The organism is bacterium (assembly GCA_016703265.1).
Classification (GTDB): Bacteria; Krumholzibacteriota; Krumholzibacteriia; order LZORAL124-64-63; family LZORAL124-64-63; genus CAINDZ01.
This window is the reverse complement of the sequence record JADJCK010000006.1, coordinates 115344-172311: the sequence shown is the minus strand read 5'-3', so window position 1 is coordinate 172311 and position 56968 is coordinate 115344. Positions and strand designations below refer to the sequence as shown.

At 69.6% G+C, this 56968-nt stretch carries 51 protein-coding genes (1 of these 51 running past the window's edge); 34 read left to right on the top strand and 17 right to left on the bottom strand.

All coding sequences use genetic code 11. The annotated features are described in order from the left end of the window. Positions 1 to 192 precede the first annotated feature (192 nt). Positions 193 to 555: a tetratricopeptide repeat protein gene (locus tag IPG61_12595; GenBank protein MBK6734894.1), complete on the top strand. Its 363-nt coding sequence runs from the start codon at positions 193 to 195 to the stop codon at positions 553 to 555. 16 nt (positions 556 to 571) lie between these two features. On the opposite strand, the gene ovoA is transcribed toward IPG61_12595, so the two are convergent. Continuing rightward, positions 572 to 2689 carry a 5-histidylcysteine sulfoxide synthase gene (gene ovoA, locus IPG61_12590; GenBank protein ID MBK6734893.1) on the bottom strand — a complete coding sequence of 706 codons (2118 nt, stop codon included), beginning with the start codon at positions 2687 to 2689 and terminating at the stop codon, positions 572 to 574. Positions 2690 to 2896: 207 nt separating this feature from the next. Here ovoA and IPG61_12585 point away from each other — a divergent pair, with 207 nt between their 5' ends. Continuing rightward, on the top strand, positions 2897 to 3709 hold the full coding sequence (locus IPG61_12585) for a ferredoxin--NADP reductase (GenBank protein ID MBK6734892.1): 813 nt from the start codon (positions 2897 to 2899) through the stop codon (positions 3707 to 3709). Positions 3710 to 3746: 37 nt separating this feature from the next. Continuing rightward, entirely contained in the window at positions 3747 to 4349 is a 603-nt protein-coding gene (locus IPG61_12580; protein ID MBK6734891.1) for a nitroreductase family protein, read from the top strand. Between the two features lie 38 nt (positions 4350 to 4387). On the opposite strand, the gene IPG61_12575 is transcribed toward IPG61_12580, so the two are convergent. Beyond that, complete coding sequence (locus IPG61_12575) at positions 4388 to 4888, bottom strand: hypothetical protein (GenBank protein ID MBK6734890.1); 501 nt, start codon at positions 4886 to 4888, stop codon at positions 4388 to 4390. A 354-nt stretch (positions 4889 to 5242) separates the two neighbouring features. On the opposite strand from IPG61_12575, the gene IPG61_12570 reads away from it, so the two are divergent. From IPG61_12570 to IPG61_12555, 4 genes are all read left to right on the top strand, one after another. Next, positions 5243 to 5797: an ATP-binding protein gene (locus IPG61_12570; GenBank protein MBK6734889.1), complete on the top strand. Its 555-nt coding sequence runs from the start codon at positions 5243 to 5245 to the stop codon at positions 5795 to 5797. Positions 5798 to 5996: 199 nt separating this feature from the next. Next, complete coding sequence (locus tag IPG61_12565; GenBank protein MBK6734888.1) at positions 5997 to 6878, top strand: endonuclease/exonuclease/phosphatase family protein; 882 nt, start codon at positions 5997 to 5999, stop codon at positions 6876 to 6878. A 16-nt stretch (positions 6879 to 6894) separates the two neighbouring features. Next, positions 6895 to 7377 (top strand): flavin reductase family protein, encoded by a 483-nt coding sequence (locus tag IPG61_12560; GenBank protein ID MBK6734887.1) that lies wholly within the window; start codon positions 6895 to 6897, stop codon positions 7375 to 7377. Positions 7378 to 7509: 132 nt separating this feature from the next. Further along, positions 7510 to 7869 carry a cupin domain-containing protein gene (locus IPG61_12555; protein MBK6734886.1) on the top strand — a complete coding sequence of 120 codons (360 nt, stop codon included), beginning with the start codon at positions 7510 to 7512 and terminating at the stop codon, positions 7867 to 7869. A gap of 112 nt (positions 7870 to 7981) precedes the next feature. On the opposite strand, the gene IPG61_12550 is transcribed toward IPG61_12555, so the two are convergent. Continuing rightward, entirely contained in the window at positions 7982 to 10687 is a 2706-nt protein-coding gene (locus IPG61_12550; protein MBK6734885.1) for an insulinase family protein, read from the bottom strand. A 235-nt stretch (positions 10688 to 10922) separates the two neighbouring features. Here IPG61_12550 and IPG61_12545 point away from each other — a divergent pair, with 235 nt between their 5' ends. The 8 genes from IPG61_12545 to glgC all read left to right on the top strand — a co-directional run bounded on the left by IPG61_12545 (position 10923) and on the right by glgC (position 18905). Beyond that, positions 10923 to 11582: a class I SAM-dependent methyltransferase gene (locus IPG61_12545; GenBank protein MBK6734884.1), complete on the top strand. Its 660-nt coding sequence runs from the start codon at positions 10923 to 10925 to the stop codon at positions 11580 to 11582. Further along, on the top strand, positions 11579 to 12475 hold the full coding sequence (locus IPG61_12540; protein ID MBK6734883.1) for a DUF3473 domain-containing protein: 897 nt from the start codon (positions 11579 to 11581) through the stop codon (positions 12473 to 12475). Before IPG61_12545 ends, IPG61_12540 begins: the two co-directional genes overlap by 4 nt. Before the next feature lie 391 nt (positions 12476 to 12866). Then, the gene (locus IPG61_12535) at positions 12867 to 13847 is read left to right on the top strand and encodes a hypothetical protein (protein MBK6734882.1); all 981 of its coding nucleotides are present in this window, start codon (positions 12867 to 12869) and stop codon (positions 13845 to 13847) included. After that, a complete protein-coding gene (locus tag IPG61_12530; protein MBK6734881.1) occupies positions 13844 to 15328 on the top strand; it encodes a glycogen synthase in 1485 nt (494 codons plus the stop codon). Before IPG61_12535 ends, IPG61_12530 begins: the two co-directional genes overlap by 4 nt. Beyond that, positions 15318 to 16892 (top strand): PAS domain-containing protein, encoded by a 1575-nt coding sequence (locus tag IPG61_12525; protein ID MBK6734880.1) that lies wholly within the window; start codon positions 15318 to 15320, stop codon positions 16890 to 16892. The genes IPG61_12530 and IPG61_12525 overlap by 11 nt, the downstream gene beginning before the upstream one ends. Before the next feature lie 8 nt (positions 16893 to 16900). Then, positions 16901 to 17104 carry a hypothetical protein gene (locus IPG61_12520; protein MBK6734879.1) on the top strand — a complete coding sequence of 68 codons (204 nt, stop codon included), beginning with the start codon at positions 16901 to 16903 and terminating at the stop codon, positions 17102 to 17104. A 104-nt stretch (positions 17105 to 17208) separates the two neighbouring features. Continuing rightward, the gene (locus IPG61_12515; protein MBK6734878.1) at positions 17209 to 17580 is read left to right on the top strand and encodes a response regulator; all 372 of its coding nucleotides are present in this window, start codon (positions 17209 to 17211) and stop codon (positions 17578 to 17580) included. A gap of 62 nt (positions 17581 to 17642) precedes the next feature. Then, positions 17643 to 18905, top strand: coding sequence for a glucose-1-phosphate adenylyltransferase (gene glgC / locus IPG61_12510; protein MBK6734877.1), 1263 nt, complete (start codon positions 17643 to 17645; stop codon positions 18903 to 18905). A gap of 22 nt (positions 18906 to 18927) precedes the next feature. Here glgC and IPG61_12505 read toward each other — a convergent pair whose 3' ends face one another. Next, positions 18928 to 20031, bottom strand: a complete 1104-nt coding sequence (locus tag IPG61_12505) for a glycosyltransferase family 4 protein (protein ID MBK6734876.1) — start codon at positions 20029 to 20031, stop codon at positions 18928 to 18930. Between the two features lie 191 nt (positions 20032 to 20222). On the opposite strand from IPG61_12505, the gene IPG61_12500 reads away from it, so the two are divergent. Together IPG61_12500 and IPG61_12495 are read left to right on the top strand one after the other, a co-directional pair. Continuing rightward, positions 20223 to 21182: a tRNA-dihydrouridine synthase family protein gene (locus IPG61_12500; GenBank protein MBK6734875.1), complete on the top strand. Its 960-nt coding sequence runs from the start codon at positions 20223 to 20225 to the stop codon at positions 21180 to 21182. 104 nt (positions 21183 to 21286) lie between these two features. Continuing rightward, positions 21287 to 22618, top strand: coding sequence for an ATP-binding cassette domain-containing protein (locus IPG61_12495; GenBank protein ID MBK6734874.1), 1332 nt, complete (start codon positions 21287 to 21289; stop codon positions 22616 to 22618). 10 nt (positions 22619 to 22628) lie between these two features. Here the strand turns inward: IPG61_12495 and IPG61_12490 are convergent, their stop codons facing one another. Further along, entirely contained in the window at positions 22629 to 22994 is a 366-nt protein-coding gene (locus IPG61_12490) for a hypothetical protein (protein ID MBK6734873.1), read from the bottom strand. 322 nt (positions 22995 to 23316) lie between these two features. On the opposite strand from IPG61_12490, the gene pyrR reads away from it, so the two are divergent. The 6 genes from pyrR to IPG61_12460 all read left to right on the top strand — a co-directional run bounded on the left by pyrR (position 23317) and on the right by IPG61_12460 (position 30078). Continuing rightward, positions 23317 to 23868: a bifunctional pyr operon transcriptional regulator/uracil phosphoribosyltransferase PyrR gene (gene pyrR, locus IPG61_12485; GenBank protein MBK6734872.1), complete on the top strand. Its 552-nt coding sequence runs from the start codon at positions 23317 to 23319 to the stop codon at positions 23866 to 23868. Further along, on the top strand, positions 23865 to 24812 hold the full coding sequence (locus tag IPG61_12480) for an aspartate carbamoyltransferase catalytic subunit (protein MBK6734871.1): 948 nt from the start codon (positions 23865 to 23867) through the stop codon (positions 24810 to 24812). The genes pyrR and IPG61_12480 overlap by 4 nt, the downstream gene beginning before the upstream one ends. A 45-nt stretch (positions 24813 to 24857) precedes the next feature. Further along, entirely contained in the window at positions 24858 to 26183 is a 1326-nt protein-coding gene (locus IPG61_12475) for a dihydroorotase (protein ID MBK6734870.1), read from the top strand. 174 nt (positions 26184 to 26357) lie between these two features. After that, positions 26358 to 28322, top strand: a complete 1965-nt coding sequence (locus IPG61_12470; protein MBK6734869.1) for a hypothetical protein — start codon at positions 26358 to 26360, stop codon at positions 28320 to 28322. Beyond that, complete coding sequence (locus IPG61_12465) at positions 28319 to 29164, top strand: dihydroorotate dehydrogenase electron transfer subunit (protein ID MBK6734868.1); 846 nt, start codon at positions 28319 to 28321, stop codon at positions 29162 to 29164. Before IPG61_12470 ends, IPG61_12465 begins: the two co-directional genes overlap by 4 nt. Beyond that, positions 29161 to 30078: a dihydroorotate dehydrogenase gene (locus IPG61_12460; protein ID MBK6734867.1), complete on the top strand. Its 918-nt coding sequence runs from the start codon at positions 29161 to 29163 to the stop codon at positions 30076 to 30078. The genes IPG61_12465 and IPG61_12460 overlap by 4 nt, the downstream gene beginning before the upstream one ends. 14 nt (positions 30079 to 30092) lie before the next feature. Here IPG61_12460 and IPG61_12455 read toward each other — a convergent pair whose 3' ends face one another. Genes IPG61_12455 through IPG61_12435 form a run of 5 tightly spaced genes read right to left on the bottom strand, consistent with a single transcriptional unit; the run spans position 30093 to position 35209 of the window. After that, positions 30093 to 31220, bottom strand: a complete 1128-nt coding sequence (locus tag IPG61_12455; protein ID MBK6734866.1) for a hypothetical protein — start codon at positions 31218 to 31220, stop codon at positions 30093 to 30095. Next, a complete protein-coding gene (locus IPG61_12450) occupies positions 31213 to 32349 on the bottom strand; it encodes a DegT/DnrJ/EryC1/StrS family aminotransferase (GenBank protein MBK6734865.1) in 1137 nt (378 codons plus the stop codon). The genes IPG61_12455 and IPG61_12450 overlap by 8 nt, the downstream gene beginning before the upstream one ends. A 57-nt stretch (positions 32350 to 32406) precedes the next feature. Further along, positions 32407 to 33729: a UDP-glucose/GDP-mannose dehydrogenase family protein gene (locus tag IPG61_12445; GenBank protein ID MBK6734864.1), complete on the bottom strand. Its 1323-nt coding sequence runs from the start codon at positions 33727 to 33729 to the stop codon at positions 32407 to 32409. Then, positions 33729 to 34769 (bottom strand): GDP-mannose 4,6-dehydratase, encoded by a 1041-nt coding sequence (locus IPG61_12440; protein ID MBK6734863.1) that lies wholly within the window; start codon positions 34767 to 34769, stop codon positions 33729 to 33731. Before IPG61_12440 ends, IPG61_12445 begins: the two co-directional genes overlap by 1 nt. 5 nt (positions 34770 to 34774) lie before the next feature. Then, positions 34775 to 35209 carry a CoA-binding protein gene (locus IPG61_12435; GenBank protein ID MBK6734862.1) on the bottom strand — a complete coding sequence of 145 codons (435 nt, stop codon included), beginning with the start codon at positions 35207 to 35209 and terminating at the stop codon, positions 34775 to 34777. Positions 35210 to 35475: 266 nt separating this feature from the next. On the opposite strand from IPG61_12435, the gene IPG61_12430 reads away from it, so the two are divergent. The 3 genes from IPG61_12430 (at position 35476) to IPG61_12420 (ending at position 39620) form a co-directional block, all read left to right on the top strand. Then, complete coding sequence (locus tag IPG61_12430; GenBank protein ID MBK6734861.1) at positions 35476 to 37485, top strand: (Fe-S)-binding protein; 2010 nt, start codon at positions 35476 to 35478, stop codon at positions 37483 to 37485. A 111-nt stretch (positions 37486 to 37596) separates the two neighbouring features. Beyond that, positions 37597 to 38640, top strand: coding sequence for a nitronate monooxygenase (locus tag IPG61_12425; GenBank protein ID MBK6734860.1), 1044 nt, complete (start codon positions 37597 to 37599; stop codon positions 38638 to 38640). A gap of 188 nt (positions 38641 to 38828) precedes the next feature. Beyond that, positions 38829 to 39620: a tetratricopeptide repeat protein gene (locus IPG61_12420; protein MBK6734859.1), complete on the top strand. Its 792-nt coding sequence runs from the start codon at positions 38829 to 38831 to the stop codon at positions 39618 to 39620. A gap of 132 nt (positions 39621 to 39752) precedes the next feature. On the opposite strand, the gene IPG61_12415 is transcribed toward IPG61_12420, so the two are convergent. Beyond that, the gene (locus tag IPG61_12415; protein MBK6734858.1) at positions 39753 to 41018 is read right to left on the bottom strand and encodes a glycosyltransferase; all 1266 of its coding nucleotides are present in this window, start codon (positions 41016 to 41018) and stop codon (positions 39753 to 39755) included. A gap of 229 nt (positions 41019 to 41247) precedes the next feature. Between IPG61_12415 and IPG61_12410 the strand changes: the two genes are divergently transcribed. Continuing rightward, positions 41248 to 41850 carry a chalcone isomerase family protein gene (locus IPG61_12410; protein MBK6734857.1) on the top strand — a complete coding sequence of 201 codons (603 nt, stop codon included), beginning with the start codon at positions 41248 to 41250 and terminating at the stop codon, positions 41848 to 41850. Between the two features lie 95 nt (positions 41851 to 41945). On the opposite strand, the gene IPG61_12405 is transcribed toward IPG61_12410, so the two are convergent. Then, positions 41946 to 42920, bottom strand: a complete 975-nt coding sequence (locus IPG61_12405) for an electron transfer flavoprotein subunit alpha/FixB family protein (protein ID MBK6734856.1) — start codon at positions 42918 to 42920, stop codon at positions 41946 to 41948. A gap of 68 nt (positions 42921 to 42988) precedes the next feature. Continuing rightward, on the bottom strand, positions 42989 to 43765 hold the full coding sequence (locus tag IPG61_12400; GenBank protein ID MBK6734855.1) for an electron transfer flavoprotein subunit beta/FixA family protein: 777 nt from the start codon (positions 43763 to 43765) through the stop codon (positions 42989 to 42991). Positions 43766 to 43977: 212 nt separating this feature from the next. Here IPG61_12400 and IPG61_12395 point away from each other — a divergent pair, with 212 nt between their 5' ends. The 3 genes from IPG61_12395 to IPG61_12385 are packed head-to-tail and all read left to right on the top strand — an operon-like array spanning position 43978 to position 48966. Continuing rightward, entirely contained in the window at positions 43978 to 45189 is a 1212-nt protein-coding gene (locus IPG61_12395) for an FAD-dependent oxidoreductase (GenBank protein MBK6734854.1), read from the top strand. After that, positions 45182 to 47608 carry an FAD-binding protein gene (locus tag IPG61_12390; protein ID MBK6734853.1) on the top strand — a complete coding sequence of 809 codons (2427 nt, stop codon included), beginning with the start codon at positions 45182 to 45184 and terminating at the stop codon, positions 47606 to 47608. The genes IPG61_12395 and IPG61_12390 overlap by 8 nt, the downstream gene beginning before the upstream one ends. Further along, on the top strand, positions 47605 to 48966 hold the full coding sequence (locus tag IPG61_12385; protein ID MBK6734852.1) for a (Fe-S)-binding protein: 1362 nt from the start codon (positions 47605 to 47607) through the stop codon (positions 48964 to 48966). Before IPG61_12390 ends, IPG61_12385 begins: the two co-directional genes overlap by 4 nt. Positions 48967 to 49067: 101 nt before the next feature. Here IPG61_12385 and IPG61_12380 read toward each other — a convergent pair whose 3' ends face one another. Then, positions 49068 to 50183, bottom strand: coding sequence for a hypothetical protein (locus tag IPG61_12380; GenBank protein MBK6734851.1), 1116 nt, complete (start codon positions 50181 to 50183; stop codon positions 49068 to 49070). A gap of 340 nt (positions 50184 to 50523) precedes the next feature. Between IPG61_12380 and add the strand changes: the two genes are divergently transcribed. Next, entirely contained in the window at positions 50524 to 51705 is a 1182-nt protein-coding gene (gene add / locus IPG61_12375) for an adenosine deaminase (GenBank protein ID MBK6734850.1), read from the top strand. Positions 51706 to 51727: 22 nt separating this feature from the next. Here add and IPG61_12370 read toward each other — a convergent pair whose 3' ends face one another. Genes IPG61_12370 through IPG61_12360 form a run of 3 tightly spaced genes read right to left on the bottom strand, consistent with a single transcriptional unit; the run spans position 51728 to position 53690 of the window. Continuing rightward, positions 51728 to 52651: a UbiA family prenyltransferase gene (locus tag IPG61_12370; protein MBK6734849.1), complete on the bottom strand. Its 924-nt coding sequence runs from the start codon at positions 52649 to 52651 to the stop codon at positions 51728 to 51730. After that, complete coding sequence (locus IPG61_12365) at positions 52648 to 53268, bottom strand: DUF116 domain-containing protein (protein MBK6734848.1); 621 nt, start codon at positions 53266 to 53268, stop codon at positions 52648 to 52650. The genes IPG61_12370 and IPG61_12365 overlap by 4 nt, the downstream gene beginning before the upstream one ends. Then, entirely contained in the window at positions 53265 to 53690 is a 426-nt protein-coding gene (locus IPG61_12360; GenBank protein MBK6734847.1) for a TrmH family RNA methyltransferase, read from the bottom strand. Before IPG61_12360 ends, IPG61_12365 begins: the two co-directional genes overlap by 4 nt. A gap of 283 nt (positions 53691 to 53973) precedes the next feature. On the opposite strand from IPG61_12360, the gene IPG61_12355 reads away from it, so the two are divergent. The 3 genes in view from IPG61_12355 to IPG61_12345 are tightly spaced (at most 57 nt apart) and all read left to right on the top strand, a layout consistent with a single transcriptional unit that may run on beyond the window. Next, the gene (locus IPG61_12355; GenBank protein ID MBK6734846.1) at positions 53974 to 55371 is read left to right on the top strand and encodes a glycosyltransferase; all 1398 of its coding nucleotides are present in this window, start codon (positions 53974 to 53976) and stop codon (positions 55369 to 55371) included. Between the two features lie 57 nt (positions 55372 to 55428). Then, entirely contained in the window at positions 55429 to 56871 is a 1443-nt protein-coding gene (locus tag IPG61_12350; GenBank protein MBK6734845.1) for an HAD-IG family 5'-nucleotidase, read from the top strand. Between the two features lie 35 nt (positions 56872 to 56906). Next, positions 56907 to 56968, top strand: the start of a protein-coding gene (locus tag IPG61_12345; protein ID MBK6734844.1) for a hypothetical protein. It continues 1015 nt past the right edge of the window; the window shows 62 of its 1077 coding nt (coding positions 1-62); it begins with the start codon at positions 56907 to 56909; its stop codon lies beyond the right edge, outside the window.

The following is a 56968-nucleotide window of genomic DNA, read 5'->3' as shown; positions in this document are numbered from 1 at the left end:
CGGAATCGCCCAGGTTCCCGAACCCGCTCCGCCAGTGCCCATGAGCCCGATTTCACGTTGGTCGGAACAACCGACCGGGACGTTGACCGAATACCGCGAGAGCGCGGACCGGCAGCAGGTCCGCGAGTGGGGGCTGCGCGCGGGGCGGCAGTTGGAGGAGGGCAGGTCCACGACGCCGAGATCACCCTGAGGATGGCCCTGTCCAAGCTCCCCGGCGACCCGCGCTGCCGATCCCTGCTGGCGATCTGCCTGGCCACCGAGCGCGGCAAGCTGGTCACCGCAGAGAAGCTGGCGCGCGGCGTGCTGGCCCAGGATCCGGATGACGCGGTGGCGCACTATGCACTGGGCCGCGTCCTGCTCGAAGGCAAGCAGCGCCGTCAGGCGTTCCGCGAGTTCGCGAAGGCCCGCGCTCTGGCGACCGGCGACAAGGCGCTTCGCGCCTCGGTGGCGCGCCAGGATCCGCGCCGCTCGCCGGTGTTCCCGGCGCTGCCACGCGACCACGGGCTGAACATCTTCTTCGGCCGCCTCTTCCGCCGCTTCGGCCAGGGCAACTGACCGCGGCGATTCGGGATCAGCGGCGGCGCCAGGCCGTCAACTGGCTCACCGTGTGCTGGTGCTTGCGCCTGGTCTCGCGGATCACGAAAGGCACGTCGCGCGGCTCGCCGACCGCGTCGAACGTGCCGGCCAGCTGGGTGCGCAGCGCCGCCAGCGTCGTCAGGTTTTCCCCGTCGACCTTCCTGCCGCCGAGCCACTTGTCGCGCGGCGTGAACTCCTCGAGCCAGGTGTAGGGCGAAAGGATCACCAGCAGCCCGCCGCTCCGCACGCGCGCGCCGATATCGGCGATGAATCGCGCCGGGTCGTACAGGCGGGCGATCAGGTTCGCCGCCAGCACCAGGTCGTAGCCGGTGTGCTGCGGCTTGAGGTTGTGCGCGTCGCCCTGGCGGAACTCGACCCGGCCGACCACCGCACCCAGTCCAAGCGCCTCGAGCGTGCACTCGCGGTACGACACCAGTTCGCCCTCGTCGGGCACCGCATAGCGGATCGCCCCGTTCTCCTGGAGCTGGTGACAAACCCGGATGAACCGCGCGGAGAAATCGATGCCCGTCACGTGCGTGCAGAATCGCGCCATCTCGAAGCTGGCCCGCCCCGTCGCGCAGCCGAGGTCCAGGGCGCGCTCCAGCGTACGGCCGCCTGCCAGTTCACGGCAGATCTCGGCGCAGCGCACCGCGAAATTGGGCACGCCGAACAGTGTCTCGCCGTAGTGGAATTCACAGTACTGGGCCACCAGTTCATCGGTCTCGTAGATGTCGTCACGTACATCGACCGGCTGCTCGGAATCGACGTAGCGGAAACCGGCATGCTGGAAGAAATGTCGCCGGAAAGCGTAGCGGCTGTGGCGTGTGGCCTCGTTGCCGGTCGAGATCCAGCTGCCGCCCTTCATCAGGTTGTGCTTGTTGTCGAACGTCGGCGTCGAGAAGTCGTCATAGAGCGGGTGCACCGCGAAGCCGGGAAATCCGCTGATCGGCGTCTCCGTCCACTGCCAGACGTTGCCCAGCATGTCGCCGATGCCGGCGTGCAGGTGGGCGTCCACCGGAGTCGACGACGCCCAGCCTGCCAGCTCGATGTTGCCGGGAGGCGCCGCGCGGTCGGGCTGGTCGGGCAGGCCCACCTGATCCAGCAGGCGGTACCACTCCGCTTCGGTGGGCAGGCGGATGGGGCGGCCGTCCCGGGCCGCCTTCCAGTTGCAGAATGCCTTCGCCTCGAGCTGGTTCACTTCGACCGGCCAGTTGTCCGGCAGCGGAATCTCCTCGGCCAGGCAGCGCAGGTTCCAGCCGCCGTCATCACGTCGCACCCAGAACAGGGGGTGGGTCGCCTGGCGGAACTGGCGCCAGGCCCAGCCTTCGCCCGTCCACCAGCGTTCGTCGGTGTAGCCGCCGTCGTCCATGAAGGCGCGGAACTCGGCATGGCTCACCAGGAGCGACCCGGCCCGGAACGAGGCGACGGTCACGTCACGGTGGCCGTATTCGTTGTCCCAGCCGTAGAGCACATGGTCGTGCTCCTTGCCCAGGCGAACCGGACCACCGGCCACCTCGGTCCAGCCGGGAGAGGGAGCCGGCCCGCGGTCCGGGCAAATGGGCCAATCCGGCCGGGGTCGTACCAGTTCAAGGGGCAACTGGCGCATGAGCACCGAACTGGTCTCGAGGTGGATGCGCTCGTGCTCGGTGCCCATCAGGATCGTCCACATCGGGTCGTCCCAGCCGATGGGCATCGGTACGGGGAGCCGGGCGATCGTCTCCTCGATCACGGCGCGCACCTGGTTGCGGTAGGCGAACACTTCGGCCACCGGCGGCCAGTCGTACAGGCGTTCGTCGAGGTCATCCCAGCTCATCTCGTCGACACCGATGGCGAAGATCGACTCGAAGCGCGGGTTCACCCGCCCGGGAATGAGGCCGGCCAGCAGCAGCTTGTTCACGAAGAACACGGCGGTGTGCCCGAGGTAGAAGACGAGCGGATGGCGCAGCGGGTCGGCACGCCGGTAGTACGCCTCGTCGCTCGCCATGATCGTGAACAGGCGTTCGTAGGTTTCCCAGCTGTCGCGAAAGCAGGCGAGGATCTCGGCGCGCTTGTCCTCGGCGGACTGTCCCTGGGCAGCGTCGAGGCGGACGGACGGTCTGGCCGGCTTCAGCATGCGGAACCCCCGTTGGGTCGTCTCTGAATGCAGTTGTTTAAGTTTTGCCGTTCACGCCAAGATAGGACATGGCCGGGCCGCACGCCCGCGCTAATCCGCGGGCCCGGCACTTGCTTCGCTTGCGAAACCGGGCGAACCGGTCGAGAATGGCAACGGTCCGGCACACACATATCACAGAGGCTCCGGCCTGCGGGGAAGTCTGCCACCATGTCCGACCAGCTGAATGCCATCGTCACGCAACGCATCGAAGTCGCGCCCGGCCTCATCATCCTCAGGGTCAGCCCGGACGGCTGGGACCTGCCGGGGTTCGAGGCCGGCCAGTTCGCGGTGCTCGGGCTGCCCCAGTCGGCGCCGCGCGCCTTGATGTCCGACGCCGAGGAGTCGACCGACGCCCCGGACCGCCTGATCCGCCGTGCCTATTCGATCGCTTCGTCCTCCCTCGAGAAGAGCTACCTCGAGTTCTACGTCACGCTCGTGCATTCGGGCCGGCTCACACCCCGGCTGTTCGCCCTGCAGGCCGGCGACCGAGTGCACCTCGGCAGGAAGTTCAGCGGCACCTTCACGCTCGACCAGGTCCCCGAAGGAAGCGATCTCGTGCTGGTGGCCACGGGCACGGGCCTGGCGCCGTACATGAGCATGCTGCGCAGCGAGATCACCTGCCACCTCGAGGCGCGCACGACCGTCGTGCTCGGTGCCAGGCACACCTGGGATCTCGGCTACCGCGGCGAGCTGACGGCGATGCAGCGCTTCTGCCCGACCTTCCACTACATACCCGTCGTCAGTCGCCCCGAAGAGGAACTGACGCGCTGGCACGGCCACACCGGCTACGTCCAGGACGTGTGGGAGCGGGGGCTCATCGGCCAGGTCTGGGGACGGCAACCGGATCCCGCGCGGTGCCATGTGCTGCTGTGCGGCGGGCCACGCATGATCGAGAGCATGCTGGCCGTCCTTACCGCCTCGGGCTTCCGCGAACATACGAAGGATGCGCCGGGACAGATCCACGTCGAGAAATACTGGTAGGAGCGCCCGGGCCTCACGGCGCCTGACGGAGGGGACCATGGACACACTAGATGCCGTTGCCGCCCGGCGGTCGATCCACAAGTTCGACCCCGCGCACGTGATGCCGGAGGAGGATATCACGCGCCTGCTCGAGGCGGCGATCCTGTCGCCCACCTCCTTCAATATCCAGAACTGGCGATTCGTCGCCGTGACCGACGCGACGGTGAAGGCCGAGATCCGCCGCGCGGGCTGGAACCAGCCCCAGTTCTCCGAGTGCTCGCTGCTGCTCCTCATCTGCGGTGACCGCGACGCGTACCGGCAGGACCCGGCGCGCTATTGCGCTTCGGCGCCACCGCCGGCGCGCGAGCGGATCGTGAAGTCGATCCTTGCCGTCTATGGCTCGAGCGAGGGACTGCGGCGTGACGAGAACCTCCGTTCGGGCGGCATCGCCGCGCAGACGATCATGCTCGTGGCCAAGGCGATGGGCTACGACACCTGCCCGATGATCGGCTTCGATCCCGTCGAGGTGGCGCGTATCATCGGGCTGCCGGCCGACCACGACATCGTGGTGGCGGTGGCGGTGGGGAAGGCACTGGAACCCGCGCGGGCCCGCGGCGGGCAATTGCCCCTGTCCGACGTGGTGCGCAGGGATCGCTTCTAGCCGGGGGCCGGGTCGCCCCGGTCCCGGCACCGATCGCCCTAGCGCCGGCCGCCGGCGCCGCCCTTGCCGGGGGCCTGACCCGGCTTGTTCCAGTCGTGCTCCGGATTGTTGAACTCGGAGAAGTCGGAACGGCCGCCCATGTGATGGTTCCGCGCCCATTCGTCCTCGATGCGGCGCAATCGCCGGGCCGCCATCGCGAAGGCGGCCGCCATCACCAGCAGCACGGCGGCATCGACTCCCGCTCCGCCGTCCGCTGCCGGCACCAGCACGCGCAACAACGCCTTGGCCAGACCCAGTCCGGCGGCCGCCCCCAGGATGCGGGCGGTGCCCGGGCCCAGGGCCCCGGCCGCCAGGATCGCGAAGACAATCACGGCCAGGAGCCGGCCCACGGTCAGCGCCACCGGCGACACCGGCGGCTGCGAACGCCCGTAGAGCATGTAGAGGAGATAGCCGGCCTGGAGGACATGCATGAGCGCCACGGCCAGGCCTGCGCGAGGCAGGATGCCCGCGATGCAGGACCAGCCGAAGCCCGTACCCACCAGGCCGAGCCGAGGATGTAGGCCAGCCAGCCGGCCACGATGACGCCGTCGCGCGACCCGGTGTCGGGCCGCCCACCAGCAGGCCGACCAGGGCGAGCAGGGCGCCCAGCGCGAGCAGCGCCGTGCCGCCGGCCAACAGGAGGCTGCCGCGGAATCCGCCATTGGCTTCCCGCCAGGCGTCGGTCCTTTGTGTCTGGTTCATCGTCACCCGCTGGTTCCTTTCCCCGTCTACCCGACCGGAGGCGCTTCCGGCACCGGGCGCGACAATACGCTGTTGCCGACAGTGCCGACAAGCTCTACCGGCATCCGCGGCCGTGGTGGACACGGGCGACCGGGAGCGATACTCTTGCCGCCATGAAGATCGCTTTCATCGGCACCCACGGCGTGGGCAAGACCACGCTTTGTTTCGAACTGGCGGCCGCCCTCAAGCGGCTGGACCTGAGCGTCGACCTTGTCAAGGAGGTGGCGCGCGCGTGTCCGCTGCCCATCAACCGCGATACCACCGACGCCGCCCAGAACTGGATCCTGCATTCGCAGGTGGCGCGCGAGATCGAACTTGCCGGTGCCTATGACATGATCGTCTGCGACCGCTCGGTCGTGGACAACTACGCCTATATGGTGCAAGCAGCGGGCCGGAGACCGGAGCTGGAACCGTTCATCCGCCACTGGTTGACCACCTACGGACTCCTCGTCAAGGTGCCGGTGGTCGCGCCGCCCACGTTCGACGGCACGCGCGACACCTCGGTCGAGTTCCAGCTGGCCATCGATCGTACCCTCGATACGCTCCTGGCCGAGTTTGCGGTGCCGGTCTTCGGGCTGCCTCCCGACGCCCGGGACACCTGGGTCGGGCACGTGCTGGCCAGGCTCGACCTGCCGCCCTCGCCACCCCAGCTGGGGCTTTTTGGTTGAACAAAGACCGGATTTGCCTATATTGCCTGCGCTCCCCGACCGACCCCACCGCCGGAACCAAACGACCGGAACGGGATTTGCGAGGAACCAGAGTCCGCCGTACGGCCCCATGGCCCCGGGAACGGCCGGATGGGGCCCTTCGCGGCTCAGGCACGTGCCGCAGCGGTCCCCGGCAGTCAGCCCATTGGAGTGCAACACCTTGTCGGACAACATCCTGCGTGTGATGACGTTCAACCTGTTGACGGCCACCAAGAAGCGTCGCAGCCATCCCTGGCGCCTGCGCAAGCGGAACATCGCGCGGATCTTCGAGCGCATGCAGCCCGATGTCGTGGGCACCCAGGAGGCAAATTACAAGCAACTGCTGGAACTGGCCGAGCTGCTGCCGGACTACGCCTTCGTGGGCGAAGGCAATCTGGGGCCCGAGCGTGCCGACGACGAGGAAAGCTGGTACTGCGCCATCTTCTACCGCAAGGACCGCGTCCGGCCGGCCGGGGGCGACCAGGCGGCCGATGTCCTGTGGCTGTCGCCGACGCCGGAAGTGCCCGCGTCGCAGTACCATCTCGGGACGCGACCGCGCCTTGTCACCTGGCACACCTTTGAGCTCGTCGACAGTGGCCGCAAGTTCGTGTTCGGCACCACGCACCTCGAGGCGGTCAATCGCTGGCATCGCCAGCGGAGCGCCCGGCAATTGCGCGACTACGTCAATCGCAAGGTGGAGGAAATGGGGCCGCTGGTGCCCGTGTTCCTGACCGGCGACTTCAATGCAGGCGCCGGTTCGCGCGAGATCCGCGCCATGGTCGCCCAGCACGACCAGGACGAGCCGCTGTATGATGCCTGGGCCGAGGCGGGCCGTGAGCAGGCGCCCACGGCAGCGCGCAGCGCCACGTTCCGCGGACTCGGCCTGCGCGACCGCGTCGGGCACCGCCTGTTGGGACCGAGGCGCATCGATTACGTGTTTTTCCGGCCGCGCCTGACCATTCGCGCCGTGAACCGCGTCGACTACGAGGACATGGAACACCGCGAGTACGCGCTGCCTTCGGATCATTACCCCGTGCTGGCCGAATTCGCCCTGGCCGGCTGAACAGGGAGTTGGGCGCATGGATGCCTCGGGCGCGCATCGCGACGAGATCCTCCGGTTGATCCCCGGCCCGGTGGCCGTGGTCGGCGCCGCCACCGCCGGCGTTCTCGGCGGCCTGACGGCTTCCTGGGTGACGCGGGTCTCGCAGGAACCGCCGCTGCTGCTGGTGGCGATCGGTCGCGAGCGCTACACCTGGCAGCTGTTGCGCGGCGCCACGCACTTCACGATCTCGCTGCTCGGTGAAGGCCAGGTCGCCGAGGCCCGGCTGTTCGGCCTGCGTTCGCGCCGTGACGTGGACAAGTGGGCCCTTGTCGAGCACGACCTGCTGGGGCCTGGCGTCCCGGCCCTGCGACTCTGCGCGGCGCGCTTCCTCTGCGCCGTCGAGGGACGCCTTTCCACCGGCGACCACGACTGCCTGGTGGGGCGCGTCGACGAGGCCTGGCGCGGGGCTGCACCATCGGCATTGCCCCTGCGCGGGGCCGACTATGCGCCTGGTCCCTGAGGCCTCCTGCCGCCGCTTGCGGCGGGCCGGGCCTGTGGTAACATGAACGTACCGGCCGCCACGGCCGCCTGAGCTGACTGGGCTGTTGGGCGAGCCGGAGCATTGCCAGCCGAATCCCAAGGAGGCCCGAGCATGGATACCGCCCGTTCGCGGCATGCCAGAGATTTTCTTCCCGAAGCCATCCGATCGCTGCCCCTGGTCGAGTTGCCGGTATCCGGCGCCACGGGCTATTGCCTGCAGGATGACCAGAAGCAGGTCGTGTTCTTCGCCTTCGATGAAGGCGTCAGTTTCCCGGACCACTCGCACTGCGAACAGCGTGGCCTGGTGATCGCCGGCGAGATGACCATCGAGATCGAGGGCCAGACCAATCTCTACCAGGCCGGTGACCAGTACGTGGTGCCCGACGGGGTGACGCATCGCGCCAGCTTCAGCCAGCCGACCGTGCTGATCGACATGTCCGACGCACCGAATCGCTACAGCGTCTACCGCTGAACGCGACGCGGCGGGCCAGAGCAGAGCGACCGGTCCTGCCGCTGGGCGGGACCGGTCGCTGCTTCATCCGGCTCTTCGATCCGGGTCATCGATCCGTGTCATCGGGCCAGGCTCAGGCCGGTCCGATGGTGACCTCCACACCGACGGCCGCGTGCAGGTAGCGCGCGGCGGCGTCGCGCAGTTCGGTTGCCGAGCACGCGCGGACCTGGGCGACGAGAGCGGACAGTTCCTCGGTCCCGCGGCCGTACATGATGTCGCGCTGAGCCCGCGAGACGCGCGAGGCATTGGCCTGGCTGCCGATCACCAGGCCACCTGCCAGCTCGCTGCGGGCACGCTCCCATTCCTCGGCGGGCACCGGCGATTCGGCCAGGGAGATCATCTCCTGCCGCAGCGCGTCACGCGCCTGGTCCGCCGTTTCCGGCGCCGTCAGCACGTAGCCCACGAGCACGCCCTGGCCGAAACCCGAAGTGCCGACGACGCCCGCGTTGTAGCACAGCGAACGGCGGTTGCGCAGGCGTTCGAACAAACGTCCGCTCTGGCCGTTCAGCACCTGCCGCAGCAGCATCAGGGGCACGCGGTCGTCGCTGTCGGCAAAGGGCCCGGGCCAACCGAGCAGGACCACGGACTGGTTCTGCGCCCGCGTCATGCGCTCGCTCTCGATGCCGTGCAGCTTCCGGACGGGACCCGGTCTCGGTGCCGCAGCACCGGCCGCCGGAAGTCGCCCGACGATCTCGCTGAACAGGAACTGCAGTCGATCCGGGTCGATGTCCCCGGAGGCGACAACCTGCAGACGACCTGCACACCAGGCCGCGCGGTGCCGCGCGCGCACCTGCTCGACATTGATCGCGGACAGGCTGGCTGGCGATCCGGGCAGCGCACGACCGTAGGGGTGGTCGCCGTAGATCATCTCGCGCAGCTTCAGCATCGCCGACTGCAGCGGGTTGTCGGCCACCGCAGCCAGTTGCTCGCGCGCCAGGCGCTTTTCCTGCTCCAGCTCCGGTTCCAGGAAGGCGGGATCGATGATCGCATCCGCCAGTCGCGCCAGCGCCGGCTCCAGGCGATCCGCCAGCGCAGTCAGGAAGAGCCCGCCGAAGTCCCGGTCGACGATCGGCGACAGCGAGGCTCCGTCGTCCTCGATGAGCTGGTTGAACGCCTCGGCAGACAGGCCGGCCGCACCGCGGATCAGGGCCTGGTGCGCCAGTGCGGCCAGTCCGGCATCGGCAGCGGTCTCGCCGGCCGCACCGCCGGAAACGGCCACCGCCAGCGCCACCACGGGCACGGCCCGGTCGACGCGGCAATACAGGCGGCTTCCGTCGACAAGTTCGTCTGTCGTGAAGCACGGAACGGCAGCCGCCGTTGCCGGGCGGGGACGCAGCGTGGTCGCGCCGGCCGTCGGCGCGGAAAGCCCGGCCGTGGGCGCCGCGGCATCGGGCAGGACTCCCGCCAGGAGCGCCACGAGACCGTCGACGTCCGCCGGCAGGCCGGCCGCGGCCAGGTCGGTGTCGCGGGGCACGTAGATGACGCAGGCCAGGTTGCCCAGCCGGAACACTTCACGCGCATACGCCGACACGTCGGCCGGCGTCACGGCGGCGACGCGCGCGGGGAACGCGAACGCCCCGGCGAGGTCGTTGCCGATGGCGTGGTGTCCGATCGTCGAGGCCTGGCCCTGCACCGTCTCGAGCCCGAACAGGTGCCCGCGCGCCGTACGCCGCGCCGCCCTCGCCAGTTCCTCGGGCGTGCAACCGCCGTCGCCCGGCGCCCGTCCCAGCTCACCCAGAAGGCGCGCGCACTCGCGCACCGCCGCCGCAAGGCGGTCCACCGAGGTCTCGAGATCCACCAGGACCACACCTTCGCGCGGGCCGGTTTCGGTCATGACGGCGTAATCGTCGACGAGCTTGAGCTCTTCCTGGAGGCGACGGTACAGGCGGCACGTGCGGCCGTCGTTCAGCGCGCGCTGCGCCACCGCCAGGACGGGGTCGAGTCCCGACGCTTCGCCCGGCGCCGTGAAGATGAGCTTGGCATAGGCCCGCTTGAGGTCACCGGTCTCGACGCGCAGTCGCGGCGCCGTGCGACGCGGTTCCAGCGGCGGGTCGGCAAGGATCGCATTCCCGTCGCCTGCGTCCGGCGCATCCGTCCGGACCGGGAATGCGGCGCCGAGTTGGGCGAAGACCGCCTGCGGATCCACGTCGCCGACCACCACGGCGACCATGTTCGTCGGGTGGTAGGCGGAGCGCCAATAGGCCATGACGCGCTCGCGGGGGCACGTCAGCAGGTTTTCATCCTGGCCCCCGATCGGATGGCGGTAGGGACTGCTGTCGAAGGCGAGCTCCAGGCCCCAGCGCCAGGTGACGCCGAACCCGAAGGGGATGTCGTCGTACATGTGATTCTCGTGCACGAGCACCTTGCGCTCGGCCTCGAGTGATTCCGGATCGAAGACCGAGTGCTGCAGGGCGTCGGCCAGGATGTCGATCGCGACGGGCAGCTGCGCTGCCGGTACCGTGATGTGGTAGTTGGTGGTCTCGTAGCCTGTGCCCGCATTCGTCGAGCCGCCGGCGGACGCCACCTCGAGCGCGAAGTCGCTCTCGCCGCGCCGCTGCGTACCCTTGAACAGCATGTGCTCGATGCCGTGCGACCAGCCGCGCAGCGCCTCGGGCTCCCGATTGGATCCCACGCCGACCCAGATGTTGCAGACGGCGACAGGGGTGCGCGCATCACGGCGAATGGCGACGCGCAGCCCGCCGGGCAGGCGCCCGGTGTAGAGGTCGGCGGCCAGGGAACAGGGCTGAAGGCCGGCGGCGGGGAAGACATCGTCGCTCATGGCGTCCTTTCTCGAAGTCGTGGGCACAGGCGGCGGAGCCCCATTATCGGCCGCTGCCGCCGGAAGTCCACCCGTGATCGCGGCGATCGACCGGACGGGGCTGGCGAAGCTGCCGCCGCTCTGCGAGGTTGACGGGATACTTGAAGGTTCCGACAATCGGTGGTGGCCCAGTGGCCGCCTTCGCACCGGCCGGAACCGGTGCGAGGTTCACTTTTCCGGGGAGATGGGCGGCGGCATGTCGGAACAGGACCGGTCGGCCTACTACGGGCACCCGCGACGCGAGATGGAGCCCTTCGTTCCCCAGGCGGCCGGCGCCCTGCTGGACATCGGTTGCGGGGCCGGGGCGTTCGCGGCCACCTTGCGCACTGCCCGCGCCGGCAGGCAGCTGGAGATCTGGGGAGTGGAATTGTCGGCGGAAGCGGCCGCACGGGCGCGGGCGACGATCGACCACGTGCTGGTGGGCGATGCGCACGCCTGCCTGCGGGAACTGCCCGACGCGCGGTTCGACTGCGTGGTCATGAACGACGTACTCGAGCACCTGGTCGAGCCGTCGCTGCTGCTCCACGAAGCCCGGCGCGTGCTGCGCCCCGACGGGGTCCTGGTCGCATCGCTGCCGAACGTCCGCTATTTCTTCAACGTCTGGGACCTGGTTGTCCGCGGCCGTTGGGACTACACCGACGAGGGCATCCTCGACCGCACGCACCTGCGGTTCTTCACACGCAGCAGCCTGGTACGGCTGTTCACCGAGGCGGGATTCGATATGGTGCGCATGCAGGGCATCAACCCGACCGGCTCCCTTAAATTCAAGGTCGCCAACCTGGTGACGTTGGGTCGCTGGGCCGACATGCGCTGGCTCCAGTTCGCCTGCGTGGCCCGTCCGCGGAGGCTGGGATGAGAAACACGGAAGCCCCGACCATCATCACCATCGACGTCGAGGAGTGGTTCCACGGGCACAACTACCTGGACCACGTGCCGCCGGCGACATGGGCCGACCAGGAACTGCGCGTGGAGTCGGGCACGGCGCAGTGCCTCGACCTGCTCGACCGCCACGGCGTGAAGGCAACGTTCTTCGTGCTCGGCTGGACGGCGGAGCGCTTTCCCGACCTCGTGCGCGAGATCGTGCGACGGGGACACGAGGTGGGCTGTCACAGCTACGGGCATCCCGAGGTCTTCCACCTGACGATGGCCGAGTTCCGCGCCGACTGCGAACGTGCGCTGGCGGCGCTGGCGCGCGCCGGAGTGGACAGGCCCGAGGGCTACCGCGCACCCAGCTTCAGCCTGACGCCACCGGTGCACCATTACCTGCCCGTGCTGCGCGAACTGGGATTCCGCTACGACTGTTCGTTGTTCCCGGTGCGCCATCCGCGCTATGGCCAGCCCGCCTCGCCGCGCACCCCGTTCACGCTGGGACCGGGTGCCGATGACCTCCTGGTCATCCCGATGCCGACCTGGCGCTGCCTGGGCGTCAACGTGCCGTTTTCCGGGGGCGGGTACCTGCGGCTGCTGCCCTGGCCGGCCTTCCGCTTCCTGCGGGCCCGGGCGCGCGCGCAGGGCGTGCCGACAATCATCTACCTGCATCCCTGGGAGATGGACGCATTCCGGCCTGCCGCGAAGCTCTCGCCGCTGATGCGCCTGCGCAGCCAGGGACGCCAGGATTCGATGCCGGTCAAGCTCGAGCGTATCCTCCGCGAAGGCACCTTCCTGACCCTGGCCGATCACGCGCGCCGGTTGCGCGAAGGCGGCCGCCTGCCCGTCAGGACGTTGGGCACGGCGGTCGCGGACGCCTGAGCCCCGGCAAAACAGCGGCGGACCTGCGCCACAGGTCCGCCGCCGCCTCGCTCTGCTGTCATCACTCGCTCTGCCGTCGTCGTTCGCCTTGCTGTCGTCGTTCGCCCTGCTGTCATCAGCTGTCGGTTCGTCGTCCCGGTTCCGATCCGTGCGCCTTCGGAGGAGGTGTCCGCGTTGGGGGTCGCGGTTGGTTCGATCTCCGATGTGTTGTAGGATACGCACGGACGGCGCCCGGGTTCCCGGTCATCGGGATTTTTTTCGGAAGGATCCGCACGTGTCGATGCTGCGCCAGGACCCCCTGACCGGCCGCTGGGTCATCATTGCCACCGGCCGGCAGGGCAGGGCCCAATGAATTCCCCCTCCTGCAGCGGCGCGGCGCCGGTGACGGCCTGTGCCCGTTCTGCCCGGCCACGAGACCGAGACCACCGCCGAAGTCGTGGCCCTCGGGCGCCCAGCGGGCAGTCCTGCCAACGGACCGGGCTGGCGGTTGCGGGCATTCCCGAACCTGTATCCGGCCGTCACGCCCGCCGGTGCCGCCCCGGCCCCGGCCGCTCCGGTCCCGGCCGATCTGTACCCGGCGACTGCCGGCGAGGGGCGCCATGAAGTGGTCGTCTACTCGCCCGACCACCGGGCGAGCCTCGCCGCCCTGTCGGTCGGGGACCTGGCCGAGGTGCTCGGCGTCCTGCGTGACCGTGTGGATTCGTTCAGGGCCGAGCCCGGTGTCCGCTTCGTGGCCCCGTTCTGCAACCACGGGCCGGAGGCCGGTGCTACGCTTACGCATCCGCACCTGCAGATCATCGGCACGCCGCGTCCGCCCCTGCTGACGGTGGAAAAGGCCCAGCGATTCAACGCCTGGCACCGTGAGCGCGGCTCATGCCTGCTCTGCGACCTCGTGGCGGCCGAACGGCGCGACGGTTCGCGCCTGGTCGCGGCCGATGCGCACTGGACCGCGATCGCCCCGTGGGCCAGCCGCTTTCCGTGGGAAGTGCTGCTGGTGCCGACCCTGCACGGCCCCTGCCCGCTGGAGGCGGACCCGGCGGTGCGGATGTCGCTGGCGGCGATGCTCGGAGGCGTCCTGCGCGGCCTGCAGGCGGTGCACGGCGACCTTTCGCTCAACGTCGTCTTCCACCTGGCGCCGCAGTCAGCCGGCGCCGGCGGCTTCGGCGACCCGGCACTCGACGCCCTGGGCGAGCGGGCGGTGAGCCAGTGGCACGGCCACATCGAAATCCTGCCGCGCCTGAGCCGGCTGGCCGGCTTCGAGGCGGGCACCGGCTATGCGATCAACGCGGCGATGCCGGAAGACGCCGCCGCACGGCTGCGCGACGTTACGGTCGGGCCGGACTTCCCGGCCGGCACAGGGGAGCAGGCATGAACATCCTGATGGTGAGCGCGGAGTACGCACCCCTGGCAAAGGTCGGGGGCCTGGCCGATGCGGTGGCCGGGCTGGCCCAGGCGTTGGCCCGCCGCGGGCACGACGTGCGCGTGGTGCTGCCGCTCTACGGCGCCACTGCGGCCGCGGCCGAGGGATTCCGACCGCGGCCGGGGCCGACGATTCCTGTCCGCCTCGGCCAGAGGTTCGTCCCGGTGCGCGTGTTCGAGCGTGCACGGGCTGGCCGTGGCCCGCGCGTGTACCTGATCGAATCGCCCGCGGTGTTCGGTGGCGGCATCTACGGCGGGAGCGGCGTCGCGGTGCCGACCCTGGAACGCGCGTCGCTGCTGGCGCAGGCGGCGCTGCTCCTGCCGGGGCTCCTCAATTGGCCCGTGGACATCGTGCACGCCCATGACGCCCAGGCGGCCCTCGCGCCGGTCTACCGCCGCCAGTGGTTCGATGCGCAATCCCTGCCGGGCGCCGCCGGCACGGTCCTCACCATCCACAACCTGGCGCATCAGGAGATCCATCCGGCCGCGGCCGTGGTCGATCTGGGCCTGCCGGCGGAACTGGCGGCTTTCCCCGGCCTGCTCGAGTTCCACGGCCAGGCCAATCTGATGAAGGCCGGGATCCTGGCGGCCGATCGCGTCAACACCGTCAGCCCGACCTACGCCGCCGAGACCCTCTCGGGAGCGCTGTACGGCTGCGGACTGGAAGGGGTGCTGGCCGGGCGCGGGTCGCACTACGAAGGCATCCTCAACGGTGCCGACTACGAATCCTGGAACCCGAAGGCCGATCCCGCGTTGCCGGCGCCGTTCTCGGCGAGCGCGCCTGGACGTCGCCGCGAGTGCCGTACCGCCCTCCGCAGGGAGTTGTCGCTGACCGTGGACGAGGACCGTCCCGTCTGCGGCTTCGTTGGTCGGCTCGTCGCGCAAAAGGGCATGGATCTGGTACTTCCATTGCTGGAACGCCTGGCGGGCGATGGCTTCGGCTTTGCCCTGCTCGGTACCGGCGATCCTGCCCTCGAGGTCCAGACCGCACCCGTGGTTGCAGCGTTGCCGGGACGCGTCGCCTTCGTGCGCGGCTTCGATGATGCGCTCGCACGCCGCATCTACGCAGGCTGCGACCTGTTCCTCATGCCCAGCCTCTTCGAACCGTGTGGCCTGGGGCAGATGTACTCCCTTCGTTACGGCGCGCCGCCCGTTGTCCGGCGCACGGGAGGCCTGGCCGATACGGTGACGGATGCCGCCCTGTCCGAAGGCGACGGCTTCGTCTTCGACGAGCCGAGGCCCGAGGCGCTTCTCGGCGCGCTGCGCCGTGCAGACGCGTTGTGGACGGACCGGACGGCCTGGGCGGCCCTGCAGGCCAGGGGCATGCGGCGCGTGTTCGATTGGGACCGCGCCGCCGCATCCTATGAGATCATGTACGAAGCGGCGACCGGTGCCGCGGCTGTTGACGTTGGAAAGGACGGAGATGTCGGCTGACGACCTGGAGATCTCGAGACTGGCGCTGATCGCCAGGGGCTTCCGCGAGTCGAGACAGCCCATGCTGATGGCCGATGCCGGCGGGCGGGTGGTCGCAGCCAGCCAGGGGGCCGCGCAACTCCTCGGGCTGCCGCCCGAGAACCTGGCGGGGGAGATCTGTGCCGACTGGTTCCTGCCGGAAGGAGCCCTTTCCGAGTGCACCCTGCTGGGGGCGTGCCAGGGCGGCCTGCGCCGGCAGATGCAGTTGCGCAACGTGAAGGGCGAGTTGATCCCGGTCGAGGTTGTCTGCTCCAGCTTCATGGCTGAGCCCCTGCACCCGTCCGGCGACGGCGACGCGCGGCAGGACGACGGCCGTCGCCATTGCCTGTTCCACGTCGAGGACGTTCGCCAACGGGAGCACCATGACCAGGTGCGCGCGGCGCGCCTGGCAAAGCTGCCGCTCCTGAACCAGGTCTCGGAGGCGCTCTACGGGGCGCACCTGACGCTCGACCAGTTGTTGCAGGCGATCCTCATCTGCGTGACCGCCGGACAGGGCTTGCGCTTCAACCGGGCATTCCTGCTGCTGGTCGATGACGCAGGGCTTCACCTGCGTGGCGAGGTCGCCATCGGGCCCAGCAATCCCGAGGAGGCGGCGCGCATCTGGCACGACCTGGCTGACCGGCCCGCCGACCTGTTCGAGATGATGACCAGCTACGACCAGTCGATCAAGAACACCAATGCCGCGGTCAACGAGATCGTGCGGCGCATGATCGTGCCCCTCGAGCACATCGACCATCTGCTGGTCAGGGCCATGCACGAGCGCCGCGTGGAGCGCGTGACCAACGATATGCACCTGCCCGGCGTGGAGGAACTGCGGAGCTGGCTCGGTGGCGGGCCGTTTGCCGTGGCCCCGCTCACGATCCGCAGCGGACCGGTCGGCGTCATCGTCGCCGACAACGCCATCAGCGGGCAGGAGATCACCGATCTCGACCTCGAGTTCCTGCAGATGTTCGCCAACCAGAGCGCGGCGGCTGTCGAGAACAGTCGTCTCTACCGCGAACTGGAGAAGCGGCTGGTGGACCTGCGGCGCGCGCACCATCAGCAGAAGGAGGACCAGCAGACCCTGCTGCGGATGGAGCGCCTGAGCGTCATGGGCGAGACCTCGGCCATCGTCGCCCACGAACTGCGCAATCCACTGGTCGCCATCGGCGGCTTCGCGCGGTCGCTGACGCGCAACCTGGATGAGAACGATCCGAATCATCGCTTCGCCGCGATCATCTCGGAAGAGGTGGCGCGGATGGAGGAAATCATCCACGACCTGCTGGATTTCATCCGCCCCCGCAAGCTGTTGCGGCAGGAGACGGTGGTCGACGACCTGGTGCGCGAGACGGCCGAGCGGTTCCGGGGCGAACTGGAGGGGGCGGGAGTCGACCTGGTCCTCGAGACGGAGGGTGGCAGAACCGTCGTGGAATGCCATCCAGGCGAGATCCAGCAGGTCCTGCAGAACTACCTGATGAACGCCATGCAGGCCCAGGCCTTCGGCGGCCGGGTCGTGGTCCGACCACGGTCCTGGATGGAGGGTTGAAGGTCGAGGTGCTCGATTCCGGCCCGGGGTTTGCAGAATCGGACGGCAAGCGGCTGTTCTCGCCGTTCTTCTCGACCAAGCCCACCGGATCGGGCCTGGGACTGACCATCTGCGCGCAGATCATCAAGGCGCACGGGGGCGTCACCGGGGCGGTCAACCGGCCGGAGGGCGGGGCGGGCTTCTGGTTCATCCTGCCCCTGCCGCGCGGCTAGGGCCGGGCCGAACGGAACGGCGATTTGAGTAGCGTAGTCGGGTGGCCGGCGGTAGATTGCGATAGGAAGGCCTCGCGGCTTCCGATTCGCAAAGGAGGGCGAATATGGCCAAGATCCTGATCGTCGATGATGAGCCTCATCTGAGGCTGCTCTACGAGACCGAAATGCGTCGCGCGGGCTTCGAGACGATGACCGCCAGCAACGCGGCCCAGGGACTCGAGTTCGTCGACACGATGCACCCCGATCTGGTCATCCTCGACATCCGCATGGCGGGGATGGACGGCATCGAGGCCCTGCAGCGCATCCTCGAGCGCAACAACAGCATCCCTGTCGTGCTCAACACCGCCTTCTCCAGCTACCGTGACAACTACCTGACGTGGGCGGCCGACGCCTATGTGACGAAGTCGTCCGACGTGACGGAGCTGCTGAACACGGTGAAGAACATCCTCGAGGAACGGCTGGCGTCGCGCAGCTGACAGCGTGAGTGCCGCGGGCAGAGGTCCGCGGCCGGAAAGTGGTCGCGTTGAGCAACCGAGAGTTGGTTCGTGGCACGCTGAGCCTGGTGCTGGCCGGCGGGCAGGGTGAGCGTCTGTATCCGTTGACGCGGGACCGGTCGAAGCCCGCCGTGCCGTTCGGCGGCGCCTATCGCATCATCGATTTCACGCTTTCCAACTGCGTCAACAGCGGGCTGCGGCAGATCTACGTGCTGACGCAGTACAAGTCGTTCTCGCTGGACCAGCACCTGCAGCGCGGCTGGAACATCTTCAGCTACGAGGCGGACGAGTTCCTCTACCGCATCCCGCCGCAGCATCGCGTGGGGCAGAAGTGGTACCAGGGCACCGCCGACGCCGTGTACCAGAACATCTACCTGCTCGAGGAACGGCGCCCCAAGCGCGTGCTCATCCTGTCCGGGGACCATGTCTACCGGATGAACTACGCCAAGCTGCTGGAATTCCATGAAGCCGAAGGTGCCAAGCTGAGCCTGTGCGCAGCCGTTGTGCCGAAGGAGGGAGCCGACCAGTTCGGCATCCTCGAGGTCGACGCGAACTGGAAGGTCATCGGGTTCGAGGAGAAGCCGTCCGATCCCAAGACCATTCCCGGCGATCCCGACCACTGCCTGGTCAACATGGGTGTCTACGTCTTCGACACCGAGAGCCTCGTGCGCGAACTGTGCCACGACGTGAAGCAGTCGGATTCCCGCCACGACTTCGGTCGCAACATCATCCCCGAGATGGTTTCGCGCGGTGAGGTCTTCGCCTACCCGTTCCGCGACCCGGCGACCGGCAATGCCTGGTACTGGCGTGACATCGGGACGCTCGACAGCTACTACGAGGCGAACATGGAATTGACGCGGCGGCGTCCGGCCTTCGACCTCTACGATCCCGACTGGCATTTCCGCGCCTGGCAGCCGCCCCTGCCGCCGAGCAAGACGGTGCATGGCATCGCCGCCGACGGGCCGCTGCCCGGCATCGTCGAGGACAGCATCATCGGCAGCGGCTCGATGATCTCCGGCGGGCGCATCGAGCGCTCGGTCGTGGGCCACAGTTGCCGGATGAGTTCTTACAGCCGCGTGACAGAGAGCATCCTCATGGACGGCGCGCGTATCGGCCGGCATGCCGAGGTCAGGCGCTGCATCGTCGACAAGGGCGTCATCGTGCCCGACGGCATGCGCATCGGTTGCGACCCGCAATGGGATGCGGCGCACTTCACGGTCTCGCCGTCGGGTGTCGTCGTCGTGCCGCGGCACGCCGACCTTTCGGGCCTCGTGCAGGCGAAGCCCGCCGTCGCACCTGCGCGGTAGGTTGGCCGGCGACTGCCGGCGACTACCGGCTGCGTCCGCGGCTGTCCCCGGTTTCGACGTTCCCTGTTCCCGTCAGTTCCAACAGGCGATCGAGTGTCGTTTCGCGGTCGAAGCGTAGCGACACGCGATCGCGTGCGGCCAGTCCCAGCCGCACGGCCAGGTCGCGATCGCCGAGCAGGCGCTTCAGCGCCGCGGCCAGGGCCGGGGCATCGCCCGGCGGCACGAGCAGCCCGGTGCGCTCGTTGTCGACGATCTCGGGCAGGCTGCTCGCGCGCGCGGCAACCACCGGCACCGCGCAGGCGCCGGCTTCGGCAGCGACCAGCCCGAATCCTTCGCTCCAGGACGGGAGCGCCAGCGCATCGAGTTCGTTGTAGAAGGGGACGAGGTCCTCGACCTGTCCGCGCAGTTCGACGCTTCCGGGCCGGCCCAGTCCAGCGCGCCAGGCCGCCAGCTGCTCCAGCAACGGGCCGCTGCCCGCGACCAGGAGTCGACGGGCCGGCACCCCGGGCTCGGCTTCGAGCAGTGACCAGGCCGCCATCAGGGTCAACAGGCCCTTGCGCTCGATGAGCTGGCCGGCAAAGCCCACGGTGTCGCCGCGGCGTTCACGGGGGCGCGGGTGGAAGCGTCCCAGGTCGATGCCCTTGTAGAGCAGGTGCACACGTTCCTCGTCGAGCCAAGGTGCGCTGTCGAGGACGGTACGGCGCGTGGCCTCCGAATTGACGAGCACACCCGTGGCCGCGCGCGTGAAGTACCAGCGGTAGTAGGCTTTCGGCTTGAGCGGGAAGTCGCTCTCGCGTGTGGCCAGTCGGCAGGGCACGCCGGCCAGCCACGCCGCCGGCGCCGCGGCCTTCAGGTCCTTGGTCAGGTTGGCGATGACGGCGCGGGGGCGCCAGCGGCGCATCTGCCGCGTGAGCAGCGCCAGGGTCCAGGGGGCGCCGTCGAAGCGGATGGGGATCGCCGCGGTCGGCACGCCGGCAGCGCGTGCGCGTGCCAGCAACTCGCTGCTGGGCTGGGCGATGATGCCGGCGGTCACGCCGCGGCCGGCCAGCGCCCGGGCCGTGTCCAGCATCCAGACCTCGGCGCCGCCCCAGCCACGCAGCGAATTGACGAAACAGATGCGGACCATGCCGGCAGCGCCTTTCAGGTGCGTTGCCACGATGATAGGGCCTCGCCGCGCGCGGGCCAATGGTGAACAGCGACGCGGGCGTCGCGTTGCCGGGGCGGCTCCCGCGGGTTAGTTTGGGCCGGAGCCGGGAGGGGTTGAGCCGCCGCCCGACAGGTTGTTTTCATCGCCACGTCCACCGCCACGGGGAGCCCATGGAGACCGCGCTGCCGCGCAAGCAGACCCGCCTGGATCCGCGCCTGCCCTGGCTGGGCGGGGTGCGCCGGCTGCTGTCGCCCATGGCCGGCGTGACCGATCGTGCCTTCCGGGAGATCTGCCGCCGGTACGGCGCCGACATGGGCTTCTGCGAATTCGCGTCCGCCAGCGGCCTCACGTACGGCGGCGAGAACACCTGGAAGCTGGTCGATACCGACGGCGAGGAAGGGCTCGTCGGCGTGCAGATCTTCGGCGCCGACCCCGAGCACATGGCGCAGGCAGCGCGGCTGTTGTCCACTCGCCGGCTTGACGTGCTCGACATCAACTTCGGTTGCCCGGTCAAGAAGGTCGTGCAGAAGTGCGGAGGCAGTGCGCTGCTGGCCGACGTGCCGCTGCTCGAGCGCATCATCCGGGCCGTGATCGACAACAGCGGCGTGCCCGTCACCGCGAAGATCCGCACCGGCTGGGACGAGGACAAGGTCAACTACGACGAGGTGGGCCTGTTGCTGCAGGAGGTCGGGTGTTCCTGGGTGACCATGCACGGCCGTACGCGCGCGCAGAAGTTCAGCGGCCAGGCGAACTGGGACCGCATCGCGCACCTGGTGGAGGTGCTCGACATCCCGGTCATCGGGAACGGCGATGTCGTCGACGGCGCCAGCTACCGCGCGATGGTGGCGCATACGCGCTGCCATGGCGTCATGATCGGTCGCGGCGCCATGGGCAATCCCTGGATCTTCGAGCAGATGCGCGCCGTCGACGAGGCGTGGAGGCGCGTGACATCACGTTCGCCGAGATGTGCGCCGTCACCGCCGACCATGTGCGCGGCGAGGTGGCTGCCCGCGGCGAGGGTCACGGCTGCCTGGTCGTGCGCTCGCACATCACGCGCTGCTTCCGCGGCTACCCCGGCGCTTCCGCATTCCGGCGCCGGCTGTTCGAGGCCGAAGGCGCCGCGGCGCTGATTGCGCTGCTCGCCGAGGCTGCGGGACAGGATGACCCGCGCACGACGGACGACGACAAGGTGGCCTCGTGAGCGCGCGCCGCGCCTGCGCGCGAAAGCCGCGCCATGCCGCCTGACGGCACCCATTTCCTCGACCTGCGCGGCTGGACGCTCTCGCAGCGCCGGCCCGGGGGCCAGGCGACGCTGCTGGCGGACCTGGACCTCGCCCTGCGGCCGGGCGGCTGGGTCGCGGTTGCCGGTGCCAATGGTTCGGGAAAGTCCTCGTTACTGGCCTTCCTGGCCGGAGCCGATTCCCCCCTGCGTGTGCCGACAGCGCTGCTGCCCCAGGATCCCGACGACCAGTTCGTGGCTGGGACCGTGGGCGGGGAGCTGGCGCTCGGGCGCCGGGGCCCGGTAGTGGTGCCGCACGGATTCGGGCTGGAGCCGTTGCTGGACGCCGACCCGCGCCTGCTCTCGGCCGGCCAGAAGCAGCGACTGGCCCTGGCCGTGGCGCTGGGATCGGGGCCGCGCGTCCTGCTCTGCGACGAACCGACGGCCCTGCAGGACGCCCGCCAGGCCGACTGGGTGCTGTCCCGGCTGGAAGCGTGGCGGCAGGAGACGGGCGGCTGCGTGGTGACGGCCACCTGTGACCGTCGCGAAGCCCTCCGCGCCGACGAACTGCTCATTCTCGGCGGCGGGAGGGTGGTCGCGCGCGGCGATCCGGCATCGTTGCTGGGCGAGGCAGCCTGGCAGGACCTGTTTGACGAAGGCAACGACGGAATGCCGACCGGTGCACGGGATACGCACACGCCTGGGCGGGGAGCGCCGCTCCTCGGCCTCTCGGGGGTCGTCTGCCGCTTCGGCGAAGGCGGGGGATTCGCCGGCGTCGACCTCGAACTGCGCGCCGGCGACCGCCTCGGCATCTGCGGTGGCAACGGCTGCGGCAAGAGTACCCTGCTGGCTGTCTGCGCCGGGATGCGGCGGCCCGATGCCGGGGAAGTGCGGCTGGGAAGCCGCCGCCTCTATGCGCACGGCGCCCAGGACACCGGTCACGGCCTGGCGCTCCTGGCGCCGCAGTTCCCGGAGTACCTGTTCAGCCGGTCGAGTGTGGCGCGGGAGATCGCTGTCGATCCGGTGCTGGCCCGTGTGGATGTCGCTGCCTTCGCCGGCGAGCTGGGGCTGCCGGCTGATGTGGGCGCCAGGCACCCGCGCGACCTCAGCAGCGGCCAGCGCCGTCGCCTGGCGCTCGGGCTGGTCCTGCGCTCGGGCCGTCCGCTGCTGCTGCTGGACGAGCCCACGGTCGCGCTCGACGGCGCCGGCCGGCGCCTGGTCCGTCGCCTTCTGGAGGCAGTGCCGGCTGAAGCAGCGGTGGTCGTGGCTTCCCACGACCACCGGTTCCTGGCGGCTATCGGCTGTGAGATCCGGGTGCCGGGGCCGGGCGGACTGCGGCCCGCCTGAGCGGCGCCTGTCAGCGGTAGGTCGCCTTCAGCGTTCCCCACTTCCAGTCGTCGTTCGGCGAGGCCACGTCGCCGGGCAGCGTGCAATCCTGGGTGATCTCCTGGGTGTTGCTGCGCCCGTCCCCGTCGGAGTCCGCGGAGCCCGCCCCGAGATAGTTGCGGTTGTTGTCCTGCAGCAGCGATCCGTAGGCATTGAGGTCCGGCACGTCGGTGTGGCACAGGACGCAGGCCGAGGCCGCGTTCTTCAGGGTCGTGCAGGCGCCCGGGTAGGCGTTCTTCCAGGGCGTTACGTAAGCGGTCTTGGCGGCAGCCGTGCCGGCAACGTAGGTGAGCAGGCAAAGCGACAGGCTCGCGATCAACAGGTTCTTCTTCGACATGGTCCGTTCCTCCCTGACGTGTCCCCTTGAGCTTGACGACTAATCCCATCGATGAACAGGGGTATGCAAGAATCTGGCCTATTGATAAGACCATTTCAAATGAAAACGCCTCTCAATACGGAACCGCCGCCGCTCCGGGAGAAAGCTCTTGCCGCCCGCTCGGGCGGGCTGCTACATTGCGCGCGGTCCACGCCAGGAACGACGTGCGATGACACCAGACCGATCCGCCGGGCTGCCTGAGCCCGGGACCGCGTGGCCGCCGGGCCGCGCTTTTTCATGCCTGCCAGCCGGGTTCTGGGCCAGCCAAGCCAGGGGATTGCACATGAACTTCACTGAAAAAGCCGTCATCATGAACGCCAAGGAGATGAACCGGGCGCTCAAGAGGATGGCGCACGAGATCATCGAGGCCAACAAGGGCATCGACAACCTCGTCCTGCTGGGCGTGCAGCGACGCGGCGTTTCGCTGGCGAAGATGCTGGCCGACGCGATCCGCCAGGTCGAGGGCATCGACGTGCCGCAGGGCGCGCTGGACATCACCTTCTATCGGGACGATCTCAGCCGCCTCGGACCTTCGCCCAAGGTCTCGTCCACCGAGATGCCCTTCGACGTGAACGACAAGATCATCATCCTGGTCGATGACGTTCTCTACACCGGGCGCACGGTGCGTGCGGCGCTGGACGTCATCATGGACTGGGGCCGGCCGCAGGCGATCCGGCTGGCGGTGCTGGTCGATCGCGGCCACCGCGAGCTGCCGATCCGGCCGGACTTCGTGGGCAAGAACGTGCCCACGTCGCAGAAGGAGATCATCAAGGTGCGCGTGAAGGAATTCGACGAGAAGCTGGAAGTCGTGGTAGGGGAGGTCGGCGAGGCATGATCCTGCGCAGCAAGGATGTCCTTGGCCTGGAGGACCTGACGGCCGAGGAGATCCTCGGCGTGATCGACATTGCTTCGCGCTTCCGCGCCGTATTCGATCGTCCCGTGCGCAGCGTGCCCATCATGCGCGGCCGTACCGTCGTCAATTTCTTCCATGAGCCGAGCACCCGCACGCGCATCAGCTTCGAGCTGGCGGAGAAGCGCCTTTCGGCCGACATCGTCAACTTCAGCACCGCCACCAGCAGCCTTTCCAAGGGCGAGACCCTGCGTGACACGGCCGAGAACCTGGCGGCGATGAAGATCGACATGCTGGTCATCCGGCACAGTTCCTCGGGCGCGGCCAGGTACCTGGCGAAGGTGCTGGCGTGCTCGGTCATCAACGCGGGCGACGGCGCGCACGAACATCCGACGCAGGGCCTGCTCGATATCATGACCATGCGCCAGCGCCTGGGCGACCTGCGCGGCCGCAAGGTCACGATCATCGGCGACATCACGCACAGCCGCGTGGCGCGGTCGAACATCTGGGGCCTGACCAAGCTGGGCGCCGAGGTCACGGTCTGCGGCCCACCCACCATGGTGCCGTCGGGACTCGACCGGATGGGCGTGCGCGTGGAGTACGACCTGATGCGCGCCGTGCGCGATGCCGACGTGCTCAACGTGCTGCGCATCCAGCTCGAGCGGCATTCCAGCCGCTCGTTCCCGAGCAACCGCGAATACCATCGCATGTACGGCATCAGCGCCGAAGTGGTGCAGAAACTCAAGCCCGAGACCTTCGTCATGCACCCGGGCCCCATGAATCGCGATGTGGAGATCGCCAGCGAAGTGGCCGACGGGCCGCGCCAGGTGATCCTCGACCAGGTGGCCAACGGCGTCGCCGTGCGGATGGCCCTGATCTACCTGCTGTCGGGCGGCGACCCCGGGGCGCTGGCCCCGGCCGCCGCCTAGTCCTGCTTGCCGCGACCCCCGAGGTCGCGTGGAACGAGGTCCGTCATGGAGTGGAGCTGGGAGCGCATCCCTGCTGAGTTCCTGGTTACGAACGTGCGCCTGTGCCGCGAAGGCACGCTGGGCCGGCGTCGCGGTTTCCTTCACGTGAAGAAGGGGCGCATCGAGACGCTCGGCGTCGGTACGCCGGCGCACGAGGGCCTGCCTGCGCTCGACGGCGGCGGCCTGGTCTGCGCGCCGGGACTGGTCGACCTGGCCGTGCACTTTCGCGAGCCGGGCTTCGAGGAGCAGGAGACCATCGCCACGGGCAGCCGCGCGGCGGCGGCCGGCGGCTTCACGGCCGTGGTCACGATGCCGGATACCGACCCGGCCATCGACAACTCGGGAATGGTGCGTTACCTCATCGACCGGGGCCGCGAGACCGGCCTGTGCCGCCTGTACCCGACCGGCGCCGTGAGCCCGGGCCGTAAGGGCGAGGCGATGACCGAGTTCGGCGACATGGTCGCCGCCGGCGCCGTGGGCTTCACGGACGGTTCACGGCCCGTGGCGAACGGCAACCTGATGGGCAACGCGCTGAAGTACGCGACCATGCTCGGCGTACCGATCATCACGCATCCCGAGGACCTGACCATCTCCGGCAAGGGCGTCATGCACGGGGGCTACTGGGCCACGCGCCTGGGCCTGCCCGGCATGGCTCGCGCGGCCGAGGACGCGGCGCTCTTCCGCGACATCGAACTGGCGCGGGCAGCGAAGGGACAGCTGCATGTGGCGCATGTCTCGACAAAGGGCGCTGTCGAGATCATCAGGCGCGCCAAGGGCGAGGGCGTGCGCGTGACCGCTGCCGCCACGCCGCATCACTTCAGCCTGGACCACGCGCGATGCCGCGACTATTCGCCCCTGTTCAAGACCAACCCGCCGCTCCGCGAGGCCGACGACCTGAACGCCATCGCCGAGGGACTTGCCGACGGAACCATCGACGCGATCGCCACCGACCACGAGCCGCACACCGGGACCGAGAAGGAATACCAGTTCGACCAGGCGCCGTTCGGCGTCATCGGCCTGGAGACGGCGCTGGCGGCGGGCATCACCTGGCTCGTCAAGACGGGCCTGCTCGACCTGGGGCAGCTCATCGCCTGCCTGAGCGAACGGCCCGCGCGCGCGCTCAACCTGCCGGTGGGGCGGCTCGAGGAAGGGGCCGAGGCGGACTTCGTGCTGATTGATCCTGAGCGCGAGTGGACGGTGCAGGGGCCGTCGTTCCAGTCGCGCAGCGCGAATTCGCCGTACCTCGGCGAGACGCTGACCGGCATGGTGGCCGCCACCTTCCTGCGCGGCCGCCTCACCTGGCGCGGTGCAGCGGCCCCTGGCGGCCGGTAGCCGACGGGTGCGGTATTTGCTTTAATGCGACTTGGGCTGTGGCCGTGGAAGCGGGCGCGTGGGCGCCACCAGCAGGGCTCGCCGGTCCGAAGGGCCGCCCGGGCAGGGGTTTGCGTGACCGATTGCCGGAAATCGCCGCCGCACACAGACCGGCCGGCAGCCGAAGGGGCCGGCGTGCGTTGTCGCGCCTGGGGGTCGCTGCGTCCCCGGCCGGGGACGCCGGTTGCCTGCAGTCGCGCTGTCTTCATGGCCGCCTGCGCCGTTCTGGTACTGGCCCTGGCGGGCACCGGCTGCGCCAAGTACAACACCTACTACAACGCCAAGCGGGCCTTCGACAACGCCGAGCGTGTGCGCGAGGATGCGCTGCGCAAGAACCAGGATCCGCCAAAGCCGGCCGGGGCCCAGAAGACCGACTACGAGACGGCCATTGCCAAGGCCCAGAAGGTGCTCGACGAGTATCCCGGCCACAAGCTGTCGGACGATGCCCTGTTCCTGCGCGCCAAGGCCTATTACCGGCTTGAATCGTATCGCATGTCGATCCGCCAGTTCGACCTGCTGTTCCAGAACTTTCCCGCCAGCGAATACCTCGAGGAGTCGCTCTACCTCCAGTCGCTCAATTACCTCCTGATCGGCGCGCTCGACCGCAGCCAGGACTACCTGGGCCAGCTGGAGCGGGCCTATCCGGACAGCCGCTACCAGGCTGAGGTCAGTCGCGTCTCCGGTGACAATGCCTACGCCCTGGAGGACTGGGAGGGCGCCCGCACCGCCTATCGGCAGTACCTGGCGCTCGGGGACGAGGCGCGCGACCGCGATCGCGTGGCGTTGAAGCTGGCGGATTGCCTGTGGGAGCTGGACCGCTATGCCGAGGCCGATACCGTCCTGACCGAGATGCTGGCCGAGGTCGCTCCCGGTGAATTGAAGTTCCGCGCCGAGCTCCTGCGGGGGCGGGTCCTCGCGCGTTCCGGTGCGCTCGACCAGGCGGACAAACTGCTCGACGGGCTCGACCAGGCGGCAGCGTTCCACAAGGCCGAAGGCGAACTGGCGCTCGTCAAGAGCGAGGTGCTGGTGTCGCGGGGAAAGGCCGATGACGCCGCGGCACTGCTGCAGGCCATGCCGACCGAATGGCAGACGCCGGTGGTCAAGGCCCGCGTGGCGGACGTCCTGGGATATCGGTTCCTGGAACGGCAGGAATATGCCGAGGCGCACGAGCAGTTCAAGATTGCGCTGGGCCAGCGCAATGAACTGGACGAACCCGAGAAGACCCGCAGCCTGAACGAACAGCTCAAGGACTACCTGGCTGCCGAGCGGGACCTTGCCGAAGCGCCACCCGAGCGTGTACCCCGCCTGAAGCTACTGCAGGCCAATGCCATGCTGTTCGGCTTCGACCGGGCGGCGCAGGCGGCAGCGCTCTATCGCGAAGCCGCGGCCGACACCGCCGCCGATTCGTTGCTGGCCTCCCGCGCCCTCTACGGGCTGTGGCTGGCCTATGGCCAGAAGCTGGGGAATCCGGACTCGGCAAAGGTCGTGGCCGACGAGTTGCTCGAGCGGTTCCCGGCGTCAGCCCAGGCTCGCGAAGTGCGTGCGGAGGGCGGCGGCGGACTGCTGGAGTTCCTGCTGGCCGAGCGCGAACTGGTCCAGCAGCGGAACCTGGCCAACCTTACGGCAGACGAACGCCGGGCGCTCGAGGAGATCGTGACACCGACAATCGCCGGTACCGGCGGCCGCCCGGGCTCGGGACCGCCCGCGCGGCGGCGCATGATCTACTTCGCGCGCCGGGAGCCGCTTTCCTATCCGCCACCTGAGATCGTCATCCCGATCGGCGGGCCGTCCGCAGCGGACGTTCGAATTGCCGCTCCCGCTGACGCCGCGACCGGTGCCGATGGCCCTGTTGCGCCAGGGGCGGACGCGTCGTCAACTGTGAAGGGCGCGTCTGAAAGCGGGGCGGCAGCGGGTGCCGAAGCCGGATCCGGGGAGCAGGCCAAGCCCGTCGACGGTGCGATGCCCGTCGACGCAACCAAACCGGATGCCGAAGCCAAGCCCGTCGACGAAGCCAAGCCCGTCGAACCGGAACAGCCGAAGAAGGAACGTGATCCCAACTGGGATCGCCTGCGCTCGCCGGCGCCGGGGCCTGCCCAGTGAAACCCTCGCGACCCGCGACGCGCTCCGCCCTTGGCCGGGTGACGGCCAACGCGCTCGTCTCTTCGGCCTTCCTGCGCCTGGATCTCGAGCTGGACCAGCCGTTTACCTTCCTGCCGGGCCAGTTCGTCATGGTCAATGAACCGGGGCCCCGGTCCTGGACGTTCAGTCGGCCCTTCTCCATCCTCGCCGGCGCCGGTACCTCGCTGTCGTTGCTGTACCGCGTCGTCGGGCGCGGCACGGCCGCCATGGCGTCGTTGCCCCGTGGTGCCGCCATGCAGGTGCTGGGGCCGCTGGGTGAGCCGTTCCCGGCACCGGTCGAGGGATCGACGGCCGTGCTCCTGGGCGGTGGCGTCGGGTTGCCTCCGGTGTTCGCCTGGCGGGAACGCTGGGGCGGTCCGCGCGACCGTGCTTTCTTCGGCGCGCGTGACGGCGGCGAAGTACCGTGGGAAATGCTCGGCAACTCCTGGGGGATCTCCGTCGACCGCGCGGAAGGCGTGCCGCCGGGACGTGGCGCTTTCACCGGCGTCGTCACCGCACTGGCCGCTGCGGAGGCGGGGCTGGCCCCGGGCGACAACGGCGTGGTCTATGCCTGTGGCCCGGCGCCGCTGCTGAAGGCCGCGGCGCGGCTGGCACGCGCGCAGGGCTGGCGCTGCTGGGTCTCCCTCGAGGAGCACATGGGTTGCGGCTACGGCGTGTGCAAGGGATGTGTCGTGCCCGTTCGCGAAGGCAACGGTATCCGCAATGCCACGTGCTGCTTTGAAGGCCCGGTCTTCGATGCGGCGAACCTGCCGGATCTGGGGGATCCGTCAGTGTTGCCCGGCACCGCTGGAGGAGCAGCATGAACCTGCCGTCCTGGTGGCAACTGGAGGTCACGGCGCCGTTCAAGCTCGGTCCGCGTGAGCTGCCGGGGCGCATCTGGACAGCCTCGGGCTGTTTCGCCTACGGGCTGCACGCCCATGATTTCCGGGCCGCTGACGGTACCTCGCCCTACCTGGGCGTGGGAGCGGTGGTGACCAAGACCGTGACGCCGCTGCCCCGCACCGGCAACGCCATGCCGCGCCTGGTCGAGACCGCCTGCGGCGCGCTCAACAGCATCGGCCTGGAGAACGTGGGCTTCGAGGACTTCCTGGCGAACGTGCTGCCCGAACTGGAAGCGCGCGGCGTGCCGACGGTTGTCAGCCTCGCGGCCACGACTCCCGAGGATTTCGGGCCGCTCGTGCGCCGGTTGCACGAACACGCGTCAGGCTTTGCGCACTGGCACGGCGTGGAGCTGAACCTGAGCTGTCCCAATGTCGCCGAAGGCGGCCACGATTTCGGCAGCGCTCCGGCAACCGTGGCCCGCTGCGTAGCTGCAGCCCGCGCCTGGCTCCCGGACCGGGCGCTGCTGGCCAAGATCACGCCGAATGTCGCGGACATCGCGCAACTGGCGCTTGCGGCGCGTGATGCGGGCGCCGATGCCGTGAGCGCGATCAATACTGTCGTGGGCCTGGATGTGGACCTGCGCACGGGCCAGCCGTACCTGCCGCGCCGGTTCGGCGGCTATTCGGGGCAGGCCATCCTGCCCATTGCGCTGGCGAAGGTGGACCAGATCGTCAGGGGCGTGGGCGTTCCGGTGGTGGGCGTCGGCGGCATCGCCGAGCCGGAGGATGCCCTCAAGTTCTTCGCGCTGGGCGCCGTAGCAGTGCAGGTCGGCACCGCGCAGATGCGGGATCCCTTCGCCGCCGCGCGCATCGCGCGCGATCTGGCCCGACGCTAGTCGTCGGTGCGGCGCTAGTCGTCGTAACCGTCGGGATCGTCGTCGTCGCCCGCTTCCTCGTCGTCGATCAGCCCCGCCAGGTCCTCGAATCCGCGCAGTTCCTCGAGGTCTTCCAGGTTCTCGTCGAAGGGCTCGTCGACTTCCTCCGTAGCCAGGCCGCCAAGCAGGGTCGCGTCCTCGTCCGGTTCCTCGGGCAAGCCTTCGGGAAAGTCCCCTTCAAGCAGGTTCATGAAGGTGTCGCAATGGCTCAGCAACTGCTGGGCCAGGCCGTCTCCGACAGCCTCGGCTTCGTCGACCGTGCCGCTGACCGAGATGCGGTGGCGACCGGCGCCGGTGCCGCCCAGGATGGCGATGCCATCGGAGCCGACGCGAGCCAGGGCGCCGACCGGCAGGTCCTGGTCGGGCAGCATGCGGCGGTGGAAGGCCGACTCCGCCGCGAGCTCCAGTGCCGAATCCTCCGAATGCAGCGACGCGAGGAGTTCGCGCGCCGTGTCGTCGTCATCTCGGGCCAGCACCACCAGCGTGCCCTGGCCGGGGCCGGGCAACACGAACTCGGGGGCGAAGATCTCCGCGACGATGCCCTGGATGCCCAGGTGCTCGGTGACGGAAGCGGGCAGCACCAGGCCGTCGATCTCGCTGCGGCGCAGATGGGTTTCCATGGCGCGATCCACGCCCCCGCTGAGGATCTCGAAGCGGAGGTCGGGCCACAGGGCCTGCAGCTGGGCGCGCACGCGCTGCGAAAGCACGCCCACCCGGCTGCCGGGTTCCATCTCGTCCATGATGTGGCCGCTGCGATTGAGGAACGCGTCGAACGGCGCGGCGCGGTCAGGGACGCACACGATCTGCGCGCCGGGAATCCCGGCCGCCAGCATGTCGGTCGCCTCGAGGACGAGCAGGCGAGCCCGGCCTTCGCCCAGCGCCCTGAGCAGGAAGGCGATCTCGGGCCGGCTGGCGGCGACGAACGTCTCCTGCGCGCGCTGGGCTTCCTGCTGGGGCGAGGCCAGCAGCTCGAGCTGGCAGGCCAGGTTCCGCGTGCGCTGCTGCAGGCGGTCGATCACCGACTGCGACTGGTTGCGCGATAGGGGCGAGGCCAGCGACGCGAACGTCAGCGACGAGGCCCGGCTTGCCGACGGTTCACGCACCGTGCCCCCCGCTCGCCGACATGAACTCGCGCACCACGGCTCCGACCCGGTGGGCGTCCTCGAACGGCAGCGCGGCATGGATCGGGAGCGTCAGGATTTCGCGCCCGGCGCGCTCGGCCTCGGGCAACGGGCCGGCGGCGCGGCAGTAGACGGCCAGCTCGTGCCGGTGCAGCGGCGGGTCGTAGTAGATGCCGACATCGACGCCGGCCGCGTCCAGCGCGCGGTGCAGCCCTGCGCGGTCGTGGCAGCGCACCCAGTACTGGTGGTAGGTCATGCGCATGCCCTGCCCACCCGCGTCCAGCTGCACCCTGTTCTCGGCCGGGATGTAGCTGTCGTAGATGGCGGCCACCTGGTCGCGATCGTGCTGCTCATCGAAGAAGCGGGCCAGCCTCACGCGGATGACCATCGCCTGCACCTCGTCCAGCCGGCTGTTCCAGCCGGTGTAGAGGTGGTTGTTCGCGCGCACGGGCTGGTGCCCGCGGATGCGGCGGATGAGCTCGGCGTCGGCCTTGTCGCGGCAGCAGACGGCGCCGCCGTCGCCGATTCCCGGCAGGTTCTTGGTCGGATAGAAGCTGAGGGTGGCCATGCGCCCGCAGGAGGAGATCGGCTTGCCCTTGTAGAGCGTCCCGAAGGCCTGGGCGTTGTCCATGATCACTTCGAGACCACGGCGAGCGGCGATCCCGTTGATCGCGTCCATGTCGCAGGGGGCCCCGAAAATGGGCACCGGCATGATGGCCCGCGTGCGGGGCGTAATCGCATCCTCGATCCGCGCGGGATCCAGGTTCAGGTCGCCTGGGAGGATGTCGACGAACACCGGCACCGCGTCCAGCAGGATGATGGCTTCCATCGTGGCGTCGAACGTGAACGGGGTGGTGATCACCTCGTCCCCGGGCTTGACGCCGGCCATGGCCAGCGCCACGAAGAGCGCCGACGAACCGGAGGCCACGCCCACGCAGTCGGCCACGCCGCAGGCAGCGGCGAGCTCCTCTTCCAGCAGGCGCACCTCGTCGGCCAGGATGTAGCGCCCGGACAGCAACAGCTTCTCGAATTTCGCGACGATCTCGTCCTTGCACGGCAGCATGGGCGTGATCAGGTCGTAGCGTCCGATACGACGAAGCGGAGCAGTCATGGATACCTGTCTCGTCTGGCCGCGAAGGGCCGGTTGGATTGGACCGTCGTGCGCCGCTCAGGCGCCCGTCGTGCGGTGGTTGGCCCGCCCGAAGCAATCGTAGCTGAAGCCGTGCTTCTGGACCTGCGGCAGATCATACACGTTCCGGCAATCGAGGAACACCCTGCCGCTCATGACCGAAGCCAGGCGCGCAAAGTCGAGCTGCCGGTACTCGTTCCATTCCGTCACGAGCATGCACACGTCGGCGCCCTCGGCGGTCTCGTAGGCCGAGGTGCAGTACTCCAGGTCGGGATGGAACAGCTTGAAGTTGTCCATGGCCGCCGGGTCGTGGGCCCGGATGCGGCACTTGCGTTCCTTCAGCAGCCGCACCAGTTCCAGGCTGGCGGCGGAGCGGATGTCGTCGGTGTTCGGCTTGAAGGCCAGGCCCAGCAGGGCGATGGTGCGCCCGTCGAGCTTGCCGGCCATGGCCTCGGCCTTCGCGATGGCGCGCGCGGGGATTCCCGCGTTCACGCTGATGGCGGCGCGCACGATCGTCATGTCGTCGCCGGCCTCGCCCGCGATGTGCACCAGGGCATTGGTGTCCTTCGGCAGGCAGCTGCCGCCGAAGCCCAGACCCGGGTGCAGGAACTTCGAGCCGATGCGCTTGTCCAGGCCCAGGGCCTTGGAAATGTCGAAGATGTCGGCGCCGACGCGCTCGGCAAGCCGCGCCACCTCGTTGATGTAGGAGATCTTGACGGCGAGGAAGCTGTTGGCCGCGTACTTGATCAGTTCCGATGTCTCGATGCCCGTCTTGACCACCGGCGTATCGAGCAGGTAGAGGGGACGGTAGATGGCACGCAGCAGTTCCTCGGCGCGGGCCGAATCGACGCCGATCACCACGCGATCAGGCCGCATGAAGTCCTCGATGCTCGACCCTTCGCGCAGGAATTCCGGATTGCTGGCCATGTCAAAGCTGGCCCCGGGCTTCAGGCGCGCGGCGATCACCTTGCGCAGGGCGCGGCTGGTGCCCACCGGCACGGTGCTCTTGGTGACGACGACCTTGTAGTCGTCCAGGAGGTCGCCGATCTGCTCGCCCACCTTCATCACGTACTGCAGGTCCGCTTCGCCGCTCTCGGACATCGGTGTCTGGACGGCGATGAAGACGACCTCGGCATCGCGCATGCCGTCGGCAAGGCTCGTCGAGAACTGCAGGCGGCCTTCGCGCACGTTCTTGAGCACGAGGCGGTCCAGTCCCGGTTCGTAGAACGGGATCTCGCCGCGCTCCAGCTTCTCGATGCGTTCACGGTTGATGTCGACGCACGTCACGGTGTTCCCGAAGTCGGCCATGCAGGCTCCGGAAACCAGACCGACGTAGCCGGTGCCGACCATGCAGATGCGGATCATGAGAATTCCTTTCGGGCCTCGGCAAGCAGATCGAGCAGGGCGGAAGCCGCGTCGTGTTCCGGTACCCAGCCGGTCTCCGAGCGCAGCTTGCGGTTATCTCCGACCAGTCGTGGCGTATCCGACGGCCGGTCACGCGACGGGTCGTGCCGAACCGTGATCGGCACGGTCGCGGCGGCCACCAATATCCTCAGTCCGCCCTCCATCGTCAACGCCGTTCCGGAGCAGATGTTATAGGTCTCGCCGGGGCGCCCGCGGGCGGCCAGCGCACGGTAGGCCCGGACGACGTCCCGGACGTCGAGGAAGTCCCGCACCGGCGAGAGGTCCCCCGTCAGGATCTCGGCGGGCCCGCGCCCGGCTTCGGCCGCGGCGATCTGCCGCGCGAAGGACGGAAAGGCGAAACGGGGGTTCTGGCCGGGCCCGGTGTGGCTGAAGGGGCGGGCCACGATCACGGGCAAGCCGTACGAGCGGTGGTACTGCCGGCAAAGCAGTGTCTGCGCCACCTTGCTGACCGCGTACGGCGACAGTGGCGCCAGCGGCGCCCCTTCGGTCAGGGGCGGGGCGTCTTCCGGCTGCGGCCCGTACTCCTCGGCAGAGCCCACGGCGATCACCAGCGGCCGGTCGCCGACCGGCAGCGCACGCACGGCCTCCAGCAGGTTCAGGGTCCCCAGGAGGTTCGCGGTGAACGTCTCGTGCGGCGCCACGAAGGAGGCGGCAGCGGAACTCTGCGCCGCCAGGTGGTAGATCACCCGCGGGCGCTCGACCTTGACGATGCGGGCGAGTGCGGCAGCGTCCTCGAGCCCGGTCTCGTGGTAGTCCAGGCGACCGTCGGGACCGGCGTAGGCCACGGGCAGGCCACTGGCGGCGCCCGGATGGCGCCGGAAGTCGCCGGCCGAGGCGGGGGACGGCGTCCCGTCCGGCTGGCGGCCCAGGCCGACCACGGTGTGCCCGGCGGTGAGCAACGCGCCGACGAGATGAAGTCCCGCAAAGCCGAGAGCGCCGGTGACCAGGTCGCAGCCCGGCTTCTGTCCGGTCTCCATTGCCGTCACCCGTTCAGCAACCGCAGCCACTCCTTGTAGAGGCAGCGGTCCTGGATGACGGTCAGTCCGGCGGTGCGCGCCCGGGCGGCAGCTTCCTCGTGCACCACACCCTCCTGCAGCCAGATGGCGCGGGCCCCGATCGCGATCGCCTGGTCGACGATCCCGGGCACCGCGTCGCTGCGCCGGAACACATCGACCACATCGACCGGTCCCGCCACTTCGTCGAGTTCGGCGACGATCGGCAGGCCCAGCACGTCTTCCTGGAGGGCCGGGTTCACGCCCACGACTTCCAGGCCACGGCTGACCAGGAACCGGGTCACGCCGTAGCTGGCCCGGTCCGGGCGCGCGGAAAGGCCGACCACCGCCACCCGGCGCATGTCGGCGAGCACGCGGCGAACGGTTTCGTCGGGGGGATTGGTGGGCTCCAGCGGGGATGACATGGCTCGTCCTTGCCGTTTCGGGTCCTTGCCGGTCCGGGGGCGTTCGCCGCGCGGATCGGCGCGGTCGGGCACCCCGGCAGGTTAACCCCGACGGCGGGCGCTGTAAACCGGGCTGTGCCGCCGGATCGCCCGGGGCGGCGGACCGGGGGCAATCGCCGCTTTTGTCCGGCCCGACTTGCGGTTATCTTCGGCAGGCGAAGGATCGCCAGTCTCGCCGCAGCGCCGGGCCCACCGGTCCGTCGGCGCGCCGCCGCCGGAGGGTTGCCGTGAACGCCATCGCGATGTCCGTACTCCTGTTCTGTGCCTTGTCCATGTTCATCGGCACCTTGGCCGACCGCTGGTGGCTGCTGCGTGCCGGTACGCCCGACAACCGGTTCGACAACGTCAGGGAACGGCTGCGCTCCCTGCTCGTCCTGGGCTTCGGCCAGCAGCGCCTGTTGCAGGAACGGGGGGCCGGCTGGATGCACGTGGCGATCTTCGCCGGCTTCATCGTCATCTTCACCCGCACGTGCACCCTGATCGGCCGCGGCTTCGATGCCGACTTCCACCTGCCCCTGCTCGGCGGCGGACTGGGTCTCGTCTACGCTGCGGTGAAGGACACCTTTGCGGCCCTCGTGATCCTCGCCATCGCCTGGGGCATCTGGCGCCGGGTCGTGACGCGTCCCAGTCGGCTCCATCTGAACGTCGAAGGGCTGCTCATCCTGGTCTGGATCGCGTCGCTGATGGTGACCGACATCCTGGCCGACGCGGCGCTGTTCGCGCTCGAGCCGGCCCATCCCGAGCGCGGCTGGGCCTGGCTGTCCACGGCATTCGCCGGTTTCTTCGATACCGGCCGGCCCGTCGCGACGAACCTCTGGCTGCACGGCAACTACTGGGCGCACATCGTGCTCCTGCTCGCCTTCCTCAACTACCTGCCCTTCGGCAAGCACTTCCACGTGCTGACGGCGCTGCCGGCGGTCTACCTGCGCCGGTTGAGCCCGCAGGGCACCCTGGAGAAGATGGAATTCGAGGGGCGCGAGCAGTTCGGCGTGGGCAGGATCGAGGACTTCTCCTGGCGGCGCATCCTCGACATGTATACCTGCACGGAATGCGGGCGCTGCGACGACATGTGCCCGGCCCACCTGACCGGAAAGCCCCTGCACCCGCGCGAGATCATCACCAACGAGCGCGACCATGCCTGGGACCTGGCCGATCACCTGGTGAAGGTGGGGAAGCTCAAGAGCCAGGGGCGACATGCCGAGGCTGCAGTGGCCATCAACGAACGGGAGCGCCCCGCGCTGATCGGCCAGATCAACGACGAGGAAGCGATCTGGGCCTGCACGACCTGCGGTTGGTGTGTCAGCAGTTGCCCCGTCATGATCGACCACATCCCGAACATCGTCGACCAGCGGCGGCACCTGGTGATGATGGAGGCGAAGGTGCCTGCTGCGCTGCAGAACGCCCTGCGCGGGCTGGAGAACAACAGCAACCCCTGGAACGTGAGCAGCGCCGCGCGCGAGGACTGGATCGGCGACCTGCCGGTGCCCCGGATGCGCGACAAGGGCTCGGCTGCCTACCTGCTGTTCGTCGGCTGCGCCGGGAGTTTCGACAGCCGCAACATGGACGTGATGCGGGCGCTCGTGAAGCTGCTCGACCATGCCGGCATCGATTACGCCGTGCTGGGCCGCGAAGAGGGTTGCTGCGGCGACCCGGCGCGGCGCGTCGGCCACGAGTACCTGTTCCAGATGCAGGCGCCGATCAACATCGAGACGTTCAAACGCTACAACGTGCGCAAGGTGCTGACGGCCTGCCCGCACTGCTTCAACTCGATCGCCAACGAGTATCCCGACTTCGGGCTGGAGGATGTCGAAGTCATCCACCACAGCGAACTGCTGTCGGAACTCGTGCGCGATGGCCGACTGAAGCTGAAGCCCGGCGCCGACCTCAAGGTCACCTACCACGATTCCTGCTACCTTGGGCGCCACAACGAGGTATACGAGGCGCCGCGCGACGTGCTCACTGCAGTGCCCGGCGTGACCATCACCGAGATGCCGCGTCACCGCCGCGAGGGCTTCTGCTGCGGCGCCGGTGGCGGTCGCATGTTCATGGAGGAGCACCTCGGCACGCGGATCAACCACAACCGCATCGCCGAAGCCGCGGCCACCGGCGCCGCGGAAGTCTGCACCGCATGCCCGTTCTGCCTGACCATGCTCGGCGACGCCATCAAGGAAACGGACCGCTCCGAGCAATTGCGCGCGCGCGATATCGCCGAGGTGCTGCTGGACAACCTGGCCTGATCCGGACGGCCGCAGGCGACGCCGACACCGGCGGACGTTGCGCGGCCGCTCCTTATCTGTTATACCGGATGGCAATCGTCGGCCGCCGGCCAACGCCCGAAAGGATGCGCCATGACCCCGCCCAATCCCGTTTCATCCACGCCCGCGCTCGACAAGGTCTGGCGTCGCGGCAAGGATTTCCTCGGCAGCGAGTTGCCCATCATGTGCGGGGCGATGACCTGGATCTCCGATCCGCAACTCGTGTCGCTGATGAGCAACCTGGGGGCGTTCGGCGTGCTCGCTGCCGGCAACATGCCGCCGGAGTTGTTCGCCCAGTATGTCGACGACACCCGCGCGAAGACGTCACGGCCCTTTGCCGGCAACGTGATCACCATTGCCCCGAACTACCTGTCCCACCTGGACATCCTCTGCGAGCGCAAGGTGAGTCACATCGTCTTTGCCGGTTCGATCCCGCGCGGTTCGGAAGTGCAGAAGGCAAAGGACAGCGGCGCCAAGGTGCTGTGCTTCGCCTCGACCGGGAGCATCGCCGAGCGCATGATCGACTACGGCACCGATGCCCTGATCCTCGAGGGCAGCGAGGCCGGCGGCCACATCGGCCACGTTTCGACCGTGGTCCTGCTGCAGGAGATCCTCTTCAATTTCCCGTCGCTGCCGATCTTCGTGGCCGGCGGCATCGCCACCGGCAAGATGATCGCGCACCTGGTGCTGATGGGCGCCGCCGGTGCGCAGATGGGGACGCGTTTCGTGATGGCCGAGGAGTGCACGGCTCATCCGAAGTTCAAGGATGTCTTCATCCGTGCCCGTTCCCGTGAAGCGATCTCGACGCCGCAGTACAGCGCCAAGCTGCCGGTCGTCTCCGTGCGCGCGCTGAACAACCACGCCATGGAACACTTCGGCGACCTGCAGCTGGAGCTGCTGGAGAAGCTCCGGCTGGGGGACGTCAACCGGCAGGAAGCCCAGTACAAGGTGGAAGAGTACTGGGTGGGTTCGCTGCGCCGCGCCGCCGTCGACGGCGATGTCGAGGATGGCTCGCTCATGGCCGGCCAGTCGGTGGGCCTGGTCACCCGCGTGCAGCCGCTGCGCGACATCCTGACCGACCTGGTCGCCGAGGCCGATGCTGCGCTGGGCGAGGCGCGTCGCCGTCTCGACGGCTGAACACCGCCGTCCGGTATCGCTGGCACCAATCTTGATGTCCGGATCGGGTCCCGGACGCCGCCAAGGCGCGGCGTCCCTCCCGTCTGCCCGAATCCGGAGTTGCCATGATGTCCAGAATTGCCCTTGTCTGTGCGGGTTTGGCCTGGTTGTACGCCGCGGTCGTCCCTGCCGTTGCCCAAGCTTCCCCGTTGTCATCGCGCGCCGAAGGGGAGGCACTTCTTGCCGCCGCCCCCGACCAGGCCCGCAACTATCTTGCCTACGCGGATTGGCTCACCCAGGCAGGCGATCTGCAAGAAGCCGCTGCCGTACTCGAGGCGGGATGCCGCCAGGCGGCCGCACCGGCGCCGGTGCTGCTGGAACTGGCGGGACTCTACCGGCGCCTGGGCAAGCTGCCGCGCGCCGAGGCGCTCGCCCGCGAAGCGCTGGTCCTGATGCCCGAGTCGTCCGCGGCGCACCTGTGCATGGGTGATGTCTACCTGGCGCTGGGTTGGCCGAAGTCTGCCCTCGAAAGCTACGAGGAAGCGGTGCGGTTGGCGCCCGGCGAGTCGGCACCGCGCACGCGCATGGTCGCCGGGCTGCTCGAGGCGCGCAACGCTTCCGTGGCCGAGGACGCCTGCCTGAAGTACATCTCCGCCCATCCGGACGACCCGCAGCTGTGGCTGGCGCTCGGTCAGGTCTTCGAGAAGCAGGACAAGCTGCGCGAGGCGTTCACAACCTATGGCCAGGTGCTCGCGCTGGATCCCGCCGCAGCCGAGGCCCTGGCGCGTCAGGGTCGGCTGTTTTGTCGCTTCGGCCAGTTCTCGTCGGCGGCCGATGCCTGCCGGCGCGCGTTGACGCTCGATGACGGGAACCTCGTCGCGCACGCCTACCTCGGCATCGCCTGCAGCTATCTCGGCGAGGCGGAGCAGGCGCGGCATCATGCGCAGATCGCCGAAGCGGGCGGGCTCAACATGACCGCGGTCTGGAAGAAGCTCAACTGATTCCGGCTGCCGCCCGGCGGCCTGCCGTCATGGCGTTCCGGAAAGCGGCCGCCGTCACCCGCTGGGTGCGGCGGCCGTTCGTGTCGATGGGGTGATCCGGACCAGCGGGGTGCTGCAGGCCCGCCTGGTGATTCAGGCCGGCTGGGCCAGCCGTTCCAGGGCCTCGCGCGCCGAGGCGCGACCCGGATCGCGCTGCAGCGCCGCCTCATAATGGCGCGCCGCCAGGACCGGATGGCCGGCGGCCTCGTACATCCTCGCCAGGTTCAGGCACGGGTCGGGGACATGCGGCAGCATGGCGGCAGCCCGTTCCAGCGCCGCGCGCGCCGGCTCGCCGCGCCCGCAGGTCAGGTGCCAGGCGCCGAGCGTGTTGTGGACATGGCCATCATCCGGAAGGAGCCGCAGCGCTGCCATGAGCAGGGGACCGGCCGCTTCTGAGCGCCCGTCGAGCATGGCGACCTGTGCGCGGAGGTGGCAAGCCTGTCCGAACTGGCCGTCGCCCGCCGTGGCGCAGCCGGCCACCGCCAGCAGGTGCGCTTCGGCACGTGCGAACGCTCCGGCCTCCTTGTGCAGCCAACCGGCGGTCAGCCGCGCATCCACGTGGTCCGGTGCCAGCGTAAGCGCCCGCTCCGCTGCCTGCAGGGCCAAGGCCTGGTTGCCGGCCGCCAGAGCACAGTCGGCCAGTTCGTTCCACGCACCGGCATCGGCGGGTTGCTCGGCTGTCTTGCGGTGCGCCAGATCCAGGTAGCGGGCGACCTTGGCTGCATCCGGGGCGAGCAGGCCGAAATGGTGCACAACGACCGGCAGGTTCGTCGTCGGCAGGCCCAGCTCACGGACGCTCGCCTCCACGGTCTCGTGCAGGCGCCCGCGGAAACGCACGCGGTCGTGGTTGGGGAACAGGCGGATCTTCGTGGTGGCGACGAAGCCGGGGGCCACCGGCCCGGGACGATCCGGCAGGGCGTGGGGGTCGTCCGCGGGAACCGGCTCCCAGCCGCGCCGGCTCCAGGGCTCGGCCAGGTAGTTGCGGGTCACGATGCGGCCCGCAGCGGGGCCGTTTTCCTGCCAGGCCGCAGCTGTGGCACGCAGGTCGTGCCAGTCGGCCGGGGCCAGTTGTTCGTCGGCGTCGAGACACAGGATCCAGCGTGCCCGCGTCGCTGCCAGCGAGGCATTCCGGGCGGCGGCGAAGTCGTCGCACCAGGGAAACTCCAGCAGGCGTGACCCGTGGGCCAGCGCCGCTTCCCGGCTGCCGTCGCGGCTCCCGGTGTCGACGACCACGATCTCATCGACGTGGGGCCGCGCGGAGCCGAGCAGGGAGTCCAGAAACTGGCCACCATCGCGCACGATCATGGCCAGGGCCAGCAGCGGTGGGGCAGTGTTGGGCGAGGCGTTGCCGTGGTTCACGAGGTGCCGCTTTCCAGCTTATTGCCCGCCAACGCGTTGCGCTTGCGGAAATGGGGCTCGCCGGCGCCCTGTCCCGGCCCGGTGCGATACCGGGAACCTTTGCAGGTCGCGTGCCGTTGCCTGCCTGCTTTCACTTGTCGGGGAGGTCGGCCCGCGATAGTGTCAGCAGGCGGCGCCCGCCAACCGGGCCCCGGGACGTTTCAGGGAACCCAGCGAAGGAGACCGGAACATGCGTCACAGGCTCTCGCTCGTCGCGACAGCGGCGTTCCTGCTGGCGGCGGGTCAGGCCGCCGCCATCGTCGAATCCAAGACCGGGACGGAATACCCCGACACGGTGTCCATCCCGACCGGGGCCGGGGAGCAGGTCCTGGCCGCGACCGGCACGGCGCTGCGCGAGAAGACCATGCTCAAGGTCGATGTCTACACCATCGCCTCGTACGTCGCCGAAGGCGCGGACCTCAGCGGCGAGCGCGCCGCCGCCATCTGGAAGCTTGACGCTCCCAAGCGCCTGCGCATGGACCTGCGGCGCAGCTTCTCGCGCGAGAAGCTCATCGGCGCCTTCCGCGAAGTGATCGAGAAGAACTACCCCGACCTCGGCCCGTTCAGCGCGGACATGACCACGTTCGAGGGCTACTTCACGCGCGATGCCCAGGCCGGCGACGTGATCCTGTTCACCTATGTGCCCGGCCAGGGCCTGGTGACGGAACTGAACGGCGAAGCCAAGGGGACGATCACGAACCTGGCCTTCGTCGAGGCGCTGTGGTCGGTGTGGTTCGGCAGCGAACCCGTCAGCGGCGACATGCAGGACGCGCTGGCCGGCGTCCGGCGCTGAGACGGCGTCCATCAAGCGGAAGGGCCGCGCCCCGGTGGGTGCGGCCCTTCCTTTTTCCCTTGATGGCCTGAACGACGCCGGTGCGCCGGGGCGCCTCAGCCGCGGATCTCCTTGACGGCCTTCGTCAACGCCGGCAGGACCTCGAACAGGTCGCCGACCACGCCGAAGTCCGCCACCTTGAAGATGGGCGCGGCAGGGTCCTTGTTGATGGCGACGATGCACTTGCTGCTGCTCATGCCCGCCAGGTGCTGGATCGCGCCGCTGATGCCGCAGGCGATGTACAGGTTCGGGCCCACGGTCTTGCCCGTCTGCCCGACCTGGTGCGAGTAGTCGACCCAGCCGGCATCGACCACGGCGCGGCTGGCGCCCGCAGCCGCGTTCAGGGCGGCGGCGAGCTCCTCGATGAGCACGTAGTTCTCGGGACCCTTGATGCCGCGCCCGCCGGAAACGACGATGTCCGCCTCGGTGAGCTCGACGCGACCGCCGTCCGAGCCGACGATCTCGCGCACGATCGCGCGGGGCGTCACCTGCGCCTGCCCGGCGTCGAATGCCGTCACCGCCGCTGCCGCGCCGCCGCCGTCCTGGGCGACGAACGCGTTCGGGCGGATGCCGACGATGGCCGGCGCCGTCTTCGGCACCACGTCGACGAAGCACTTGCCGGCGTAGATCGGCCGCCGCACTTCCCACGCTCCGCCCTCGAACTTCAGGGCGATCGCATCGCTGATGCAGGCGCACCCCAGCTTGGCCGCCGCCGTCGGGCCCAGGTCGCGGCCCAGGGCCGTGGCGCCGATCAGCACCAGGTCGGGCTTCTGGGTGCGGCAGAACGCGGCCAAGGCCGTGCCGTAACGTTCGCTGTCGTAGCGCTCGAGCTGGTCGCCGGCTGCGAACAGCCGGTGGGCGCCGTGCTTCCCGGCCAGCGCTGCCGCGGCCGCCGGATCGCCGCCCAGCAGAACGCCCCAGACCTCGCCGCCGCTCGCGTCGGCAAGCTTGCGCGCCTGGCTGATCATCTGCCACGCCACCTTCTTGAAGGCGCCGTCGCGCTGCTCGATGAAAACCGCAATATTCGCCATGTCCGACTTCCCCCGCAGGTTGGATGACCAGGTTCCGTTGACCGCATTGCACCGGTGACGGAACCGGTTCAGATGACCTTGGCTTCCTCGTTCAGCACGCGCGCCAGTTCACGCGCGGCCGCAGCCGCGTCGTCGCCGGTGACCAGGCGACAGGTGCCGCGCGCGGGCGGGGGACTGTATTGACGGATCTCGACGAGGCTGGCCGGCGGCGTCAGGCCGAGGTCGGCGCAGGTGACGACCTGCATCGGCTTCATGCCGGCCTTCATGATGTTCGGCAGGCTCGGCAGCCGCGGCTCGTTCAGGCCCTTCTGGCAGGTCAGCACGGCCGGCAGCGGGCAATCGACGATCTCCTTGCCGCCTTCGATTTCGCGATGCGCCGTCAGCGTGCCTTCGCCGAGCTCGAGCTTGGTGATGGTCGCCACATGGGGCAGGCCCAGTTTCTCGGCCACGAGGATGCCGATCTGGCCACTGTCGTCATCGATGGCCTTGATGCCGAACAGGATCAGGTCGTAGCCGCCCTGCTTCAGGGCCGCGGCGAGAACCTCGGCGATGGCCGCTTCGTCCGCGCCGGCGAGCGCCGGGTCGTTGATGATGATCGCCTTGTCGCAACCGACGGCCAGGCAGTCCTTCTTCAGTGTCTCCTTCACCGTCTCGGGGCCGACGGTGATCGCGGTGATCTCGCCGCCGCGCGCTTCCTTGATGCGGACGGCCTCCTCGACCGCATACGCATCGTAGGGGTTCAGCACGCGCGTGAAACCGGTCTGGTCCAGCTTCGCGGCGGGTGCGGCCAGATTGATCCGCGTTTCGGAATCCGGCACCTGCTTCACACAGACGGCAATCTTCATGGTTCCTCCCGGATGTCGGCGTCCCGGGGGCGCGGCCCGCCCCGCGGCAACTGCAATCGGGCCATAATAGGCCGCGCTTCCGGACCCGTCAACGAGGCCACGAACGGCCGCAACCGGCACTGGTGCCCGGACGCCGGCTGCGCGATCATGGGCGCTTGTCCGGGCGTCGTGGCGGGATGGTCCGCGCGGTCGCGTCCGGCGGGCGGCAATCGATGGCGGAGACTCCGGACCTGATGGTCCTCGGCGACGGCCCGGGCGCGCGCGAGATCGTGCTGGCAGCCGCAGGCCGTGGCCTGTGCGTCACCTGGTTGGTGCCGCCGCGCGGCGCCGCCGGCGGCGAAGCACATGAAGGCTGGCCGTGGCCCTTCGCGACCGTTGCCGACCAGGCCGGATCCGCCGTGCGCCTGGTGGTCGGACGCGCCTGCCTGGCGGGCCGGGGCAGCGTGGTGGCGACCACGGACACCGGAACGGTCGTGCTGGCGTCGCGACGCCTGGTGCTGGCGCCGCGGCTGCGGCCCGCCAGCCCGTCGTGGTGGGGCGGTACGGCGCCCTCGCCGCGCAGGCCCGAAGGCGGGGGCGGACCCGCGCGGATCATCGTGCTCGGGGCCGGGCATACCGGCGTCGAGGCTGCAGCGGCCTGGGCCGATGGCCGCCGCGAGGTCCTGCTCGTGGAGTCCTCGGTTCGCATTCTCCCGGATTGGGACGCACCGCTGGCGGATGCGGCACACGCGGCGCTGCTTGCGGCGGGCGTCGGCATCCTCGTCGGCTGGCGCGCCGTTGCGGTCGAGACGTCGGGGACGGCGGCCCGCGTCACGCTGCGGGCCGGTGGCGGTGCACCGGATCGCTGCGAGAAAGCCGATCTGGCGGTGGCGGCGCTGGGCTGGCGCCCCGAGCTGGCCGGACTCGGCGTCGAACGGACGCGCGCCCTTGGCGATCGCGACGGATTCCTGCAGGTCGACAGCCGCTTCGAGACCGCTGAGCCGGGGCTGCACGCCCTGGGCGGGGCGCTGGCGCTGCCGCTGACGCCGCAGGCGGTTCGCGAGCAGGTGGCTTCGATCGTCGACGTCGCCGCCGGGAGCGAGCCGGTTCCCGTGCGGTTCGGTACGCTGCCGCGGGTGATCGAACGACCGGTGCCGTTGCTGTCGGCGGGACTCTCGGCCGCGGGCGCTGCAACGCGCGGGTTCCGCGTGGCCACCGGTCGCGCCGCCGACGGCGCGGCGTGGGCGAGGTGCGTGCTCGATGCCGACACCGGGGGCGCCCTCGGCGTGCAGGCGGCAGGGCCGGGCAGCGGCGACCTGGCCGATGCAGCGACCAGCCTGCTGTCGGCTCACGCGAAGGCCCCCGGCGCCTGGGCGGAAACGTTGCCGCCCCTGCTCGCCGCGGCATGGGCGCAGGCCGCCGCCGTCGGGGCCCGGGATGAATGACACGCAGACAGCCCTGCTGCGGGCACTGGCCGACCGGCTGGGTCCCGGCGGCCTGCTGACCGGGAGCGCCGCACTGTCGGTGTACTCCCGCGACGCTTCGCACCTGTCGGGAGGCCGTCCGCTGGCGGTGGCGTTGCCGGCGTGCGAAGAGGACATCGCCCACGTGATCGGGTTGTGCGCTGCCGCCGGCGTGCCGGTGGTGGCGCGCGGGGCCGGCACCGGACTGAGCGGCGGCGCGGTGCCTTGCGAGGATGCGCTGGTCCTGGGTACGGCGCGCCTGGTCGCGCTCGGCCCGGTCGATGCCGTGGTCGGCGCGGTGCGCGCCCAGCCCGGGGTGCTCAATGCAACGCTCACGCGCCGCGCTGCGCCGCACGGCCTTCATTTCGCACCGGACCCGTCCAGCCAGGTCGCCTCGACGATCGGCGGCAACATCGCCGAGAACGCCGGCGGCCCTCATTGCCTGCGCCTGGGCGTCACCAGCCATCACCTGCGAGCGCTCGACTGGTGCGATGCGCGCGGACGCAGCTGGACCACGGGCGAGCCCGTGGCCGTGTCACGCGGCATCGACCTGCGTGGGCTTCTCTGCGGCAGCGAGGGCACGCTCGGCATCGTCACGGGGGCCTGGCTGCAACTGACCCCGACGCCGCCCGCGGTCGTGACGCTGCTGGCGTCGTTCCCCGTGCTCGAACACGCCACCGCGGCAGTGCCGCGCCTCCTGCAGGCAGGGCTGCTGCCGGTGGCCGTCGAGATCATCGACAAGGCCATGGTGCTCACGGTGGAGGAGGCCTTCGGATTCGGCCTTCCCTGCGATGTCGAGGCGGTGATGATCGCCGAACTGGCCGGCGATGCCGCGGCCGTCGGGCCGCAGGCCGAGCTGGCCTGCCGGATCCTGGGCGATGCAGGCGCGCGCGAGGTGCGCCGCGCCGCCGACGAGGAACAGCGCCTGGCGCTGTGGCAGTGCCGCAAGCGCGCGTTCGGCGCCGTTGGCCGCCTCTCGCCGAACTACGTCAGCATGGACATCGTGGTGCCGCTCGGCGAACTGCCGGGACTGGTGCGCGAGATCCAGGACGTGCGCCGCGAGTCCGGCCTGAAGATCGCGACCGCGTTCCATGCCGGCGACGGCAACCTGCATCCGGCCGTGCACTACGACGAACGCCGTGAAGGCGAGACGGCGCGGGCCCACGCGGTCGCCGACACCATCATCCGCGCGGCCCTGCGCCGACGCGGCAGCGTGACCGGCGAGCACGGTGTGGGACTCGAGAAGCGGCATGCGCTGCCCTGGCAGATCGACGCCGTCACGGCCTCGCTGTTGCACGGCATCAAGGCGGCCTGCGATCAGGATGGCCTGCTCAATCCGGGAAAGGCGCTGCCCGTGCCCGGCCCGGCTGCGTCATTCGCGTCGCTGCCACCGGCGCCGGCAGACTGCCGTTTCGCCTGGGACGACCTCACGGTCAGCGCGCCGGTGGCGACGCCCCTGGCGTCGCTGCAGGCCGCGGCGCTCGCCCGCGGCCTGTGGTTGCCCCTCGGGCTTGCCGGCAACGGCGATGGACCGGGACTCGAATCCGCCGTCACGCTCGGGGAGCTCACGGACCGGCTGCTCGTCGGCCCGTTGGCGCTGGCCCGTGCGACGGCTCGCGACCTCCTGCTCGAAGCGTGGGCGACAACGGGGGACGGACGTCCGTTCCACGTTGGTGCACCGGTGTTCAAGAACGTTGCGGGCTACGACCTGCCGCGGTTGCTCTGCGGTTCCGACGGGCGGCTCGCGCGCCTGCAGGCGGTGACGCTGCAGTTGAGGCCCGCACCGGTCGAGGCCTGGGCCTGGCGCCTTGAGGCCGACCCGGAGCGGGAGGGTGCGCCCGGAGCCGTCGCCGCCCTGCTCGCGGCGCTGGCGGCCGGCGGCGACGGCCTGGCCGGAAGCCAGGCGATCATCACCCGTGACCTGACCGGTCGCTGGCGGCAGGCCGTGCTGCTGGCCGCCGGTGATGCGAGTGTGCACGCCGCGCTGGAAGCGTCCGTCGACGGCATGTCGCCCGCGCTGGCCTGCCGCACGGTTGCGACGCTGCGCGCACCGTTTGCCGAGGCTTCCGGGCTGGCGCGCTCGGCCGGGGCGCCGGATTGGGCGCTGGCCGGCCCCGATTGGACCGGCACTGCAGCCGCTGCCCGGGCGCCAGGCGGGCGTGCTGCCGGCAGGCCCGATCCGGCTGGTCTGGCAGGCGCACCCGCGGCTGGCCTGGTGCCCCGGGGTGACAGCGCCGCCGGGCGGCTGGCATGCCGACGTGATCATCGCCGATGGAAGGCCGCAGCCGTTGCCGAAGCCGGCGGCAGAGGTCCCGACGGCGCTGCTGCGCCGCCTCAAGCGGTGTTTCGATCCCGACGGGACGCTGGGTGGACCCGATTGGCTGCTGGAGGGGGCCGATGACTGAGCCGCTCAAAGGCCCGGGACCCGTAATCCCGAGCGATGCGCGCGAAGAGCTCGATGCGTTGCTCCGGCGCTGCATCCAGTGCGGCCTGTGCCTGCCGGTCTGCGCCACCTGGCTGGCCACCGGTGACGAGACGATGTCGCCTCGCGGTCGCCTGCTGCTGTGGGGAGAGGTGCTGGCCGATCCGGCTGCCGCCGGCGCCGATTCCGGCTGGCACGAGGCCCTGGACAGCTGCCTCGGGTGCCTGGCCTGCACCGCCGTCTGCCCGAGCGGTGTGCCGGCCGCATTGCTGGCCACGGCGGTGGCCACGGCGCGCGAGGCCGGTCCCGGACGCGCCCCGGAAAAGACGGCTGCGCTGGTCAGCCGCCTGGACACCCCGGCGCGCCTGCGGTTTCTGGGCCTGTCCGCGCGCCTGGGCCGCGCCGGGCTGCGCCTGGTCCTGGGCGCCGACTGGCGGGCGCGGGCCGCCACAGGCCGGCCCTGGCGAGCCCTGGCGCGCCTGGTCGACGCGGGGCCCCGGGCCCCGCGGGCCGATCGCGATCTCCTGCGCCGCCTGGATGCCCTGGCGGGTGTGCCCCCGACGAAGTCGCCAGTGCCGAGCCGCCGCCTTGCCGCCGACCCTGCTGCCAACCCGTCGGTGCGCACACGGCTGCTCTGGTTCGCGGGCTGCGCCAACGAAGGTCTGCTACCAGATTCCTCGCGTCGGCTGCGCGACGTCATGGCCTGGGCGGGGGCCGAACTGGTGACGACAGCCGGTGCCGGGTGCTGCGGCGCGCTGGCGGAGCACGCCGGGCGCCCCGAACGCGCCTCGGAACTGCGTGAACAGAACCTGGCCGCGTGGGGCGCTGCGGCCGGCGCCGCGGCTATCATCACCGAGGCGGCAGGTTGCGGCGTTGCTGTCCGCGCCTACGGCGAACGCCTGCCCTCGCCCCAGCTTGACGCTATCGCCTGGCTGGCCGGCGCGACGCATCCGCCGTTCGGCGAGGTGCCGCTGAAGGTCGCCCTGCACGACCCCTGCCACGCCCGGCACGGTCAGGGCCTGGTGGCGGAACCGCGTCGGCTGCTGCGCGCCATTCCCGGGCTGGTTCTGCTCGAGCCGGACGAAGCGGATGCCTGTTGCGGCAGCGGTGGCCTGTGGTCGCTGGGCCATCCCGAACTGGCGGGCGCGCTGGGGGCGCGCAAGGCGGCCGTCCTGGCGGCGACCGGCGCCGACCTGGTCGTCACCGCGAATCCGGGCTGCCAGGGCCAGATCGCGCGCGGACTGGCGGGGCTGCCGCAGTCAGGTCCTCCGATCCTGCCCCTGGGGGATCTCCTGTGGTACGCCGCTGTGCGGGGAGCGATGACGGCAGGAGGATGAACTCCCGTCGCACCGGGTTGCCCCCGTATCGAAAAGCGGAAGGGCGCCGTCCGGCCGGACGGCGCCCTTCGTGATTCTCGCTCCAGTTCATCAGGACAAGCTCAGAACCCGTATGTCACGCCCGCCGACATGGCCCACGCGAGCGTATTGCCCCACGTATCCTCGCTGTCGCGCCAGGTCTTGGTGTCGCGCGTGAGGAAGAAACGCCAGGCCCACTCGAAGTCCAGCGCGAGCTTCTCGCCCAGCGCGTACTCCGTGCCCATGCCGAACCAGCCGCCCATGTCCGTGCCTTCGAGCGCCTGCAGCTCGATGGTCAACGGGTCGGTCCCGCGACCGGCACTGGTCATCGTCCACTGGTAGCGGCCGGCGCCACCGGTCAGGTACGGGTTGAAATTCGAGCGGGGCATCAGCTTCGCGCCGAGGTAGCCCGTAACGCCCACTTCGAAACCGTCCAGGCTGAGATAGCTGTCGGAGGTCAGTCCGTTGGCGGCATAGGCCGCCAGCCGCTCGGGATCCTCGGACATGTTCTGGCCGGCGCGAACGCCGCGCACGAACACGCTGAAGCCGTCGAGCACGAACCACTTCACGGCGCCGTCGAAGGCCGGGGCCGAAGCCGTGAGGTTGTTGATGGTGTACTGCTCGTCCTTGACCGAATGGAGCGAAGCCCACCAGGCCATGCGGCCGCTGATCGCCAGGCGATACGGGTGCTTCGTACGCACCGCGGCAGCCGACGTATCGGGCGCCGCCGCAGCGGGTGCGGCGCCGGCGGCGCCGGCGACCGCCGCGGGAGCGGCGCCGGCAGGTGCGCCCACGCGCTTGAACTTCACGAATCGGCTCGCGCCCTGCAGCGCGAACGTGCCCGAGACACGGTCGTCGCCGGCGACGTACGTACCGTTGAAGCTCGCCGCGAAGGGCGCGCCCTGCGGCTGGAACTTGAAGCTGATCGTGGTGGCGGTCACCTTCAGGCCGGTGACGGCTGCAGAGCCCTGCAGGGGGTCCTCGAGCGACCCGGTCCAGGCGCCATCCTTCTGGTCGAGGACCAGGTAGATTTCGGCCTTCTTGCCGTCAGGCGTGTCGATCTCGCCGGCCCAGCGGCCTGCAGCCGTGGTCGCGGCGGTCGCGGCACCTGCCGCCAGCGCCGTGACCACCAGCATGGTGGCCCACAGGGCGCAGAAAAACCTGGGACGGGCTCCCCGCGTCATCGGCAATCTCCTCATGGATTGGCTCCTGCAAAGGGCTTCCGGGGTGGTTCCGGGAATATACAGTTCGGTCAATTCCTTGTCCAATCCCCTTTCCCGCAAGAGGTCCCGGAATTCTTGCGGGGGGTGGAGAACAGGCTTGCGCTGGTTCGCGCGCCGTGGGTATACTTAGGCGTCCGGCGCGGGGACCGATACCTCGCCGACCGCTTTTCGATGCGGGTTTCCACGACGGGGCTTGGCTGGTCGCGGCGTGGAGAAATCGAAGTGGGTTCGAAGGCCTCAGGGGAATGAGTCGCCCTCTGTACGCTGGGGAACCCGACTTCGCCCGCATCGATAATTTTTACCCCGCAGCTTTCCCATGGCGCCGGCCTGCGGCCGAGCCCGCCGGGAAGGGGTTCCTTTGGTTCGCCCTTCTTCCGAACACCGCGTCCCGCACCACTCCGCGACTGCCCGCTCTGCCGCAGCCCGGCCCAGCCTCGACTTCCTGCATGCCCTGCCGAAGACCGACCTGCACGTCCACCTGGACGGCTCGTTGCGGCCTTCCACGATCCTGGAACTGGCCAGGCACCGGGACACGGGCTATGCGTTCAACACGCTGGATGATGTGCGCGCGGTGTGCCAGGTTCCCGAGGATTGCCCGAGCCTGGTGGAATACCTTCGCGTCTTCGACATCACGCTGAAGCTGATGCAGACCCGTGAATCGCTGGTGCGCGTCGCCTATGAACTGGCCGAGGATGCGCATCGCGAGAACGTGCGCTACATGGAGGTCCGCTATTCGCCGCTGCTGCACCTCAACGAGGGCCTGGTCTACGACGAGATCGTCGGTGCGGTGCAGGAAGGGCTGGAGCTTGCGCGGCGCCAGTACGGGATCGTCTGCGGGCAGATCATCTGCGGCATCCGCCACATTTCAGCGGCTTCGAGCCTTGAACTGGCGGCACTCGCCGTGCGCTGGAAAGGGCGCGGCGTGGTCGGCTTCGACCTCGCGGGCGCCGAGAAGGACTATCCGGCCAAGGACCACATCGAGGCCTGCCTGTACGTCCTCAACAACAACATCAACATCACGATCCATGCGGGCGAGGCCTTCGGGGCGCCTTCGATCCATCAGGCGCTGCACTACTGTCGGGCCCACCGCATCGGGCACGGCACGCACCTGATCGAGGATGTCGACCTGATGGCCTGGGTGAATGACCGTCGCATTCCCGTGGAGCTTTGCCTGGCAAGCAACGTGCAGACCAAGGCCATCCCCGACCTGCAGAGCCATCCCATCCGCCGCTTCATGGAAGAGGGCCTGCGGGTCACGCTGAACACGGACAACCGCCTGGTGTCCGGCACCACGGTGACCAACGAGTTCCGCCTCGCGGTCGAGAACTACGACCTTAGCGAGGACGAGGTGCTCGGACTGGTGATGAACGGGTTCAAGTCGGCGTTCCTGCCGCTGAAGGACAAGGTGCAGCTGGTCGACCAGGTGCTGGCCGAGTTCGCTTCGCAGGGCGCCGCCTTCTCGGGCGAGATCTCGCGCCGTCGCCGCAGCCAGATCTGACGGCCCTTCGCCTACGCAGTCGTTACCGCAGCGGCAGGAGCCAGGCCGCCACCAGCATCCCATCGACCAGCGCCCAGAGGAACAGCGCGCGGTACATCGCCCGTTCGTGCGCAGCCGTGTCCATCTCCGGGGCCTGTGCGCGCCAGCGCCAGAGGTGGGCAAGCCAGAGGAACATCGCCACGGCCGGCAGCCAGCGCGCCGGACCGCGTCCGCCGGCAGCCAGGGCCGCCTGCATCGCCGCCAGGGCGCCCAGTCCGAGGAATATCGCCAGGGCCAGGACACGCTGCGCGCCGAGCGCGGCGCTCAGCGTGCGGTCGCCGCGCGCGCGATCGGCCTCGATCTGGTAGACCTGGGTCAGGGGATAGAACGACCCGAACAGGAGCGCGAAGGCCAGGCAGAACAGCAGGGCCTCGGTGTCCGCCGTCGGTGCGCCGGCCGGCAGTGCGGCGCGGCCGGCCAGGAGTCCGGCGGCGGTGGTCCCGGCGCCGTAACCGACCATGTTCGTCAGCAGGTCGAGCCCGGGGCGGCCCTTCCAGCGCGGCCCGGGGTGCGAATAGGCCACCGAGAGCGCGACGCAGGCGGCGAGCACGCCCGCCAGTGCGGGGCCGACCAAAAGGCCGCCGACCAGGACGCCCGCCAGCATCGCCGCCAGGCTCGCACCGGCCAGCCAGCGCGGCGGGACCGGCGGGCAACGCAGGTAGGCCACGGCGCCGGTGTCGCGATCCCAGGCGCTGTTGTAGGCCAGGGTGCCGCCGTTCAACAGGACGACCCAGGCCAGCCAGGCGCCTGCCAGCGGCAGCGGGGCCAAGCTGTGTACGGCGCCGTCCAGCGCCGGCCAGGGGGGCAGGGCCAGCGCCACGCCCACCGCGAACTGGGCGCTCAGGATGGGCCACTGGCGGGGGCGGGTCAGGCGCGCGGCGTCGGCCAGTTCGCGGGACAGGCTCACGGGCACTCGATCGTGGGGAAGGGCGTGGCGGCCGTGGCCGAAGGCGTCGTCGCGGAGGCTGCAACGCCCGCCAGCGGCGCGGGCCGGCCGGCCGCAACGGCGGCCACCTGCCTTTCGATCCAGGCCAGGTCCAGGGTGGCGTTCACGCACATCCGTTCCATGCCGGCCAGCGGCGTCAGCAGGGCGGGTACGTCGGGCACGCTGCGCAGGGCCTTCACCATGCGATCGTGGCAGGCCGAGGCGATGATCACGTCGGGCTTGATCGTGTGGGCCATCTCGAAGGCGATATGGCTGCGGTACGCGACCAGCGCCTGCACATCGTGGCGGTGGCAGATCTGCGCGACGTCACCCAGCGGGCAGCCCATGCACGCGAGGCATTCGCCGAGTCCGTGCTGCACGTCGGCGCGACAGCCGGTCTTCTTGACGCAGCGCGGCATGATCAGCAGGATGCGCCGCGCCGGCGAGCCGGCCAGGTGGCGCGCCACGCGTCGGTTCTGGTTGTCCGCCAGCCAGGCGATCAGCGCGTGTTCGGCGCGCCCGAACGGACGCAGCAACCGCCTGGCCGCCGCGACCAACCGCACGTATCCGCTGCGCTGCCATGGCGAGGCGAAGCTCACGCGCCACCTCCGGACATCTTCTGCATCCACTGACGGCGTGCTTCGTAGGCAAGCACCCCGAAGCTCACGGCCACGTTCAACGAGTGCTTGGCCCCGAACATCGGGATCTCCACGACCATGTCGGCCAGCGCCAGCAATCCGGGCGAGACGCCGTGGACTTCGTGCCCGACCACGAAGCAATGGGGGAACGGCAACTCGGCCGTGGTCCAGTCGACGGCTCCCGGCGCCTGTTCCAGCACGACCAGCGGCACACCGCCGGCGCGAAGGCTGCGCGCACAGGCAGCGGGGTCCGGCCAGTAGTCCCAGGGAACCGTCTGCGTGGCGCCGAGGGCGGTCTTCTCCATGTCCGGGCGCGGGGGCGTGGCCGTCAGGCCACCCAGGTAGAGCCCGGCCAGGCCGACGGCGTCGGCAGTGCGGAACATCGAACCCACGTTCCAGGCGCTGCGGATGTTGTCCAGCAGGGCGTAGGCGGGCAAGCGGCCGGCTTCCAGGCTTCCACGGGCCGGGGCAGGCCGGCAGCGGCTGCCGGGCGGGTGCTGAGGGCGTCTTCCATGCCCCCATTCTGGGCCAGAACGGCCCGGATGGCAACCGCTTCGGGCATTTCGCCCGAGTTGTCCCAACGACGCTAAACCACAGTCCGGGAAAGCCGATATCCCGTTTGAAGCGGGTCACGGGGCAACAACCGGAACGGGGCAGTGCGCCTGTATGAAGCGACAGACCGTCAGCTTGTGCATCATCGCACGGGACGAGGAAGCGACCATCGGCATGGCCATCAAGTCGGTGCTCGCGCTGGTCCATGAGATCGTCGTCGTCGACACCGGTTCGCACGACAATACGCGGATCATTGCCGAGGGCTACGGTGCCCGCGTTGTCGACGTGGCCTGGGAGGACGATTTCGCCGCTGCGCGAAACGCCGCCCTTTCCGAAGCGCACGGCGACTGGATCCTGTTCCTGGATGCCGACGAGATCATGCAGCCGATCCGGCCGGTCGAGTTCCAGCGGTTGTTGAATGATCCCGGCGCTGCTGCCTACCGCCTGCGCATGATCAGCGCGCAGCCCGGCGACAGCGACCAGGTCGAGGGGCGCGTGCGGCTGTTCCGGCGCCTGGCCGAAGTGCGCTACCGCTATCCCATCTTCGAGCGGATCACGCCGGACCTGGCGGATCTCGGCGCGCGCACGGGGCAGGGGATCTTCGAATGCGAACTCGCCGTCATGCACGACGGCTGCGATCCCGATCGCCGCACCAGGGCCCGCGAGCGCAACCTGCGCATCCTGCGCAAGGCGATCGCCGCCCATCCCGACGAACCCTATTTCCATTACCGGTTGGCGTGCGAGACGCTGACGCGACTCGATGACGAGATCCTCCCGCTGGCGGGCCTGGAGACGGCGATCGGCCACTTGCACACGGCCTGGCAGAAGGCGCAGTGGCTCGACGCCGACTATCGCCGCACACTGCCGTGGCTGGCGGACCTGTGTGCACGCACGGCGGCCGGGTTGCTCGCGCTCGACCGTGCCGGCGAGGCGCAGTGCGTCGTCGAGGGTGCGCGCCGCACGTTCCCTGACCATCCGCTCGTCCTGCTGCAGTCGGTGGCCGTGTCCTGCCGCCTGCTCCAGGAAGCTTCCGAGCAGTGGGCCGGCGCCTCTGCTGCCGCGCTCGTCGGCGGCATCCGCGATGACCTGCAGACGCTGCGCGAGGGGCGGACGAACACCTACGGCGCCGCGCTGGACAGTCGCGTCCGTGACCTGTATCCTCTGCGCTACCTGGGGGAACTGGCCCTGCTGGAGGGGCGGGTCAGCGAGGCCGTCGGACTGTTCGAGCAGGCACTGAACCTGGACCCTTCGTATTCCTTCGGCTGGCTCGGCATGGCCGAGTGTTCCCGGTTCGCCGGGGATCGAAAGCGCGCGCTGAAGCTCTACCTGCGCACGGTCACGGAGAACCCCGGAAACTATCGCGCCTGGCTGCGCGGTTGCGACCTGATGCACGAGATGGATTTCCACGACAACGCGGTCAGTTGGTGGCGCGAGGTCGAGGAACGGTTCCCCGAGCATCCGGCGGTCCGCACCGCGCGCTCCCAGGCCGCATTGCAGCCGCAGCCCGCCTGACCGGGCCGACGGCCCGGGCCTGAGGGGGCGGCGCGACTGCCCCGGGGAGTCGCCTGCATGACGGAATCCGCAATCGACGACGGCGCGGAGGGCTTTCCCCTGCCGGGGGAACTGCCGCCGCGCCGCCGCATTTTCACGAACCGCAACCTGCGCATGGAGTCCATCGCGGCCATCGGCTTCGACATGGACCACACGCTGGCCGTCTACAACGTCGAGAACTTCAGCCGCCTCTGCTTCGACATGGCGCTCGAGCGCCTCGTGCGCGATCGCGACTACCCGCCCTCGATCCTGGATGTGCCATGGCTGCCCGACGCCTCCATCCGCGGCCTGGTCGTGGACAAGAAGCTGGGCAACCTGCTCAAGATAGACGCGCACGGTCACATCACGCGCGCGCGGCACGGCAGCCAGTTCCTCGATCGCGACCAGCGCCGCGGCGCCTATCCGCGGGGCCGCACGCGCATCGGTACGCCGCGCTATCGCGTGTTCGATACGCTGTTCGACCTGCCGGAGGGCAGCCTCTACACCACGCTGGTCGACCAGGTGGCGCGCGGCGAGCTTTCGCTGCGCGTCTCGTTTCGCCGGTTGTACGACGACATCCGCGACACGGTCGACACCCTGCATGCCGATGGCACGCTCAAGGCCCGCATCACGGCCGACCTCGGTTCCTACTTCGTCCACGACCCCGACCTGGTGCCGACGCTCGAACGGTTCCGTGCCGCCGGCAAGCGCCTGTTCCTCCTGACGAATTCCGAGGTCGAGTACACCGGTGCGGTCATGCAGCATCTGGTCGGCGGCGCACCCGGTTCCTGGGAGGGCCTGTTCGACCTCATCGTCTGTGCCGCCGGCAAGCCCGCGTTCTTCCTGGAGCGCGGTCCCGGTCGCGCTGTCGAGCCGGGTCTGTACCCGCTGTTGCCATCGCTCGAACGCAACGCCTACGTCGGCGGCGACTGCTTCTTCCTCGAAGGCCTGCTCGAGGCCAGTGGTGACGGCATCCTCTATTTCGGCGACCACACCTACGGCGATATCCTGCGCAGCAAGAAGAGCGTCGGCTGGCGTACGGCCATGATCGTGCCCGAGATCGAGACCGAAGTCGCCAAGTTGACGCCCTTGCGCAGCGCCTGGCAGGAGCTGAACGAACTGGAGGAACACCTCGAGGACCTGGTGACCGCGCGCGACCTGGCCCGCGACCAGTTGCGCGACCCGGCACGTGCCGACGATGCGGCGCTGGCCGAGGCGCTCGCGCGCCTGGAGCGCCGGCTGGGGGAGGCGCTGGGACGCCGGGCGCGCCTGCAGAGGCTGCTGCGGGCGGCCTTCAACCCGCATTGGGAGTCGCTGTTCCGCGAAGGCCGCGCCGCCAGCCGCTTCGGACGGCAAGTCATGGAATTCGCTTGTATCTATACCAGCAGGGTGTCTAATTTCCTCGGCTACCCCGCCGACAAGTTCTTTTCCCGGCCTCTCGAAGTGCTGCCGCACGAGCGGTGGGCCCTGCCGGAGACCTGACCGGGCGCTTCCGCCCGCTGTTGAAGGAGTTCCTCATGCTCGGTCCCAAGACCGTACTGGTGGTCGGCACCGGCACCATCGGCGAGCCCCTGCTCGG

Excerpts from the sequence above, each read along its gene's own strand:
- IPG61_12595 (MBK6734894.1), top strand. The coding sequence starts at position 193 with ATGGCCCTGTCCAAGCTCCCCGGCGACCCGCGCTGCCGATCCCTGCTG.
- ovoA (MBK6734893.1), bottom strand. The coding sequence starts at position 2,689 with ATGCTGAAGCCGGCCAGACCGTCCGTCCGCCTCGACGCTGCCCAGGGA.
- IPG61_12585 (MBK6734892.1), top strand. The coding sequence starts at position 2,897 with ATGTCCGACCAGCTGAATGCCATCGTCACGCAACGCATCGAAGTCGCG.
- IPG61_12580 (MBK6734891.1), top strand. The coding sequence starts at position 3,747 with ATGGACACACTAGATGCCGTTGCCGCCCGGCGGTCGATCCACAAGTTC.
- IPG61_12570 (MBK6734889.1), top strand. The coding sequence starts at position 5,243 with ATGAAGATCGCTTTCATCGGCACCCACGGCGTGGGCAAGACCACGCTT.
- IPG61_12560 (MBK6734887.1), top strand. The coding sequence starts at position 6,895 with ATGGATGCCTCGGGCGCGCATCGCGACGAGATCCTCCGGTTGATCCCC.
- IPG61_12555 (MBK6734886.1), top strand. The coding sequence starts at position 7,510 with ATGGATACCGCCCGTTCGCGGCATGCCAGAGATTTTCTTCCCGAAGCC.
- IPG61_12550 (MBK6734885.1), bottom strand. The coding sequence starts at position 10,687 with ATGAGCGACGATGTCTTCCCCGCCGCCGGCCTTCAGCCCTGTTCCCTG.
- IPG61_12545 (MBK6734884.1), top strand. The coding sequence starts at position 10,923 with ATGTCGGAACAGGACCGGTCGGCCTACTACGGGCACCCGCGACGCGAG.
- IPG61_12540 (MBK6734883.1), top strand. The coding sequence starts at position 11,579 with ATGAGAAACACGGAAGCCCCGACCATCATCACCATCGACGTCGAGGAG.
- IPG61_12530 (MBK6734881.1), top strand. The coding sequence starts at position 13,844 with ATGAACATCCTGATGGTGAGCGCGGAGTACGCACCCCTGGCAAAGGTC.
- IPG61_12525 (MBK6734880.1), top strand. The coding sequence starts at position 15,318 with ATGTCGGCTGACGACCTGGAGATCTCGAGACTGGCGCTGATCGCCAGG.
- IPG61_12515 (MBK6734878.1), top strand. The coding sequence starts at position 17,209 with ATGGCCAAGATCCTGATCGTCGATGATGAGCCTCATCTGAGGCTGCTC.
- IPG61_12505 (MBK6734876.1), bottom strand. The coding sequence starts at position 20,031 with ATGGTCCGCATCTGTTTCGTCAATTCGCTGCGTGGCTGGGGCGGCGCC.
- IPG61_12500 (MBK6734875.1), top strand. The coding sequence starts at position 20,223 with ATGGAGACCGCGCTGCCGCGCAAGCAGACCCGCCTGGATCCGCGCCTG.
- IPG61_12495 (MBK6734874.1), top strand. The coding sequence starts at position 21,287 with ATGCCGCCTGACGGCACCCATTTCCTCGACCTGCGCGGCTGGACGCTC.
- IPG61_12490 (MBK6734873.1), bottom strand. The coding sequence starts at position 22,994 with ATGTCGAAGAAGAACCTGTTGATCGCGAGCCTGTCGCTTTGCCTGCTC.
- pyrR (MBK6734872.1), top strand. The coding sequence starts at position 23,317 with ATGAACTTCACTGAAAAAGCCGTCATCATGAACGCCAAGGAGATGAAC.
- IPG61_12480 (MBK6734871.1), top strand. The coding sequence starts at position 23,865 with ATGATCCTGCGCAGCAAGGATGTCCTTGGCCTGGAGGACCTGACGGCC.
- IPG61_12475 (MBK6734870.1), top strand. The coding sequence starts at position 24,858 with ATGGAGTGGAGCTGGGAGCGCATCCCTGCTGAGTTCCTGGTTACGAAC.
- IPG61_12460 (MBK6734867.1), top strand. The coding sequence starts at position 29,161 with ATGAACCTGCCGTCCTGGTGGCAACTGGAGGTCACGGCGCCGTTCAAG.
- IPG61_12450 (MBK6734865.1), bottom strand. The coding sequence starts at position 32,349 with ATGACTGCTCCGCTTCGTCGTATCGGACGCTACGACCTGATCACGCCC.
- IPG61_12440 (MBK6734863.1), bottom strand. The coding sequence starts at position 34,769 with ATGGAGACCGGACAGAAGCCGGGCTGCGACCTGGTCACCGGCGCTCTC.
- IPG61_12435 (MBK6734862.1), bottom strand. The coding sequence starts at position 35,209 with ATGTCATCCCCGCTGGAGCCCACCAATCCCCCCGACGAAACCGTTCGC.
- IPG61_12425 (MBK6734860.1), top strand. The coding sequence starts at position 37,597 with ATGACCCCGCCCAATCCCGTTTCATCCACGCCCGCGCTCGACAAGGTC.
- IPG61_12410 (MBK6734857.1), top strand. The coding sequence starts at position 41,248 with ATGCGTCACAGGCTCTCGCTCGTCGCGACAGCGGCGTTCCTGCTGGCG.
- IPG61_12405 (MBK6734856.1), bottom strand. The coding sequence starts at position 42,920 with ATGGCGAATATTGCGGTTTTCATCGAGCAGCGCGACGGCGCCTTCAAG.
- IPG61_12400 (MBK6734855.1), bottom strand. The coding sequence starts at position 43,765 with ATGAAGATTGCCGTCTGTGTGAAGCAGGTGCCGGATTCCGAAACGCGG.
- IPG61_12395 (MBK6734854.1), top strand. The coding sequence starts at position 43,978 with ATGGCGGAGACTCCGGACCTGATGGTCCTCGGCGACGGCCCGGGCGCG.
- IPG61_12390 (MBK6734853.1), top strand. The coding sequence starts at position 45,182 with ATGAATGACACGCAGACAGCCCTGCTGCGGGCACTGGCCGACCGGCTG.
- IPG61_12385 (MBK6734852.1), top strand. The coding sequence starts at position 47,605 with ATGACTGAGCCGCTCAAAGGCCCGGGACCCGTAATCCCGAGCGATGCG.
- IPG61_12380 (MBK6734851.1), bottom strand. The coding sequence starts at position 50,183 with ATGAGGAGATTGCCGATGACGCGGGGAGCCCGTCCCAGGTTTTTCTGC.
- add (MBK6734850.1), top strand. The coding sequence starts at position 50,524 with ATGGCGCCGGCCTGCGGCCGAGCCCGCCGGGAAGGGGTTCCTTTGGTT.
- IPG61_12360 (MBK6734847.1), bottom strand. The coding sequence starts at position 53,690 with ATGTTCCGCACTGCCGACGCCGTCGGCCTGGCCGGGCTCTACCTGGGT.
- IPG61_12355 (MBK6734846.1), top strand. The coding sequence starts at position 53,974 with ATGAAGCGACAGACCGTCAGCTTGTGCATCATCGCACGGGACGAGGAA.
- IPG61_12350 (MBK6734845.1), top strand. The coding sequence starts at position 55,429 with ATGACGGAATCCGCAATCGACGACGGCGCGGAGGGCTTTCCCCTGCCG.